Origin of the sequence: Flavobacterium adiutor (genome assembly GCF_048282555.1) — a bacterium.
Classification (GTDB): Bacteria; Bacteroidota; Bacteroidia; order Flavobacteriales; family Flavobacteriaceae; genus Flavobacterium.
In genome coordinates this window covers 115,343-173,013 of record NZ_CP182487.1, presented here as the reverse complement: position 1 = coordinate 173,013, position 57,671 = coordinate 115,343, and the positions used below count along the sequence as shown (strand labels likewise).

The window sequence follows — 57,671 nt, the reverse complement described above, 5'->3', positions numbered from 1 at the left end:
AAGGAATATTAAGCATTTTTGTTTTCTCAAAGGCGCCTTATTAAAAGACACGAACAATATTCTGGTGCAGCAAACCGCTAATGTACAGTCGGCACGCCAGATCTGGTTTACCAATATCCAGCAAATCACTGAACTGAAACCTGTCCTGAAAGCCTATATTTATGAAGCTGTTGAAGTAGAAAAGGCAGGTTTAAAATTTGAATTCAAAAAGACGGAAGAATTTGTTATTGCCGAAGAATTTCAAACCAAATTAGATGAAAATCCGGATCTAAAACCCACTTTTCAAGCATTGACTCCTGGAAAGCAAAGAGCCTACATACTTCATTTTTCGGCACCCAAGCAGTCCAAAACCAGAGCGTCACGAATTGAAAAAGCCATTCCGCACATTCTTAACGGGAAAGGATTAAATGACTAACTAAATATGAAAGCAACCTTCTTCCCCAATCAGGAAAAATTCAGAGCATGGCTGGAAAAACATTACCAAACCGAAACCGAATTAGTAGTTGGTTTCTATAAAGTGAGCAGCAAAAAACCTACCATGTCATGGTCAGAATCTGTAGATCAGGCGCTTTGTTTTGGCTGGATTGACGGTATCCGGAAAACTATTGATGATGAAAGTTATTCGATTCGGTTTACGCCAAGAAAAAAATCAAGTATCTGGAGTGTTATCAATATTAAAAAAGTCGAGCAGCTCACAAAAGCCGGATTAATGACAGAAGCAGGTAAAAAAGCTTTCGAATTAAAATCTGAAGAAAGATCCGGAATTTATTCACACGAAAAAGAAGCTTATATTCTGGATCCTGAATTAGAAAAACAATTCAAAACCAATAAACCTGCCTGGGATTTTTTTGAAAAGCAGGCACCATCTTACAAAAGAGTAGTGATTCATTTAATCATGAGTGCCAAACAGGAAAAAACCAGAATTTCTAGACTTGAAAAGGCGATAGCCGCGAGTGCGGAGCAAAAACGAATTTTATAAAAAAAACTTAAAAAAACCTTTCGTCAGTAAACAAATAGTAACTTTATTCTCTGTAAAATTCTCTTAAAAGATCACAATGGAAAAAAGAAAAGCCCTTGAATACTATGTTTTAGACGTATTCTCAAACGAAAGTTATAAAGGAAATCCTCTTTCTGTTGTTTTTACTGATGGAAATTTAGGTCTTCAAACTTATAAGGATATTTCTAAAGAATTTGGCTACTCTGAAACTTCATTTGTTTATTATTCAAAAGAGCAAAAAGCATTAAATGTTCGTTCATTTACCCCAACAGGAATTGAAATTGACGGTGCCGGACATAATTTATTGGGAGCAGTTTGTGGCGCCTTATTCAAAAAAAATCCCATATTTGAAGAGCAATCAGAAAACAATCGTTTTGTGATCATGAAACATTCTGCGATTCCGGTAACCGTAAGTTTTGATCCGGTTACACAATATCCGGTGGTACAGATGCATCAAAAATCAGCAATCATCCAACAGGAAATTCCAACATATAAAATTGCGGTAGCCCTTGGTTTAAAAATTGAGGATTTAGATGTGAATGCCTTTGTCCCGACAATTGTAAAAACGGAAGTCACTCACATGATGGTTCCCATTAAAAACAGCCGAATTTTAAACGAAATTGTTCCTGACAATAAACTTTTAATTGAGATTTCGAAAGAATACCGCTCTGACGGGTTTTATTGCTTTACTATTTCAGATCAAAATGACAACATTGCCGAAACCCGATTTTTCAACCCTGTAATTGGAATCAATGAAGATCCTGCAACGGGAACTGCTGCCGGGCCTTTAATTGGATTCCTTACTCAAAAGAAATACACAAAACCCAATCAGGAATATAAAATTCTACAAGGCGTTAAACTGAATCAGCCTTCTATAATTGAAGTAATGAATCGTGAAAATGATATTTTGGTGGGTGGTTCTTCGATTATTACGATGAAAGGGGAATTGTATTTGTAAAATCATAATACATTGAATTACTATGCACACTTTTGAACAAGCAAGGAAATTAGTTGCTGACAGATTAGAAAATTCGAATTTTTCAGATAAAGATTCATTGATTATTTTGGACAATTTTACTATTGAAAAACCATACGCATGGATTTTCTTTTATACTTCTAAACTATACCATGAAACAAAAGAAACACAATACGCAATTGCAGGAAATTCACCAATTATAGTTGACAAAGAAACCTTAGAACAAACTTCTTATCCAACAGCCTACAGTTTAGAAGAAATACTTCAGAAATATGAAGAAGAGAAAAAGATTTGGAATTTGATTTTACCTGAAAGTCACCTTATTGAAAATTCAAAGCTAATATCATTAAAAAACAAACTAGAATTAGGGCTGAATATAATTAAAGAAATAAAAGACAGTAAAACTTTTAGTCTTGCTTCTGGTTCTGAATTTCGACTTAAAATGCTACAATACGATCTGCAAAACATTGGAATTGACACTTCATTAATTTTAGCATGGGGAAACAAACCGGAAACTTTATAAAACAAAAAACTGCATCCGAAAAAGGATACAGTTTTGTATTCAGAATTAAAATCCTTAATTCGTTTTCATCGGAGGCAAATCAAATGCGCAAGCATCATGTTCGAAGTTGTTTCTGTGTCCGCCATCGCAAAACGGTTTGTTATTTGATAATCCGCAACGGCAAAGGCCTAATGCTGATCTTCCCTGAAGTCCGTAAAGAGTTCCTTCCGGATCCATAATTTCAAAATCACCTTCAATTTTGATTGATCCGTTTTTATTGATGATAAGTTTTGTCTTGCTCATAAAAATTGTTTTTGTTATTTTTTTGGACGGCAAAGATTGCAAAATATTTCCTGAAGATTTTACTTCTAACATCAGTTTAAACTGGTTCTATTTAAACAATACTTTCAATTTCAACTAAATTAAAAGTACTGATAATCAGGATAAAAAGCAGAAATGGTATCCGCTTTTGAATCAATAAAACCATTAGCATTGAGACATTATTTTGTAGATTTGAGAAATCATTTTATCTAAACTATCAAACTACTTATGAAAAAACACTCCATTCTAATAGCATTTGCCTTTCTCTTTAGCCTAACCTCTGCAACCAACGAAACAAACTCACTCGAAGAGGGCTGGATCAATTTACTGGATAAGAACCTCAGCAAATGGGATATGTATCTAAGTTATAAACACCAAAACGGATATTCGGGAAAAGTCCCAACAGATGTTAATGGAAACGAAATACCCCCTATTGGCTACAATAAAAATGTGAACAATATGTTTACCGTAATTCAGGAAAACAAAGAACCTGTCCTTAAAGTTTCAGGCGAATATTATGGCTGCGTCTTTACCAAAGAAGATTTCAAGAACTATCGCCTGAAACTGAAAGTCAAATTTGGAAATAAAAAATGGGAGCCCAGAACCGAAAAACTGAAGGATGCCGGAGTACTTTATCATTCGCAAGGCAAAGCGGGCGTAGATTACTGGCGTGCCTGGATGTTATCACAGGAATTCCAAATAATGGAAGGTCATTTTGGCGATTACTGGAACATCGCTAACTCAGCAATTGATATCAAAGCCTATCTTCCGGAAGGATCAATGAATGCCGTAGCCGATGAGGACCAGCCATTTATTCCGTTTGGGACACATACTGAAAATACCGGTTTTTGTATGCGAAAAATGAAAGCTGAAACACCTAATAACGGCTGGACAGAAATAGAATTGGTTTGCTTTGAAGGTAAAAGTCTTCATATCGTCAACGGTAAAGTGGTTATGGTTTTGCAAAATTCCCGTTATTTCGATGGTGAAAAATTTATGCCTTTAAATGAAGGAAAAATACAGCTGCAAAGCGAAGCCTGTCAAGTTTACTATAAAAACATCAAAATAAAACCAATAAACAAAATGCCCACTGAGTTTGAAAATTATTTCAAATAAAGGGAATCGCTGGCTTTGATTACTTCACTTAATTCTATTTCAACATTTTTGTTTCTCAACAATTAATCATATTTTAATCTAAAAAATCTTTTTAATCCCTTAATCTGTGGCATTAATTTAAAAAACTTTGCGGCTCTGCGACTTTGCGAGATTAAAAAAACGTTGTGAATCTCCGTGAAAATCTTTGTGAATCTCTGCATAATAACAAATTCTCAATTCTATTCCTTATTTTTGCACCCAATAAAATACAATCATGACACAGAATCCAAAAAGATATACAATCACAGCAGCATTACCTTACACCAACGGACCAATCCATATTGGGCATTTGGCGGGGGTTTACGTGCCTGCAGATATTTATTCGAGATACCTTCGCCTGCAGGGAAAAGACGTTGCATTTATTTGCGGAAGTGATGAACATGGTGTTGCCATTTCGATGAAAGCTAAAAAAGAAGGCGTTACACCACAGGAAGTTATCGATAAATATGACGGAATTATCCGAAAATCGTTTGCTGATTTCGGAATTTCGTTTGATAATTATTCCAGAACTTCGGCTAAAATTCATCACGAAACGGCTCAGGAATTCTTTAGGACTTTATATGATAATGGCGATTTTATTGAAGAAGTTACCGAACAATTGTATGATGCAAAAGCAGATCAGTTTTTAGCAGACCGTTTTGTGGTAGGAACCTGCCCGAAATGTGATAATCCCGAAGCTTACGGTGATCAGTGCGAAAAATGCGGTTCGAGTTTGAATGCGACTGATCTGATCAATCCAAAATCGACAATAACGGGAGAAACTCCAGTTTTGAAATCAACGAAGCATTGGTTTTTACCATTGGATCGATATGATGCTTTTTTACGTGAATGGATTTTGGAAGGTCACAAAAACGACTGGAAAACGAATGTGTACGGACAAGTAAAATCATGGATTGATGCCGGATTAGAGCCTCGCGCCGTAACACGTGACCTGGATTGGGGAATTGACGTTCCGGTTGAAGGTGCCGAAGGAAAAAAATTATACGTTTGGTTTGATGCGCCAATTGGTTATATATCTTCTACGAAAGAATGGGCTGCACGCGAAGGAAAAGACTGGGAACCTTATTGGAAAAATCAGGACACCAAATTGGTTCATTTTATAGGGAAAGACAATATTGTTTTCCATTGTATCATTTTCCCGGCAATGCTAAAAGCAGAAGGAAGCTATATTTTACCGGATAATGTTCCTGCAAATGAGTTTTTGAATCTGGAAGGAAATAAACTTTCGACTTCTAAAAACTGGGCAGTCTGGTTGCACGAATATTTAGAAGAGTTCCCGGATAAACAAGATGTTTTGCGTTATGCATTAACATCAAACGCTCCTGAGACAAAAGATAATGACTTTACCTGGAAAGATTTTCAGGCAAGAAATAACAATGAATTGGTAGCTATACTAGGAAACTTCGTGAATCGTGTTGCTGTTTTAATTAACAAAAATTACGATGGTGTTATTCCAACTCCAAACGAATTTACTGAAATTGATGAAGCTACTTTAAATGAATTAAAAGCTTATCCAGCTGTGATTTCAAGTTCGATTGAGCGTTACAGATTCCGTGAAGCTTTGGGTGAATTGATGAATGTGGCCCGTTTAGGAAACAAATATCTTGCTGACGAAGAGCCCTGGAAAGTTATAAAAGTAGATCCAGAACGTGTAAAAACACAGTTATATGTTGCCTTGCAGATTGCTGCAGCTTTAAGCGTCTTAGCTGAACCATTTTTACCATTTACATCAGCTAAAATTTCAAAAATTCTGAATTTTAAAGACTTGAAAGAACACTTTAAAGGATTCAGTAAATATTTGAAAGAAAATCATCCTGGAGCTACAGACGTTATTTTGGGTAAAACATTATGTTGGAATGATATTTCTGAAAACTCAGATTTAATTCCGGCAGGACATAAAATTAATGAGTCTGAATTACTTTTTAACAAAATCGAAGACGAAGAAATACAAAAACAAATAGATAAATTGGAAGCTACAAAAACCGCTAATCTTGCCGAAAGCAAACAGCCAGAACCACAAAAAGAGTTGATTCAGTTTGAGGATTTTGCGAAAATGGATATTCGCATCGGAACTATTCTTGAAGCAGAAAAAATGCCAAAAGCCAATAAACTTTTAGTACTAAAAGTAGATACAGGAATCGATGTTCGTACGATTGTTTCCGGAATTGCGGAGAGTTTTTCACCTGAAGAAATCGTCGGGAAACGTGTTTCTGTATTAGCGAATCTGGCACCAAGAGCTTTACGTGGTGTTGAAAGCCAAGGAATGATTTTAATGACAACAAATACCGAAGGAAAACTGGTATTTGTAAATCCGGATGCTGATGCGCCAAACGGATCGACTGTAAACTAAATTTTTATAAATAAAATGAAATTGCGTGAATCGGTTAAACATAATTGATTCACGCTTTTGATTTTAAAGGTCTTAACTTATTATATCTAAAAAAATATAGTATTCGCAAATTAATAAACTAAAAAAAACAAATCATGAAAAAAACAATTTGTTTGAGCCTTTTACTTCTCATAAATATATCCGCTTTCGCACAGGAAATTATAAATTCGATACCTCTGGAATTGAAAAAAAGTAGTACTGTTTTTCAAATTGCTAATCCCAAAAAAAACGCAGTTACATTGTTTGTGAGAGACTCAGTAAAAATAAAAGCTATCTACCTGAATGAAAAGATGCAAATTACAGACAGCATCACGGATAAAAGACCGAATCCTAAAACATACACTAATATAATTGGTTATAATAGCAGTAATGGCAATACAAGATTATTCTGGTCATCTAATAATTATGAAACCATTTTTTCCCAAGTGTTTAATCCTAATAGTCGAGAAAGTCTGCTCAAAGAATGTAAACTGGTTTTAAAAAACGAAAAAGTTATACAAAAATTCAGTCAGGACGAAAACTTTTACATCCTGACAGTTGTAGAAGACAGTAATATCTTCAAACTATATGTCTTCAACAATGAAGGTAATTTTACAGAGAAAATAATTAACACAGAAGGGTTTCACTTTTTTACATTAGACTATAAAAAATCAGATTTATATACGGCTTTTTCCGAAAGTTTGCTGCCTTTTGAGGCGCCTTTCTCTTTACAAAATATTACTGTTGAAAATCAAACATCATTAATAGATGCTGCCAAAAAAAGAAAATGCTATTTGAAAGATAAGCAACTTGTAATTACTATTGACACCAACATCGATTTTACCCAGGTGATTCTAATTGACTTACAAAGTTTTACTGCTACCGAAAAGATGATAAAAAAGCAACATTTAGTTGGCGATAGAAAATTTTTAAATTCAAATTCCTTTTATTTTGATAATAAACTATATCAGCTAAAAACCTCATCAGGCATTATTTATTTCACAATAAAAGATTTAGAGGACAACATTTTAAAAGAATATTTTGCCAATTCAACGAAACCAATTGCCTTTAAAAATTCTGAATTTTTTGAACAGGGAGGCAGTTTGAGAGGCAAAAGAACTTTGGCAAGCAGTCCGCTGTTTATTTTGAAGGTAAACAGTTTATCTTTGGGTCTTTCCTGTTATAAGACTGGTCCAAATACGTTTATTACTTTTGGAGGCGTATCGGAGTTAAAACAATCAACCGATCAGACTACAATAAATGATTTTGGACTCACTGAAGAGATCGTATTTAGTACATCAATGGAAGATTTCACATCCAGTTCTAACAGAAGAGTAGTTAAAACCGAAGGGTTGTTTGATACTGCAGGAAATCGTATCAAAGGAAAATTACAGCCATTAGCATCTCATAAAATCATTAGTTTTTTTGATAAAAACAACACTATTTCATCACAGATTTTATTTAAATTAGATGCTTACTATCTAGGATATTACGATAATAAAACAAAACAATATACCTTTAGGAAATTTGTAGATTAACCAAGAACTCCCGATTTAGCAACTCGGGAGTTTTTTTCTGACAACACTTTCAAAGTATTAATTTTGCTTTTCTCCTAATAAAACAACATGAAACTCACCAAACCAAGATTAGCCTTAATCTGCGGTATCCTATGCATTTCTATTTTTCCGATACTGGTAAAACTGAAATTGACACCTGGATTAATCTCTGCATTTTACCGGATGTTTTTTGCAGTTACTTTACTTTTGCCTTATGTACTTTTAAGTAAAAACTTTAAACTGACAACCTTAAAATTCACCCTTTTAGCAGCACTTTGCGGAATTTTGTTCGCCTCCGATGTTGCGGTTTGGAATATTTCTATTCAGGATTCGAGTGCTACTCAGGCATCTTTATTGACAAATTTGTCTCCAGTCTGGGTTGGTGTTGGTTCTTTTTTGTTTCTGAAATCAAAACCTGCGACAAACTTTTGGATTGGAACTGTAGTTTCTTTATTTGGAATGGTGACTTTGGTTGGCTTTGAATTTTTCTTAGAATTGAATTTCAATCAGGCATTTCTCTTTGCCGTTTTATCCGGAATCCTGTATTCAATTTATCTTCTGGTCAGCAAAAATGTCCTTTCTGAGATTGATGTTTTAACTTTCATGACCATTAGTTTGATTGCTTCGAGCATTTATTTGGGAATTTTGTGTTATGTTTTAAACGAACCTTTCACAGGATTTTCAGATACAGGCTGGTTTGTATTGGTATTACAGGCAGTAATCTGCCAGTTGTGTGCGTGGCTTTCGGTTAGTTATGCAACCCAGCATATGCGTGCTACGAGAGTTTCGCTTAGTTTGTTAAGTCAGGCGGTAATTACTTCCATATTAGCTTGGTTGTTTTTAGAAGAAAAAATAACTTTACAGATGGTTATCGGCGGAATCATTTTACTTTTTGGAATCAGAATTACTTTTTACGATAAGCCTATTTCGTTAAAAAAGCTTTCTTCTAAGACTGATTAAAAGGTTTCACGCAGATTCGGCAGATTTTTTAAAATTATTTTAATTTGTACTACAAATTAAAGGGCATTCGTGAAATTCGCAGCAAAAAAACCTGAAACAAAGAAAACTTTAAACTAAAAAAACAAAACATTTAATGTTACATAAAAATAAAATCCCTGCTTTAAAAGTAATCGCATTCGATGCTGATGATACCTTGTTTGTTAACGAACCTTACTTTCAGGAAACAGAACATAAATTTTGCGCCCTGATGGAAGATTATCTTTCTCATCAGGGAATCTCGCAGGAATTGTTTAAAATTGAAATCGATAATTTGCCTTTATACGGCTACGGAATCAAAGGGTATATTTTATCGATGATTGAAGCAGCTATGAAAATTTCTAACAATACCATTCCGGTTGAAGTGATTGAAAAAATCATCCAATACGGGAAAGAGCTGCTGGAAAAACCTATCGAACTTTTAGACGGAATCGAAGAAACCCTTGAGGCTTTGCAAGGAAAATACAAACTGGTCGTAGCTACAAAAGGCGATTTAAAAGACCAGCACAGCAAATTACACCGTTCAGGTCTAGGGCATTATTTTCACCATATCGAAGTAATGTCAGACAAACAGGAAATTGATTATCAAAAATTGCTAGGGCGTCTGGACATTCAGGCACATGAATTTTTGATGATTGGAAATTCGTTAAAATCAGATGTATTGCCGGTTTTAGGAATTGGCGGATATGCCGTTCATATTCCGTTTCATACCACCTGGGAACATGAGAAAATCAATCATAAAGTTGAACACGAACATTTTAGCTCATTCGAAAAAATTACCGAAGTTGTTCCTAATTTAGTATAATGAAAACCCTTTTAGATTTAAAAAACTGGAATAGAAAAGAGCATTTTGAGCATTTCAGTAAAATGGAAGAACCTTTTTTTGGTGTTACTGTTGAGATTGATTGCACAAAAGCCTATCAAACCGCTAAAAACCTAAAAACTTCATTTTTTATCTTTTACCTGCATAAAACCTTGGTAGCGGTAAATTCGGTTGAAAATTTTAAATACCGAATTGCTGAAAATCAAATTTACATTAATGAGCGTATAGATGCTTCTGCTACTATTGGCCGTAAAGATGATACTTTCGGGTTCTCATTAATGGAATACAATGCAGATTATAAGATTTTTGAAAAGAATGCTCAGGCAGAAATTGACCGGATCCAAAATACCACCGGACTTTTTACCAGATCCTTTGATGATGATAACTTGATTCACTTTTCGGCTATACCATGGTTAAATTTCACTTCGATTTCACACGCACGAAGTTATTCTTATCCGGACAGCTGCCCTAAAATTTCTTTTGGAAAAATGATGACTTCAGAAACTGGAAAAAAAACCATGGCAATGTCTGTAAATGTCCACCACGGATTAATAGACGGATTGCATGTCGGTAAGTTTGTTGAGCTTTTTCAGGAGTTAATGAACCAATAGGAACAAACTGATAAACAAATATTTGGAATGATTTTTGAAAGCAAAAACATATGAAAAAACGGCTATTTCTTTTGTGTGTCTTTTATAATACTGTCATGCTAAGTCAGACGGTATTAAATTCTTTTGCCTTAAATTTAAACAGACCTTTAGAAAATGGTCAGATCCTGAATGTTGAAGATGTAAAAACTAATGATATTTATGTTTTTGCAGCCGATGATAAATTCATCAATATCTTAAAATACAATAAATCGCTATTCTTAAAGTATCAATTTACCGATTCTATAAAAATGGCAGAAAACAGGTCTTTAATAGGACATAGTATCAGCGATGACGGAAATCCGCTGCTTTACTGGGCAAATGATAATTTAAGAAACATCCGAATTATTAAATATTTTCCTGAAACCAAAACTTTAAAGGCTTTAAATTTTGATTTGCCTGTAACTACTGAATACATTATCACCACTTTCCAAAAAAACAATATATTTTATATGCTGTGTAAGGAAACAAATCAACAGCGTCTGCTACTTTATGAGTTTAATAACGGAAAAGCGGAAGTGAAAATGTTCGATTTATCCGGAATACAGTTTCAGAATGATAAAGGACAAAATCTAGCTTTCAATACCGTTATCCGATATTATCCTATTGAAAAAATGGATCCTGATAGTTTTAATACTTTAGATAAAACGATTAAAAAAACAAAAATGTACCTATCAGGCGATCATATTTTTTTGACATTCGATTACAGTTTAAAAAAGACACAGGTTTTAGACCTGAATATTGTAACTGCTGATGTTACCGAAAAGAATTTTAACCAGCCTTTATCTGACAAAGGATCCAAATCTTCAAATTCTTTTTTTTACGACAACAAATTACTGCAAATAAAGGCTGGCAAAGAAGAATTATTATTTGATATCAAAGATTTTGATTCAGGAAAAACATTAAAAAGTATCTCTGTTTCAAAAAAAGACTCAATTCGTTTTAAAAACTCGCCTTTCTTTTTACAGATAAACGATAAAAAGCCTCAGGAAATAAAAACCACCGAGAAATTTTTAAACCAGCTTTCTGCCCTAAACGCAGGAATAACCGTTTTTAAAAACCAGAAAAATACCTCCGTCTCTTTTGGCGGTTTTGCAGAATATCAGATTTCAGGTTACGACTACATACAGGGCAACTTATTGGCAGATTTTTTTGATAATGGATATGGGGGTTATTCTGAATACCAGAGTAAAATGGCGTATTTTGACGCCATGCTTAATCAGGATTTAGAATTTGTAAACAGCAAACAATCAGAACCTTTGGCTATTGATAATGTTTTTTATTATTTAAGTACTAATAAAAATATTTCACTGCAAAATATTATTAAACTAAAAGAGTATTACATTTTAGGCTATTACGATGTGGCTTCAAAACAATACATCATGCGGAAATTTACTGATGGTTTTTATTATCAAGAAAGAAATCCGATTATCAATAAAGCTTCTCTTTCAAAACCTTATCGTTTCGAAAACCTGAATTTTTCTAAGAATTAACCGAAATGTTCTTATGTTTTCCGGTATCCAAAAAAATGGTTTTGAATTATTTTCATTAATTTTACAAAAAAGACACACATTATGTTATCAAAAAATATTGAAACGGCTTTAAACAAGCAAATCCGAATAGAAGCAGAATCTTCACAAACGTACCTCTCAATGGCTTGCTGGGCCGAAGTACACGGATTAGAAGGAATCGCACAGTTTATGTACACCCAGTCAGACGAGGAACGTGCACATATGCTTAAATTGATTAAGTATGTTAACGAACGTGGCGGACACGCTCAGGTTACAGATCTAAAAGCACCTAGAATTTCCTATTCTACATTTAAAGAAATGTTTGAGGAGCTTTACAATCACGAACTTTTTGTTTCACAATCGATCAACGAATTGGTACACATTACTTTTGAAGAGAAAGATTATGCTACACACAATTTCTTGCAGTGGTATGTTTCTGAACAAATCGAAGAAGAAGCCACTGCTAAATCTATTTTAGATAAAATCAACTTAATTGGTGAAGATAAGGGCGGACTTTACTTGTTTGACCGTGATATTCAGCAGTTAACTGTTACCAGCTCAATCGCCATTAATCCAAAATAAAAACGTTAAAATTTATTTAGAATATATAAAAATAATATTTTCTGTTTATATTTGTTACTGTTTTTAATACAGAGGAAAATTGGGCAAGAAAGAAAAAGACAAGGATAAGAAAAAGGATAAAAAGAAAAAAAAGAATGCTGATATCCTTGATAAAATCAAGAAGGTTGAAAACTGTAAATCTTCTTGCTGTGAGAAATATAAAAAAAGTGAAAAGAAACGATGCTCACGCTGTCCTATGTTTGATTTATTCAAAAAGACTGCTTAACGATACATATATAACCCACCAGATTTCTTCGGTGGGTTTTTTATTTTAAATTGCGGTTACTTTCTGATTTTAAAAGACTCTAAAAATTTATATGAAAAACCAAATCATAATTCCAAAATCAGCACTTGATTTTTTGCAGCAGCTCAAAGAAAACAATAACAAACCCTGGTTTGAAACACATAAACAGCAATATTTAACCGAATTAAGCCATATTGAAACTTTTGCAGACGCTTTGTTACAGGAACTTTCCAAAACAGATATACTCGAAACGCTTTCAGGCAAAAAAAGTGTGTACCGAATTTATCGCGATATACGTTTTTCTAAAGACAAGACGCCTTTCAAAACCTTTTGGGGAGGCAGCTATAAACGTGCCACAGCGGCAAGACGAGGTGGTTATTATTTTCATCTTGAAAAGGGAAACAGTTTTTTCGCAGGTGGCTTTTGGGGACCCAACGCAGCCGATTTAAAACGCATCAGAGCTGAATTCGATCACGATCCGGAAACATTTCAAAAAATACTAAATTCAAAAACTTTTATAGAGACATTTGGAACTTTACAGGGGGAACAGCTCAAAACAGCACCAAAAGGCTTTGATGTCAATCACAAAGCAATTGATTTACTACGTTTCAGACAGTTTTTGATCATTAAACGTTTCTCAGATGATGAAGTATTAAGTCCACAATTTTTAGAGCAGGCTTTAGAAACTATGCAGAACATGAGACCCTTTTTTGATTATATGAGTGAAATACTGACTACTGACATCAATGGTGCGTCGATATTATAAATACTCTTTTAAAAAAACAAAAAAACCCGACAAGCTATAAAGGCTATCGGGCTTAACCAACAAATAAAAATCTTACTTGCTAAGCAATAGAATTTCGTTTACCACAATTTCTGTAACGTAGCGTTTCTCTCCGTTTTTATCGTCGTAACTTCTGTGGGTCAATTTTCCTTCAACGGCGACTTCTTTTCCTTTTACTACATATTTTTCGATAATTTCGGCCGTTTTACCCCAGGCAGTAATACGATGCCATTCGGTTTGCTCCACTTTTTCACCTTTATCATTAGTGTATTTCTCATTGGTAGCAATACTTAAATGCGCTAATTTTTTTCCGCTTTCTAATGTTTTAATTTCAGGGTCATTGCCTACGTTACCGATTAATTGTACTTTGTTTTTCATGGCGTATACTATTTTTAAAGGTTTATATGAAATTGAATTCGTCCGTAAATTCAACGATGCAAAGATGTGGCGGGTCTCAAAAATTAGTCGGTTATGAACTATTTACTTTCGGTTGTAATTGCTTGTAAACGTTTGTAAATGGAAATTAAATTAGTATATTTGAGATAAATCACACAAAAAATGCAAACAAAAATAAATAAGGTAGAATTACGAAATTTAAAATTTGAAGATTATAAAGAACTTAAAAACTCTATGGTCGAATCTTATCCAGATATGGCCAATTCTTATTGGAGAGCAAATGATATTGAAAGATTGCTTTCTATATTTCCTGAAGGACAACTAGTAATTTTGGTTGATGGGAAAGTGGTTGGCTCTGCATTATCTCTTATTTTGGATGAAAAATTAGTTGACAAAAGACACAATTACAGACAGATTGTTGGCGATTACACCTTTTCTACCCATAATCCGAATGGGGAAATTTTATACGGTATTGATGTTTTTATTCATCCTAATTTTCGCGGATTACGATTAGGCAGACGTTTGTACGACGCCCGAAAAGAATTATGCGAGCAATTGAATCTAAAAGCTATTGTCTTTGCCGGAAGGATTCCGAATTATGCACAGCATTCTAAAAAAATGACACCGAAAAATTATATTGACAAAGTAAGACACAAAGAATTACACGATCCGGTGCTTTCATTTCAGCTGAGTAATGATTTTCACGTTTTGCGAATTATCAAAAATTATCTGGAGGGTGACGAAGAGTCAAAAGAATTTGCTGTACTTCTCGAATGGAACAATGTCTATTATGATGAAAGTCCAAAACTGATTAACCTTGAGAAAAGCGTAATTCGTCTGGGTCTTGTGCAATGGCAAATGCGTCAACTGAATAATCTGGAAGAATTTTTTGAACAGGCTGAATTTTTTATTGATGTGGTTTCCGGTTATGGAAGCGATTTTGCTCTTTTTCCGGAACTTTTTATTGCGCCTTTAATGGCAGATTACAATCATTTATCAGAAGCAGAAGCTATCCGGGAACTTGCCCGCTATTCTGACCCGATCAGGAAGCGTTTTCAGGAATTGGCAATTTCTTACAACATCAATATCATTACCGGAAGTATGCCATATTTAGAAAATGGTAATTTATATAATGTTGGCTTTTTATGTAAAAGAGACGGAACCTCTGAAATGTATACCAAAATTCACATTACCCCAAATGAAGTGGTGCATTGGGGTATGAAAGGAGGATCCCAATTTAAAACCTTTGACACGGATTGTGGTAAAATCGGAATCCTGATCTGTTATGATGTCGAATTCCCGGAACTTCCAAGATTACTGGCAGATGAAGGCATGAATATCCTTTTTGTGCCTTTTTTAACTGATACACAAAATGGCTATACCCGTGTCAAACATTGTTCGCAGGCACGTGCAATAGAAAATGAATGCTATGTTGCGATTGCTGGCTGCGTAGGAAATCTTCCCAAAGTAAATAATATGGATATTCAATATGCTCAGGCTGCCGTTTTTACGCCTTCGGATTTTGCTTTTCCAAGTAACGGTATCAAAGCCGAAGCGACTCCAAACACCGAAATGACCCTAATTGTTGATGTTGATTTGAATTTACTGAAAGAACTGCATGAACATGGAAGTGTACATACACTGAAAGATAGAAGGACAGATTTGTATGAAGTTAGGAAGATAAATCCTTGATGAAATAGATTAATCCGAAAGCTTACGTCACTTCGAGTATTTTTGGCTTCTGATTTTGTATTTGAAAACAAAGATTGAATGGCCAAAAATGTATCGAGAAATATTGGTTTACGAAATGGTTCTCGATACAATTTTATAAAAACGCTATCGCTTTTATTAAATCACCCGAACTGACGATATTAGAATATAAGTAAATTACAAAAACGTACGTCACTTCGAGTGTTTTTGGCTTCTGATTTTGTATTTGAAAACAAAAGTTAATTAGCCAAAAATGTATAGAGAAGTCTCGTTTACATAATGGTTCTCAATACGATTTTATAAAAATGCTGTCGCTATTTTATAAAATCACTCGAACTGACGAATAGAATAAAAAGTAAAGATAAAAATGAAACAATCTTATGTTTATATATTAAAATGTTATGATGGAAGTTATTATACAGGTGTAACTTCAAACATTACAAAAAGGGTTTATGAACATCAGGTTGGGTATTATCCCGATTGTTATACGATAAGCAAAAGACCAATAGAATTAGTTTTTTATTGTGAGTTCACTGATATTAATTTAGCAATTGAAAAAGAAAAACAAATTAAAAAATGGTCAAGACTGAAAAAGGAGGCGTTGATTAATGGTGACTTTGACGCTTTAGTTAATTTAGCTAAAAAAAGATTTGATAACTAAGATATGACGTCACTTCTAGTGTTCTGGCTGATAGATTTATTTTGAAAACAAAAGTTAATTAGCCAAAAATGTATCGAGAAGTATTGGTTTGCATAATGTTCTCGATACGATTTTATAAAAATGCTATCGCTATTTTATAAAATCACTCGAACTGACGACCGAAATTTAAAAACCAATAAACACCATTAGCCCTTATGAATCCGGTATCCTCGTAACGTAGTGAAGAGATAAAGGCGAAAGCAGGAACCCATATTAACTAACACAAAACCATCATTCGCTTAAAATAAAAACCAAATTGCCTATTCTAATTAAGACAGATCTATGAAAACATGCCTCGAGTGCGCTGAGAAAATTGTAGGCCGGGAAGACAAAAAATTCTGCTCAGACAGCTGCCGCAATGCTTACAATAATAAAATAAACAAGGATAGTACCAACTTTATGCGGAATGTGAATAATAAACTCCGTAAAAATTACCGAATTTTGTGTGAATTAAACACAGAAGGAAAATCTAAGGCAACCAGGGAAAAAATGCTCAATAAAGGTTTTGATTTTGATTTCTTTACCAATATCTTGCAGACTAAAACAGGGAATACCTACTATTTTCTATACGATCAGGGATATCGGTCATTAGACAATGATTATTTTATGCTCGTAAAAAAAGAAATTTAATACCACTATATGAAAAAAAATCCTACTTCAATTCTGGCTTTTTTAGGAGTCTTAGGAATTCTGGCCATCATCTATGCCTCAATGATGCCTCAGTATATTTCTAAAGATGAAGAAGCTCTTGCAGAATTCTCCACTGAACGAGCATTAAATCAAGTTCGGATTATAGCCCAAAAGCCCCATTTTGTCGGCTCAACCAATCATGAATTAGTTGCTAATTACCTTCAACTCGAGCTAAACAGAATTGGTATGGAAACCTCAGTTCAGGAAGGCTTTACCCTGAACGACAAAGGTCTTTTGGTAAAATCCAAAAATATTCTGGCCCGAATAAAAGGAACTGATAGTTCAAAAGCCTTATTATTGCTTTCGCATTATGACAGCGCACCTCACTCTTTTTCTAAAGGAGCAAGTGATGATGCTTCCGGAGTTGCCACAATACTTGAAGGCGTTCGTGCCTTTTTATATGCCAACGAAAAACATAAAAATGACATTATTATTCTTTTTTCTGATGCTGAAGAATTAGGCCTAAACGGTGCTGCACTGTTTGTGAATCAGCATCCATGGGCAAAAGAGGTTGGTCTGGTCTTAAATTTTGAAGCAAGAGGTTCCTCTGGTCCAAGTTATATGCTGATGGAAACCAATAAAGGGAATCAGGCTCTTGTAAAAGAATTTTCGAATGCAAAAACAAAATATCCCGTTTCAAATTCATTGATGTACAGTATTTATAAAATGCTGCCTAATGATACTGACTTAACGGTTTTCAGGGAACAGGGAAATATTCAGGGGTTTAATTTTGCTTTCATAGATGGTCATTACAATTATCATACACAACAAGATGATATTCAGCATTTAAACAAAACTACATTAACACATCAGGGATCTTATTTGATGCCTTTATTAAAATACTTCTCTAATATTGATTTAAACTCTACTCAAACCACAGAAGACAATGTTTATTTTAATGTTCCGTTCGGATTCTTTATAAATTATCCTTTTTCATGGGTTTTTCCAATGAGCATTATTGCTTTGGGATTATTGATTTTCTTTATTTTCGTTGGAAAAGTAAAACATCTCATTTCTTTCAGGGAAATCTTTAAAGGATTTGTTCCTTTCTTAGGTTCCATCATTATTTCCGGTCTGGTAACCTTTTTGGGGTGGAAAATCATGCTGCTGATTTATCCACAGTATTCTGATTTACTAAACGGATTTACCTATAATGGACATGCGTACATTGGAGCATTTGTAACACTTAGTATTGCGATCTGTTTTGCTTTTTACCATCATTTTTCGGAAAAAAAAATTACGATGAATCATTTCGTAGCTCCGTTAATGTTATGGATTATCATCAATATTGTTTTAGCTAATCAATTAACGGGAGCAGGTTTTCTGATTATCCCGGTGTATTTTGGAGTACTTTTGTTGGGAATTTTTGTCTTCACACATCATTATAACGTTGGACTGAATTTATTGTTCTGCATTCCTGCCCTGGCTATTGTAGCACCTTTTATTTTGATGTTTCCAATTGGTTTAGGGTTAAAAATTCTTTTTGGAAGTGCCGTACTTACGGTTTTACTTTTCGGATTGATGCTTCCGGTATTTGGATCTTTTGCAAAAAAAGGAATTTGGACCATGCTTTTCTTTGCCCTATCAATCAGCTTTTTTGTATACGCAGGTGTGAATTCAGATTATGAGCCTGGAAAAGCAAAATCAAACAGTTTATTATACGTTTATAATGCCGATACAAATTCTGCTGTCTGGGCAACTTATGATACCAACCTTGATGACTGGACGAGAAGTTATCTTGGCAATATGAATCAAAAAGCAGTAGGATTAAACATTCTGCCTATAGCCAGTAAATACAACAGTCCATTTACTTACAGCGCTGTTGCCCCTAAAATTGAAGTTCCAAAACCTACTATTTCTTTTGTAAGAGACAGTGTAATAGGAAGTAAAAGATATGTAAAAATAAAAATTACGCCAAACCGCAAAGTTAACCGTTATGATATTTATGCCAATCCAAAAATGACGTTTTATAATTTCAAAGCTAATGGCGTTACTACTTCCGGACAAAAAGGAAATGTTTTGGAGAGACAGGACAGCAAAATCTTATGCTACTATGTCGTAGGAAACGAACCGCTTATAATGGAATTCATCATTAATAAATCGTCTATTTTTGATATGGATCTGATTGAAAGTTCATTTGATTTAATGACCAATCCGTTATTTAATATCAAACCTAGAAGCAACTGGATGATGCCAACTCCTTTTGTTCTGAATGATGCTGTTTTGGTTCAGCAAAAAATTAAAAGATATACAGCACCGGTAAAACCTATAGAAACTGCTCCTGCAACAGACAGTACGACCGTTAAAATAGATAGTCTGCCACCTGTAATGAAAATTAAAAAAGAAGTCATAAATCAATAGTGGTTTAAAAAAAGTAAAGGCAGACTTATCAAAATAGTCTGCCCTTTTTATATTTAACAGGCACATTCCGTTTTCAATCCGCCCTTATTTCCTTTTACTCCTTCAGTTGCATATCCATCGAGTTTCCACCATTCCAGTCCTCCAATTAATTCTTTTATCTTAAATCCAAGTCTGACCATGTTTAAAGCTCCTTTTGTTGATGCATTGCAGCCAATTCCGTCGCAATAGGTCACATATAAAACATCTTTATCCAAATGCTGTGTTGTTTCTAAATTCATATCCCGATGTGGAATATTAAGTGCATTCGGAATATGTTCCTCTTCGTAACCAAAAGCTCTTCGGGCATCGATTACCACTATTTTCTCACCATTGTTCAGCGCTTCAAATAAATCTGAAGGATCCATTTCAAAGGCAAGCTTGTTTTCGTAATGCTTAATTTGTTTTTCCATATTTTTTGTTTTTTGTTTTTCAAAATTAGAATGGTTTACATTCTTATAAAAACGAAAAGAATTCATGCAGAACATTACTTTTTTTCATACAAAAGCCAGTCTAAAATTTTGTTTCTTTGTGTATTAATCACTGAAAAAATGGAAATACGTCACTTAAAACTGGTAAAAGCAATTGTTGAAGAAGGAAGCATTACCAAAGCGATTAACAAACTTCACCTGACACAATCGGCTTTGAGTCATCAGCTCAAAGAAGCCGAATATCAATTGGGAACTGCCATTTTTTTACGAACCAATAAAAAACTGGTTTTGACCAAAGCAGGCGAAAAAATCTACGATCTCGCCAATGAAATTCTGAACAAACTATCAGAAGCCGAAAGCCAAATCAAACAAATGGTTTTTGGAGAATATGGCGAAATTAGAATCAGTACTGAATGTTTTTCGAGTTATCACTGGCTTCCGTCAGTTTTGAAACAGTTTCATCTTTTGTATCCGAATGTGGAACTTAAAATTGTAATTGAGGCCACTCATATTCCATTGCAGAAACTTTTAGACAACACCATTGATATTGCTATTATAAGCGATCCGGTTAAAGACAATACTATCAAATATACAGAACTGTTCCAGGACGAGGTTATCATGGTCGTATCTGAAAACCATACCTGGGCCAATAAAAAATATGTTGTTGCAGAAGATTTCATCAATGAACATCTCATTATCCATTCATTCCCAATGGAAACCGTTACCATTCATCAGTTTCTTTTGGCTCCAGCCAAAGTGAGTCCGAAGAAAATAACACCAATGCCTTTAACAGAAGCGTCTCTGGAAATGGTCAAAGCCGATATGGGTGTAATGTCAATGGCAAAATGGGCAGTTCAGCCGCATTTAAAATCCAGTCCGATCAAAGCGATTAAAGTTGGGAAAAATGGTTTGAAGAGAAAACACTTTATTGCCACACGATCTAATGAGAATTATCCGGATTATTTTAATCATTTTATCAGCTTTCTGCAAACAGAAATCAATCTGCAATGGAATATTCAATAAGAAACTGCGAAATAGCAGATTTGCCCAAACTGGTCATTTTATGCCAAAAACATGCTGAATTTGAAAAAGCCGAATTTTATCCAAAAGGAAAAGAACAAAGTTTGAAAAATGCTCTTTTTAATGAAAATCCAAAATTGTTTTGTTTAGTCGTTGCCACGAAAGAAACAATTGTGGGTTACGCATCCTTTACTTTTGATTTTTCAACCTGGGATGCTTCTGCTTTTTTGTATATGGATTGTTTATTTTTAGAAGGAGAAGCAAGAAGTTTCGGAATTGGCGAAGTTTTAATCGAAAAACTAAAAGAAATCGGAATCAAAAATAACTGCATCAATATGCAGTGGCAAACACCGGAATTCAACATAAGGGCTATTAAATTTTACAACAGAATTGGTGCAAAAAGAAAAGAAAAAGTCCGATTTACTTTAACTTTGTAAAATATTAATCTAGTAATTTTTTTCAAGCTGATTTTCGCAGATTATTTTAAAATCAATCCGCTCAATCTGCCACTTGAGCGACAGCGAACTGGCGAAGCAAATCTGCTAGAGAGAAAAAAACTTTTCTATTTTGAATCTTAAAAAATGACAAAAATAAGCATACTTGGCTGTGGCTGGTTGGGCTTACCGCTAGCAAAAAGACTAATCGAAAAAGGAAATTCAGTAAACGGATCTACAACTTCAGAAAACAAACTTTCTATCTTAAAAGAAGCTGGTATAAATCCGTTTTTGGTTGCGCTTGAAAGCGAAAGTGTCTCTGAGAGCATAAACTCTTTTTTAGCAGAAAGCGAAATCATGATTATTGATATTCCGCCAAAACTGAGAACTGCCAATCCGGATTCTGAAAAGAAAGTTTTTTTCGAAAAGATCAAAAACCTGATTCCTTTTATAGAAAAATCGACGGTTAAGAAAGTGCTTTTTGTAAGTTCAACATCCGTCTATGGTGATAATAATGATTCTGTAACTGAAGAAACTAAACCGAATCCAGATACTGAAAGCGGAAAACAATTGGTTTTAGCTGAAAAGCTTCTTCAAGAAAATCAAAACTTCAAAACCACTATTCTGCGTTTCGGCGGATTAATTGGAGAAGATCGTCATCCTGTGACTTCCTTGTCAGGAAAAGAAAACTTGGCAAATGCAGATGCTCCCGTAAACCTGATTCATCAAAACGATTGTATCAGCATCATTGAAGAAATCATAGACCAATCTAAATGGAATGACGCTTTTAATGCTGTTGCGCCATTTCATCCAACCAGAGAAGATTATTACACTCAAAAAGCAGTGGAACAAAAGCTGCCTTTACCACAATTCAGTCCCGAAAAATCGAATATTAAAAAGGTTATTTCAAGCGATAAAATTGGAACCGTTTTAAACTATAAATTTAGACTGGAAGATTATTAAACTATAATAAATTATTTAAGTTTTATTATCTCCTAACACTATTGTCATCCTGAGCGAAGTCGAAGGCTTTTGTTTTCATAAGCCTTCGACTTCGCTCAGCCAGACATTGAATTTTATATAAGTAAAGCAAAACACTTAAACTTAAATAATTTATATCGTTCAAAAATATTTGCGAACTTTGGGTCTTTGCGGTTAAAACGAAAAATCATGAAAACAGTTTATATCAATTCACCACTCGGAATCACCAAAATCATTGGAGATGAAAATGGTATTTCGGTAATTTCTGTTTCTGATGTTGGAACAAATGAAATTTCACAAACCATTCCTGAAGTTCTGCAGGAAGCTGTTTCCCAGTTAAATGAATATTTTGAAGGTAAAAGAACCAATTTCGATATAAAACTTAATCCACAAGGAACCGAATTTCAACAGAAAGTCTGGAAAGCCTTATTGGAAATTCCGTATGGAAAAACAGTAAGTTATATGGATCAGACTAAAAAACTTGGAGATGTAAAAGCAATTCGGGCTGTAGCATCGGCAAATGGTAAAAATCCGCTTTGGATTGTGATTCCGTGTCATCGGGTTATTGGTACAAACGGATCTCTTACGGGTTATGCAGGAGAAATATGGCGCAAAAAATGGCTTTTGGAGCACGAAAGTCCTTCTACACAGCAAAGTTTATTTTAGTTACAATTATAACCCATTCATTATGGCAAAAATAGTTATGGAAAGCTGGAGAGAAGGTTTAAAAGGAGTTTCGCTTGTAAAGTTGCAAAATAAAATATTAGGATTAGGTTTGAAAGAAGCTAAAACTAATTTAGACAATCTTTTAGATGACATTCAAATAATTCTGGAAATTGCTGATGAAAATTCAGCTAAATATTTCTTAGAAGAAGCAGATAAGCTAGGTGTTAATTGTAAATTCATAAAATAAATTTAATAATAGTAAGAATTTTACGCATATTTGTAAAAAATCTAAGAAAGTCTAACAATCTAAATATCTAAGAAGTCTCCAAAAATGATTGAAAAAATAAACCTCAACAACATTTTATTTCTTGATATAGAAACCGTTCCTGAAGAAGAAAACTTTAATTCACTCGATGCAGAAATGCAGTCACTTTGGGATTTAAAAACGCAATATCAGCGAAAAGAAGAGTTTACTCCCGAAGAATTTTACGATCGTGCCGGAATCTGGGCAGAGTTCGGAAAGATAATTTGTATTTCCGTTGGTTATTTTACAATCAAAGGAGATATTCGGAATTTCAGGGTAACTTCTTTTTTTGGAGAAGAAAAAAAGATCCTGAAAGACTTTAATAATTTGCTGAACAATCATTTCAATCAGCCACAGCATCTTTTGTGCGGGCATAATGCCAAGGAATTTGATATTCCGTTTCTCGCACGCCGAATGATTATCAACCAAATTGCGATTCCGGACAAACTGAATTTATTCGGCAAAAAGCCATGGGAAATTCCACATCTGGATACTTTAGAATTATGGAAATTTGGCGATTACAAACATTTTACTTCTTTAAAATTGCTGACTAAAATCCTCGGAGTTCCTTCTCCAAAAGGTGATATCGACGGAACTCAGGTCGCACATGTTTTTTATGTGGAGAAAGACATTGACCGAATTATAAGGTATTGTGAAAAAGATACCATTGCCGTAGCACAGATTTTCCTTCGTTTTCGAAGAGAAGATTTATTGATTGAGGAGGAAATTATTCATGTATAATTTATTTTTGAGTTACTAGGTTCTGAGATACTAAGTTACTAAGATTTTGAAACGCAAAGTTTAAATGAACTTACATAACTTACATGGTTTAAAAAATATTACATTTACAAAAAATTACAACTATGGTATTAAGCAGATTTTGGTTAACGATTTTTATTTCTTCGATTGTGTTTATTGTGGTGAGTTTATTTACTGCCAATACGTATACTATTGATTCTGTTTTGAATGGGAAGAAAGATGATCCGATTTTGGTTTCTGAAAAATACGTTGAACAACTTCCTGCTTTCATCAAAGACAGCATTAAAAACGCTCCGGAACAGACTATGATTGTCAATCGTGACACGCTAAATTCCGATACAACTTATGTTTACAAAAACAAAACCGTAAAAATCTACAGCGGTCTTCAAAAATCAGATGGTTTATTACCAACATGCAAAAGCACTTTGCTGGATTTAATAATTCCATTGATTGCTTATCTGGCCTTCTTCTGCGGATTAATGGAGCTTTTAATCGTTTCGGGAGCTTCTGGAAATTTAGCTAAAGTGCTGAGCCCTGTTTTTGTAAAAGTATTTCCGAGTATTCCTAAAAATCACCCTTCGATATCGTACATGACCTTAAATTTTGCTGCAAATTTCTTAGGATTAGATTCCGCTGCAACACCATTCGGACTAAAGGCCATGGAAAGTTTACAGGAAATAAATCCCGAAAAAGACAAAGCCAGTGATGCACAGATTATGTTTATGTGTCTTCACGCTTCGGGTTTGACTTTAATTGCAACTTCTATTATCGGTTATCGTGCTGCTGCCAATGCCAGTAATCCGGCAGATGTAATGCTGCCTTGTATCATTACTTCTTTCATCGGAACGATTGCCGCTTTCCTGATTGTCGGTGTGAAACAAAAAATCAATTTTAAAAGCGCTTCACTTCTTATTGGTTTAATGACCTTAATTGCTGCCATTGTTGGTTTATTGATGTATGTGAATCATTTGGATTTAATCGGGAAAAACTATTTCACTTCTAACCTTTCGGGATTAATATTAGTGGCGATAATTGCTTTCACCCTGATTTTTTCTTTTGTTCATGAAAAGAAATTTAAAGATGCCGAAACAACTGTTTTTGACACATTCGTAGTGGGAGCCAACAACGGCGTTAAAACAGGAGTTACGATTTTCCCTTATGTTTTGGGGATGCTGGTTGCTATTTCGTTATTCAGAAACAGCGGTTTATTCGAAATTATCAGTGATGCTATTGGATTTATCTTTTCGAATATGGGAGTGAGCAAAGAAATTACGAATGCATTGCCAGTTGCCATGCTTCGCCCTTTTAGTTCTGCGGGATCAAGAGGATTTTTGATTGATTCGATGAATACTTTTGGAGCAGATTCCCTTACAGCAAGACTGAGCAGTATTTTCCAGTGCAGCGCCGAAAGTACGTTTTATGTAATTGCGGTTTACTTTGGTTCGGTAAATATTAAAAATACTCGTTACGCTTTGGGCACCATGCTTTTGGTTGATTTAATTTGTGTGATTACGGCTATTTTTGTGGCGACCTGGTTTTTTTAAAATAATAATTCGTATTTAAAACCGGATTAAAATCCGGTCCTACAACATAATCCGAACCTACGGTTCTTTAATTTTAATTGTGTAAACTTTTTTACAAACAGATATGTAAAATTTCTTTTGAAAAAATATTTAACAAGTTAAATATTTTATTTTCTTTTTATTTTTAAACTTAAAATTCCGTGGGAATGATTTATTTTGTAGCAACGGATTTTAATCCGTTGTTATAAAAAACGATAAGTTTATAAAGTTCCGTAGGAACGGCTCATATAAAATGGCAAACACATATAATCAAATTTATATTCAGGCAGTTTTCGCAGTAAAATACAGAGAAGCGGTTATTGAAGAAGAATGGAGATCAAAATTGTTAGGTGTAATAGGTAATTTAATAAATGAATCCGGATGTAAAACGATTATAGTTAATGGCGTTGAAGATCACATACATTGTTTGCTCGCATTAAAACCGACTATCAGCATATCCGAATTAATGAAAACTATAAAAGCAAAATGTTCAAAATACATTAATGATAATAAATTAACAAAATCTAAATTTTCATGGCAAGAAGGCTATGGAGCATTTTCTTATAGTCAGTCTCAAATTGATTCTTTTTATAAATACATTGAAAATCAAAAAGAGCATCATAAAAAACAAGACTTTAAGGATGAATATTTAAATTTTTTAAATAAATTCAACATTCAATACGAACAAAAATATGTTTTTGAAGCTCTATTATAATTTTACGAAATTACAATTCCTTTCCTTTTTACTAATTCTCGCAAGCTGTCATAAAGAACAGCAAAAAAGTCTGATTGCAGATGTAAATTCTGCTGAAGCAAAAGAACTTCCCACTGTTACAGATAAAGCAGAAACAGAAGAAAATATATTACGAACAGATACCATTTTCCTTTCAAATGAAAAAAATGCCCAGTTCACTCATATTCTGGCAAATTTGACAGAACTGAAAGCAGATCAAGACAGTATCCTAACATCGAAATTTAGACTTGATTTTTATCAGAACAAAACCAAAATCACGTCTTCCAGAATTACTATTACCAATTACGAAAAAGGTGCTGAATGGGGAGGATCCTCAGGTTTGACTACTGCATCAGGCAAAAATTCTTCTTTTATACAAATTGGTTTTGGATATCCTGCCTGCGGTTATACGCATGAAAATTATCTGTACTATCTGAAAAACCATAATTTACAGCTTGTTCATCAATGGCAATCGATGTCAGACAGCGGCTGGGGAACGTGGACTGAATTTGTAAGCAATGCATCAGAAAAAGATCCTGAGAGTTTTTATTGCAAGACAGTTTCATTTGAACCCGGGGATGATAGCAATGAAGATTCGGGAATTGTAACCTATTCTGATTCTATTTCATTTTTGCTAAAGGGAACTCATTGGAAAAAGAAACTTCTTTCAGCAAAAGATAAACCTTATTTTGAAAAGAAGATGAGTTTTAGTGAGTTTCATAACCAACAATAAACTCCGAAACACTTATAATTCAAATTCTTTCTTAGGTAAATAATTTTTAACTTTGTCAAAAAACCAAGAAATGATTGATTTTATATACCAGGATCCTTATCCTATTCTAAAAGATGAAACTCAATATCGCAAAATTACTTCAGATTTTGTACAACTTGAAAAATTTGGAGACAAAGAAGTTCTTCTGGTTGATCCAAAAGGATTAGAATTATTAGCCGAAGAAGCTTTAACAGATGTTTCCTTTATGTTGCGAACATCTCACCTACAGAAATTAAGAAATATTCTTGACGATCCGGAAGCAACAGACAATGATCGTTTTGTGGCTTACAATTTACTTCAAAATGCTTCGGTAGCTGCCGAAGGGCAATTGCCAAGCTGTCAGGATACGGGGACAGCAATCGTTTTAGCGAAAAAAGGAGAAAGCATTTTTACCGGAGTTGATGATGCTGAATGGTTAAGCAAAGGCATTTTCAATACGTACCAGAAACGTAATTTAAGATATTCTCAGATTGTACCGATTTCGATGTTTGAAGAAAAAAACTCTGGTTCAAATCTTCCCGCACAGATTGATATTTATGCAAAAAAAGGAGCTTCTTATGAATTTCTTTTTATGGCAAAAGGAGGCGGATCTGCAAACAAAACCTATTTATATCAACAAACTAAATCATTATTGAATGAAAAATCCCTTGATGCCTTCATTCGCGCAAAAATCAAGGATTTAGGAACTTCTGCCTGTCCTCCTTATCATTTGGCCTTGGTGATTGGCGGAACTTCTGCCGAAGCAAATTTAGCAACTGTAAAAAAAGCATCAGCAGGCTATTTTGACAATCTGCCTACTTCAGGAAACATGGCCGGTCAGGCTTTTCGTGATTTGGAATGGGAAGAGCGTGTTCAGAAAATCTGTCAGGAAAGTGAAATCGGAGCTCAGTTTGGAGGAAAATATTTTACGCATGATGTACGTGTAATCCGTTTGCCTCGTCACGCAGCTTCCTGTCCGGTTGGATTAGGAGTTTCGTGTTCTGCAGACCGAAATATCAAAGGAAAAATTACCAAAGACGGAATCTTCCTTGAACAGTTAGAAACGAATCCAAAACAATTTTTACCGGAAACAGCCCCTCATTTAGAAGCTCCAGTTGAAATTGATTTAGATCAGCCAATGGCCGATATTTTAGCCAAATTATCACAATACCCAATCAAAACCCGTTTAAAATTAAACGGCACCGTGATTGTAGCCCGTGATATTGCACACGCAAAAATTAAAGAATTATTAGACGCCGGAAAACCAATGCCGGAATACTTTAAAAATCACCCGGTTTATTATGCAGGTCCTGCAAAAACTCCGGAAGGAATGGCTTCAGGAAGTTTTGGCCCAACCACAGCAGGTCGTATGGACGTTTATGTGGATGAATTCCAAAAACATGGTGGCAGTATGATTATGCTGGCTAAAGGAAACCGTACCAAACAAGTGACGGATGCCTGCAACAAATACGGTGGATTCTATTTGGGTTCTATCGGAGGCCCGGCCGCTATTTTGGCTCAGGATAACATCTTAAAAGTAGAAGTGGTTGATTTTGAAGAATTAGGAATGGAAGCCGTTCGAAAAATTACCGTAAAAGATTTCCCTGCTTTTATTATTACCGATGATAAAGGAAATGATTTTTTTGAGAATTTATAAAGTGAGAAACTAATTCTCTAAAGATATTATATAGAAAAACCGCCCTATCAGGCGGTTTTATTAATTTATATTATGCTATAAAGAATAAAATTATTTTTTTATGAACTTTTTGATTACTCTTTTTTGACCAATATTCAATTCAATAAAATAGATTCCTGCACTTAATTTGCTTACATCAATTGATCCTTCAGAAAACTGACCTGAACTCACCAGCTGACCTAATGCATTTGTAATTGTAAACTCAGACCCTTTTTGCCCTGATAATGCAATATGCAATTCATTATCAACCGGATTTGGATATAACGTCATATCTGAATTTGTTTTACCTGCATCACTGACCAATTGATTATCCAGGATAGTTCCGGTCGCAGTAATGTTTATTGAATAGTCTTCAACTTGTCCATAAGAAAAAGACTCACAGGCTGTTGGAATTGCATTGTATTTCATTGAAACTCTCATTCTTGTCGTTCCCAATGTTGCCGTAGCAGGAATTGTAATCGATCCTGTAACCGGAGTAGTTGTTGATGCTGCTTTTGTCCAAACTGTTTCGCCGGAATCAGTAAAATCACCATCTTTATTATAATCAATAAACACAGCATAACCTTCACTGTATACTGAAGATGCCCATGTTGGTGTAATCGTAATAGTATACGCGGTTCCTCTGCTGGCATTAGTAGAAACTGATGTGAAGTTTTCATAACCGGTTGTTGCAGTAGAAGTATTGCTAATAGTACCAAAAACAACTTTACCAATTCTTTCGTCTGTTGCATCATTTCCTTTTGATGTACAATATGTTACTGTACCCGCAAGTGTAGTAACATTTACTGTACTGCTTGATGCAGAAATATTTCCAGCTGCATCTTTGGCTTTTACAGAAAACGTATAAGCAGTTGAAGCGGTTAACCCAGTAACAGCATAAGTTGTAGTTGTAGAAGAACCTTTTAAAGTTGTACCCTGGTAAATATCATATCCTGTAACGGCTACATTATCTGTTGATGCTGTCCAGGATAAATTAGTAGTTGTAGCAGTTGTACCAGAAGCTACCAATGCTGTTGGTGCCGTAGGTGCTGTTGTATCACTTGATCCTCCGGAATAAGCTGCTCCAACACCCACTGCATAAAATGCATTTGTTGTTGCAATAACCTCAGCAGAACCTGCTCCGTATAAATCAATTGCTGACTGTATCCCGGAAGTTCTGGCATTTGCATACGTTGAATTGGCTGTTAAGTAAACACTCTCTAATCGGTAAGCGATTTTTGCAGCTTTTTCAATTGTTATTCCAGTAACGTTATACGCATTTCCGAGATCATTAGTTCCTGATTTTCCTACAGACAAAATATAAAACCAGTGATTTAATACTCCTGAATTAGTGTGAACACCACAATAATCATTACTGCTTGTTGGCGTACAGCTTACATTTACCCAGTTTGTTCCACCATAAGTATCCGGCTGACCCTCAGAGTTTGGATCACTCATGGAACGTAAAGCCAAATGACCTGATCTTCTTTCGATGTCTTCACCAATTAACCAGGTAGATTTTGTAGGTGCTGCACGATATTCGATACAGGCTCCCCAAATATCAGAGAAAGCTTCATTCATCGCTCCCGATTCTTTTTGATATGCTAAATTTGCAGTATACGTACAAACAGCATGACCTATTTCATGTCCGGCAACATCCATTGAAGTTAAGATATCAAACCCTCCTGTTCCGCTTCCGTCACCATAAGTCATAACACTTCCGTTCCAGAAAGCATTATTATTGCTAGAATATCCGGCTGCGATTAAATTATAATGCACATAACTTTTAATTTTGGCACCGGCATTATCATAACTGTTTCTGCCATGTACAGCCGACCAATAATCGTATGTCATTTCGGCTCCCCAATGAGCATCGAGTGCCCCATTGTCTTTGTTTGTATTATTATATTCAGTGGCAGTCCAGTTATTATCAGCATCCGTAAAATTTGTAGTTGGATATGTTGCTGTTCTGGCAGAATTATAAGTCTGAATTCCATTTCCACGGGTTCCGTCAAGCAAAATATATGAAGCCCCGCTTAGTGTCGTCTGAATTGTTTGGGTACCGCTGTAACGAGTTGCTGCATTTGCCGCAACTATCGCCTTTAAATTCGAATTCTCTTTTTTAGACGCCACATTTACAGATTTTGAATTTCCGTGGCTGTACTCGCCAAGATGTTTTATAGTTGCATTATAAAACAATACTTTTCCGGTTATGGCATCTATATATAAATCCCCACGACTTAATGGATTTGTCGCATAAATATCAAATTTATATGCTAAATTAACTTTATCCGTAGTTCTTTCTGTTCCCTGAGCTTCCATATCAGGTAAAAAAACCAACTCTCCTTTAGGTTTCTCATAATTCATAGCTACCGCATCTTCTGGAGAATCCCAAAGATATTGTTTGGCACCTGTGTAGAGAACGGCTTTGTTAAAAGCTTCCTGTGCCGATAGTTTAGGCATTGTAACTGCATTTGTGATATTGTAAAACTCACCATTCATTGAAGCTAGCTTACCGTTTTTTGAATGTAATGTATAGTTTGCAAATTCTACTTTGATTCCTTGCTCGTATAGTTGAAACTTTTCATGCACATAACCTTCCTGGTCTGATTCTGTTTTAATTTTTGCAAAAGACTGATTGTCTTTCAAACCTAATTGATCCTTAAAGACCGCAGTAAAATCAGAGCCTTTGTAAGTAGACTGGTCACTAAAGGTAATTAAGCTTGGGAGTCCGTTTTCAGATAAATTTTTCTGACTTACGCGTTTGTCTGTTACCTGGGAAAATGCCGTTAAAGAAAATGTGAGCATAACAACTGTCGCATTGACAATTTTTGGTAATTTTTTTTCCATAATAAAAGGGGTTTAAAATTGGTAATGGATTAAAAAACAAAATACTTAATGTAAGTAAATACTTTAATTTATCACAAAAGTATCTTAATTTTGTTATTTAATCGATGAAATCTGCCTTTAATCGATGAAATACAACACTTTTTCACTTAGTCGCGCTTTTATTTAACATTTTATAAAGATTTTACAAAAAAATATACTAAAATTAACATATTATTGAATCACAAAACGTTGTAAAACAAGCTTTTCCAACTCCTTTTAAAAATAAAACAGGCCATTTTTTAAATTTATCCTATAAAAAAAGCCAGCGTTTAAGCCAGCTTTTGATAAGTTCAAAAAAAGAAATCATCTTATATTCATCTCCGGAATTTCTCCGTGTATAATTAATTCAGCTTCAGTAGAAGCAATGATATGCTCCACAGAAATACCTGGCGCGCGTTCTAAGAGCTCAAAACCTTTTTCTGTCACTTCGAGAACAGCGAGTTCAGTAACTACTTTTTTAACGCATCCTACACCCGTTAATGGTAAAGTACATTTTTTTAGTATTTTCGATTCTCCTGCTTTGTTTACGTGCATCATGGCAACAATGATATTTTCTGCGGAAGCTACCAAATCCATAGCACCTCCCATTCCTTTTACCATTTTGCCTGGGATTTTCCAATTGGCGATATCACCGTTTTCAGAAACCTCCATCGCACCCAGAATTGTCAGATCCACTTTCTGGCTTCGGATCATTCCGAAACTAAAAGCCGAGTCAAAAAAACTCGCTCCCGGAAGCGTTGTAATGGTTTGCTTTCCTGCATTGATAATATCGGCATCTTCTTCTCCGGCAAAAGGAAAAGGCCCCATTCCCAAAACTCCATTTTCACTTTGAAATTCTACTGAAATATCGTCTCTTACGTAATTCGCCACCAAGGTCGGAATCCCAATTCCAAGATTGACAAAATACCCATCTTTAACTTCTTTCGCAATTCGTTTTGCTATATCTTCTTTACTAAGTCCCATAAATTTTAATGTGTCAATTTGTTAATGTGCCAATTAGATAATACTCTATGCAATCTAAATTAATTATCTAATTGTCGCATTATCTCAATTAAATTTAATGTGTCAATTAGTCAATTTGATAATTTTCAAACATCGTGTAAAGAATTTTCTAATTGCCACATTTTCTAATTTCCTAATTTCTTGCTCTCACAGTTCGTTGTTCAATTCGTTTTTCAAACTTTTCCCCCTGAAAAATACGCTGCACCATAATTCCGGGAATATGAATTTGATTCGGATCCAGAGTTCCAACAGGAACTAATTCTTCGACCTCAGCAATCGTAATTTTTGCTGCACCGGCCATACAGGCGTTGAAATTTCTGGCTGTTCCTTTAAAGATCAGGTTTCCGGCTTCATCTCCTTTCCATGCTTTTACAATGGCAAAATCGGCTTTAAAAGCTTCTTCCATAATATGCATTTTACCTTTGAATTCACGGACTTCTTTTCCTTCTGCTACTTCAGTTCCGTAACCTGCAGGAGTAAAGAAAGCAGGTATTCCGGCTTGAGCTGCGCGGCATTTTTCTGCTAAAGTTCCCTGAGGTGTTAATTCAACTTCAAGTTCACCCGAAAGCATCTGGCGTTCAAACTCAGCATTTTCTCCAACGTAGGAAGAAATCATTTTTTTGATTTGTTTTTTCTGAAGAAGCAGTCCTAAACCAAAATCATCAACGCCTGCATTATTCGAAATGCAGGTTAAATCTGAAATTTGGGTTTTTACTAAGGCTGCAATAGTATTTTCAGGAATTCCGCATAAACCAAATCCTCCAAACATAATGGTCATTCCGGATTCGATACCTGTTATTGCGTCGTGTACACTGTTTACTTTTTTTGTAATCATAACAAACTGTCTTTATTACTGGGTAATTTTGATAAAAATAAGATTTTTAGATTGAATTATAACGATTTCGTAAAAATAAATCTATTATATATCAAAAAAATATCCTTTTGCATTCATCTAATTTTAAGATGGTTACAAAAGGATATTTTTTAATTTAAAAAGCTAAAGCTATAGTTCGAACTCTTCTGTATTTTGTTCTGTCTGAGTAGTATCTTTTACAACAGCAGCAGGTCTGGCGTAGCAATCTACTTTAATAGAAAGATTAGCTGGCCGTTCAAATTCTGCTTTTGAAACATTTAGCGCCGGATCAGCATAACATTTTTTCATGAAATAAGCCCAAACCGGCAATGCGGCTGTAGCGCCCTGACCATAAGTTAAACTTTTGAAACGGGCTGAACGATCCTCACAGCCTACCCAGACTCCTGTAACCAGATTTGGCACCATTCCCATAAACCAACCATCAGACTGGTTTTGTGTTGTTCCTGTTTTACCTGCGATAGGATTTGTAAACATATATGGATAACCTGTCCAGCGATTATCTCCACTTCCACCGCCCTGAGTACGTAAACGTGCACCAGATCCGGTTTCTGTAACCCCCTGTAGCAACTTGATTACAGCAAAAGCAATATCTTTATTTAAAACATCATGCGACTCTGGGATTGGTTCATAAATAACTTCACCGCTTTTGTTTTCAATTTTACTTAAAAATTGTGGTTTTACATACACGCCCTGATTAGCAAATGTACTGTAGGCAGCCACCATATCTTCTACTGTAATATCAACAGCTCCTAATGCGATAGATGGCTGCACCGGGATTTCAGTTTTAACACCTAATTTTCGCGTTAGTTCTACAACAGCTTCTGGTCCTGTTCTGTCAATTAATTTTGCAGAAACAGTATTGATTGAAGCTGCTAAAGCTTGTTTTAAAGTAACCATTCCCCTATATCTGTAATCAGAGTTCCTTGGCTCCCAGTCTTCTGTTACATGATGACGCCCTTTATGAATCATAAACGGTCCGTCTAAAATAGAATCACAAGGGGACATATTCAATTGTTCAATAGCTGTCGCATAAACAAAAGGTTTGAAAGTAGATCCTACCTGTCTTGCTCCCTGCCCTACGTGATCATATTGAAAATATTTATAATTGATTCCGCCAACCCATGCTTTAATTGCACCTGTTTGCGGTTCCATCGCCATTAAACCTGACTGCAGAAAGTGTTTGTAATAACGGATAGAATCCAATGGTGTCATGGTAGTATCGCGCTCTCCTTTCCAGGTAAAGACTCTCATTTTTGTTTTTACCTTGAAAGATGCAATAATATCATCTTCACTCTTATCCATTTCCTTCATCTGAGCCCAACGAACAGAATTCTTCATAGCCTGCATCATGATTCTGTCGGTTTCAGCTTTTGTAATATTTACAAAAGGAGCATTTTTATTGGTCTTCATTTCAATAAAAAACTGCTGTTGCAAATTTTTCATGTGTTCGGCAACCGCCTCTTCAGCATGAGCCTGCATTCTTGAATCGATAGTGGTGTAGATTTTTAAACCATCTTTATAAATATCATAATCAGATCCATCCGGTTTTTTGTTATCTGCCATCCACTTTTTCATGTAATCACGGAGATATTCCCTGAAATAAGTTGCCATACCCTCACGGTGGCTTTCTAATTTGAATTTTAACGTTATTGGTAATGCCTGATACTTTTCTTTTTCAGCTTCTGTAATCATTTTTGCTTTTGCCATTTGTGATAGAACCACATTACGACGGTTTTTTACTCCCTCTGGATTACGAATAGGGTTATACAAACCTGAGTTTTTGAACATTCCCACCAATATAGCAGACTCGTCTATCGTTAAATCCTTCGGCTCTTTTGAAAAATAGGTTTGTGCTGCCGAACTTACACCAACTGAATAATTTCCGAAATCATAAACGTTGCAGTACATCGCCAGAATTTCGTTTTTGGTATATTGTCTTTCCAGACGGATAGCAATAATCCACTCCTTTATTTTTTGTACAATCCTGAAAGGAAGAAATTTAGAGCCTTCTCCGTGAAACAATTGTTTTGCTAATTGCTGTGTCAGTGTACTTGCTCCACCATTGGTTCCCAAAGTAAAAATTGCTCTTAAAGTTCCGCGCCCGTCAATTCCTGAATGCTCATAAAAACGGGCATCCTCTGTTGCAACCAAAGCTTCAACCAGATTTTTTGGCAAGTCTGAATATTTAAGCTGCGATCTGTTGGTTTTAAAATACTTTCCAATTACCACTCCGTCAGAAGAAATGATTTCAGTAGCCAGATTAGAATCCGGGTTTTCTAAATCTTCAAAAGAAGGCATGGATCCAAAAAGTCCCCATGACGCAAATAGGAAAAAGGCCAAAATACCTAATAACCCGTAAGCAAAGATTCTCCAGAATTTTTTTTGATAATATTTAATATCCTTAGTACTGTTTGTTTGATTGTTTTTATTAGCAGCCATAACTATTTCTGATCTTTTTGTTCTATTCTAAAACCTACATCCGTAATACCTTCTAATTCCTGAACTCCCGGGATTTTTCCTGATTGTCTTACGGCTTGTTTGATGTGTACTTTGTATTTACCTCTAAATTTAACATTTTCTCTTAAATACAGCTTACTTTCTTTAATATCCGAAAAACCATTCCCTAAAAGTGTCCCATCAGGATTTGCCATTTGATATTCTAATGTATCAACTTTCGTAAATCCGTTTGGCATTTCGATAGCGACAATTAAAAACAAGTTACTAAAGGGGTAATTGTTATTATCTCTCACATTTACAAATAAATCGTATCGTTTTGTGGAGTCTAAAACCGGCAGATCGAAGGTTACAATACTGTCTTTGTGCCAGGCACTTCCAACAGATTTGTACTCATCAAATACTCTTTTTTTATCACATGAAAAAAGAAGTATAGCTGCCAAAAAAAGAATTCCGCTATTTTTTATTCTCATTTTTAGTAATAATTATAGGTTTTCTTGGTTCAGCTGGTTTATTCTCATTTGAATTTGGCTTATTCGCATTGTTTTTATTCGAATTATGCTTTTTCTTCTGATTTTGCTTGTTTGGGTTGTTGGGTTTATTTGCATTGTTGCCATTGTTCGGATTATTATTCCCGGCAGGTTTAGTATTATTAGTGTTTTTTTCCTGCTGTGATTTCTGAGGAGCTGCAACTATAGCAGCTTCAGTATTTTGTTTACGCTTGCGGTTAGGTTTTTTCTTCTTTTTAGGCTGGTCAAAACGGGTTAAACTTTCCTGACCCATTGCATTATTGAAATCTTTTTCAGGTTCTAAAGTTACTTCTATAGCGAAATCCTCCAAAGAAGAGACCCTCTTTTTCTGTTTGTTTTCGGCAATAATTTCTTTTACCTGATCTATTTTCAAAACATGCCAGTTTGCAAAATTATTTGTGTAAGCAAACCACATTAATCCTTTAAAAATATCCTGTTTCTGGCAAACTGCATCTCCTTTTTCAGTAATCAGTTTAGTATCATAATCAGGAAAGTCTTTAAGAGCATCCATGTACGTATCCAGCTCATAGTTTAGACAGCATTTTAATTTTCCGCATTGTCCCGCTAATTTCTGCGGATTCAAGGATAATTGCTGATAACGTGCTGCCGAAGTATTTACACTTCTGAAATCGGTCAGCCAAGTCGAACAACAAAGCTCACGTCCGCATGAACCAACTCCGCCTAAACGGGCTGCTTCCTGACGAAAACCTACCTGTTTCATCTCAACCCTGGTACTGAATTCTTTAGCAAAATCTTTAATCAGCATTCTAAAATCAACACGATCATTTGCTGTGTAGTAAAAAGTCGCTTTCGATCCGTCGCCCTGGAATTCAATATCCGAAATTTTCATTTCCAGTTTATGATGAATCGCCAGTTCACGTGCACGAACCTTCATTGGTTCTTCACGATCACGTGCCACAGACCAGATATCAATATCTTTTTGAGATGCTTTTCTGTAAATTTTCGGAATGTCGTTACTTTCGTAATTCACTCCCTTTTTCTTCATCTGAATTTTGACCAATTCACCTGTAAGCGTTACAATTCCGATATCATGACCCGGCGAAGCAACAGTGGCTACAATATCGCCGATACTTAAAGTTAATTTTTCTGAATTTCTAAAGAATTCTTTGCGTCCGTTTTTAAAACGAACCTCAACACAATCAAAAATTGCTTCTCCATTAGACGGACTCATATTCGAAAGCCAGTCAAAAACCGTTAATTTATTGCAGCTGTCGGTGCCGCAAGTCCCATTATTTTTACAACCTTTTGGCGAGCCGCCATCTGAGGTTGAACAACTTGTACATGCCATAATGATATATGTAGTGCTGCCAGAATGCAGCTTAAGTTCATAAACGTTTGATCGGTAAAGATAGTATTTTTTTTATTTTGCTTTTTATGCATTAAGACTAAAGGGTTGTTAAATAAAATATCACTCTTTTTTTATATCCCGCATTTCATTATTCAGCTATCAAGTATGCTTTGGATTTATGATTTTTTTTTGCTCAAAAATTGTATTCTGCATATTTTATCGGTTAAAATGTAATTTTTACTTTTTATCCTGAAATATATTTCTAATTTTTATGTTTTATCTTACATCATCAATTGTGAAGTCTATAATTACAAACAAAACCTGAGTTGAAACTTAAACTTTTATTTTAAATATATTCAAATGCAAACACAAAACCAGATTGAAAATTTCCTTTTTCAGGGAAAATTTAACGAGGCGAGAGAATGTCTAAATAACGGAGAAAAATTTAATGAACCATATCTTAAAAACAATTTTTCCCAAATCGCATCTAAAATAATTGAAGCCAAAGAAATTGATTTTATCGAAAGATTCATAAAAGCCGGTTTTATTGAAACGGATATTTACGAATTGGAGAGTTTTGACAAATCGATTTTCAATCCTCTTTCCCGAAATATAAAAAATGATGGCGAGTCTCTTTCTTTCTTCAAAGCGATACTATCAAAAGTCGACAATGTAAATGATGAAATCAGCGATCAGACTTTGCTGGGATACTGTATCGAAAAAGAAGTGATACCGGAAGTCATTAAAAGCTTAATAGAGGATTTTGGCTGTAATGCCAATTATAAAAGCAATTCACAAGAAAATCTAATTCATAAAATCGTAAATAATTATTCTCTGAATGTTGAAAAAGGCAAAGAATACATCAAAATACTTCTTGAAAATGGTGTCGACATTAATGAGAAAAATGTAGTCGGCACAACGCCTTTGATGTATGCCATTAAAAGAAACAAAAAAGAATATATTCCGATGCTGCTTGAAAATGGAGCTGATCCAAATGAAAAAGACAATCAGGAAAACAGTTCTTTTTATTATGCTTTAGGCGAGCAGTTTTCTATGCCAATGTATGAACTTCTGACCGAATCGTCATCAGCAGATTTTAACAGTATCAACAAAGACGGAAGAACTTTACTAACCGAATTTATCCGAATGATGTGTGATTCTGAGTCCGATTTGAATGCATTACAACGATTATTGTCTGATGGTGCCGACTTAAATCACTGCGCTACCTATTACGGAAATCCAAAATCGGGTATCGATTATATTGCTGAGAAGAAATCGGGCATTTTAAAATCAGCTCTAGACAGCGGAGCTATTGATGTGAACGAACAGGACCATCAGGGAAATACCATTTTACACAAAGTCTGTGCGTTCAATGTGAATTTTGATGCAGAAACAGCTAAAGAAATCTATCGAAAAGTAAAATTGCTTCTAGAGAATGGTGCAGATAAAGAGATCACCAACGATAAAGACGAAACCGCTCTAACGCTTGCTTCTACAGACAATTTGAAAATAAAAACCGTTGAGCTTTTAATGAAAGCTTAATTTATAAAACTAAGATTCTATGTCAATGTCATTTATAATTGCCTGCGAAAACGGGAACAGAAAAATAGCAGAATTACTCCTTCGAAACAAAGAAGTAGATGTAAAATATACCGATGAGCGTGGAAGAACTGCACTTCATTATGCCGCTCACAGAGGGTATCTGGATATTGTAAAAATCCTGACTGAAGACGGCGCCGATATTAATTACGAAGACCATCAGGGAGAAACACCTCTGTACTTTGCCTGTCTTCAAAAACAGAAACAAACCGCTTTGTATCTTTTAGAAAATGGAGCAGAAATTATCAAAAATGATAAATACGGAAATAGCCTCTTACATTTAGTTGCTCAGACAGCTCAAATTGAAATTGCAACAAAGTTGCTTGAAGCAGGAATCGATGTTAATTTATTGAATAACAACGGAGAAACTCCATTACTATTGGCTTCTGCAAAATTAAACCGTGAAATAATTCAGTTGCTCTTAGACAAAGGAGCCGACATCAATGTGACCGACAAACAAGGAAATACGCCATTACTTTACGCTTGTTACACCAAATCGTTGCCAATGGTAACTTTCCTTTTGGACAATGGCGCCGATATTAATCACGTTAATCATTCGGGCGAAAATGCGCTTTTGATTGCCTGCTATGAAACCAACAGAATGCTGGCCAAACTTTTGATTGAAAGAGGTGCTGATGTATTTACATCCAACAACAACGGTCACTCTCCAATTTGGTATGCCTGCTCGAATAACCAAAAGGAGATTGTGGCTTTGTTTTTAGGAAACGGAGTTGATGTTAATTACAGCAAACCAGTCGCTGGCGATACTTCTTCTATGAACGATTATCTGGACTGGGTTGTAAGTTCCTCTAACATTTCGAACGATTCGAGTTTCACATTAAGCAGCTCTTATACGTATGGTGGAGAAAGTCTGCTGCATGTTGCCACCAAAAAAGGCAATTTAAGTATGGTAAAATTATTGGTTGAAGCCGGGGCAAACATCAACATTCAGGACGAATCCGGAAATACGCCTTTGCATTACAGCGCAGCCAACGGAAAGAAAGATGTGGTAAAATATTTATTAGAAAATAAAGCTGATGCTTCAATTGTAAATGTAAAAGAACAAAAAGCGATTGACTATTCGAATGTGAAAGGTTTTAATGAAATCACAGAACTGATTCTGAAATATGCACCTTCGGGAACGGTTATAACACCAATTCAGAAAGAAGAACCGCAAAAAACAGATTCAGGAAATGCTATGGAAGCAAAGAAAAAAGCATTACTGGATTTAAAAGAACTTCTGGATGCCGGAATTTTGACTTCGGAAGAATTTGACACAGAAAAAAGTAAAATTTTAAAGGCATAAATAATAAACAAAAGTAAAAATGAAAAAAATCTTAAATATTGCCAACCTATTTTTAGTAATAATCGCGGGAAGTCTAATTTCTACTTCCTGCAGCAATTTATCACCAGAAAAAACTTTTGATATTGCCGTTTTAAATTCCAATTTGTTATCCCGATTTGGCGGCAAAGAAATCAGCAATAAGCTGGAATCTGAACCTCAGGTTTATGATGAAAATCAAAAAAAGATGATTTCTTCCTCTTATTATGATACTTTTAAGTATGACATATCAAATTTAGAAATTCAATTGAAAAGAATTAATGAAATAACAGAAGACGATGATAATAAAGAAATGCTTGAGGCTTCAAAAGATTTATTTTCTTATGTAATTTCGAAACAAAAAGAAGGTTATTTGCCAATTGCTAAAATGAAAGACGAAAAAGCTTCACCGGAACAAATCGAAAAAGCAATAGCCGATTTTGATGCTGCAACTCAAACAGAAGCTGTTTCCAAATTTGCTAAACTAATGGCTACTGGAAAAGCGTATGCTGAAAAACATCACATTGATACAAAATTTGGTATTTAAAGTCAATCGAAAATTAATCTCATCATTAAAACAAAAAATTCCCAGATATGATCAGGAAATATTTCTTAGTTAGTATAGCAATACTCTTGCTTACTGTAGTAAACAGCTGTAATAAAGATTCTAAAACCAATAGAGAATCGCCTGAAGCAGAAGTTGTCGATTTAAAAGAAGTTCCCGAAGTTGAAGAACCTCACATCGAAATCAAAAAGAATCTTGCTGATTTCATCCCTAAAAATTATATCCCTTTTGACACCATTTACGGTGATCTGAATAAAGATGGATTAGAAGATTGTGCCTTAATCATAAAAGGCACAGATAAAAGTAAAGTTATTACGGATGAATCTCGAGGTAAATTAGATCGTAATCGCAGAGGAATTATGGTTCTTTTAAATAAAAAAAGCGGTTATGAATTAGCGGTTAAAAATTATAATTGTTTCTCCTCTGAAAACGAAGATGGCGGTGTTTATTATGCCCCCGAACTTGATTTTGGAATCGAAAAAAACAAATTATTTATCAATTACCGTCACGGCCGATATGGATATTGGTCTTATACATTTAGACTTCAAAATAATGATTTAGAATTGATTGGTTACGATGGAAGCAGTAACCACGGGCCAATTGTTCTCACCGAAACCAGTATCAATTTCTTAACACGTAAAAAAATCGTAAACCAAAACATCAATGAAAACACTTATGATGACGATGAAATTTTTGAGAAAAAAGAAAGTAAAATCAGTAGAACAAAATTGATTAAGTTATCTGAAATTGAAGACTTTGATGAACTTGATTTTTCAAGCGAATAACAATGAAAACCCTATTTTGTATGGCTACAGAATAGTTTTTTTGCCTGAAGGATTATATTACGTTTCCTTAACAGTAATAATTTTAACCGGACAAACTTTTGCGGCCAGTTGACAGCTTTCTGCAATGGCATGATTTGGCGATTTTAAAGTAAAAAATCCTTTTGTATGCTGCGAATGGAGCAATACTGATTTCCCATCCTTTTTTGACATTTGAAAATGAACCGGATCCATTTCCACGCAATAATTACACCCGATGCATTTATCTCTTTGTAAAGTGATGATTACCATTAGCCTTCAACAATTTTATAGAGTTTGTCAGACATTCTGATTCTAAATGGCAATTTAAAAGTACAATCGTCACCTTTTGTTGCTTTTTCTGCCGTAAAATCATTTACAAACATTTCGTCGATAATCATTTCCTGAGCTCCGGTACTTGGACCCGTAACCAAAATTTTATCGCCCGCTTTAATATCGTAAGCTTCTATTTTGAATTGCCCAACTCCGGCTTTTGGAAAATAATGTGTTCCTTTTCCAATATAAACTTTCTTTTGAGTTGCTGCTGAACCCGGAATACTGCTCCATTCTCCCAATTCCTGACCCAGATAATAACCTGACCAGAAGCCACGATTATAAACCGTATTTAAAGCTTCCATCCAAACTGCGGTTTTCTCTTTCGAGAAAGTACCTTCGTAATAGGAATCGATAGCTTTGCGATAGGTTTTAATAACTGTTGCCACGTATTCGGGTGCTCTTCCTCGTCCTTCGATTTTCAAAACCCGAATTCCGGAATCAATCACCTGATCCAGAAAATCCAATGTACACAAATCTTTTGGGGACATCATGTATTCATTATCCAATTCTATTTCAAAACCCGTTTCCTGATCGATAACAGTATATTTTTTTCGGCAATTTTGTTTGCACGCACCGCGATTCGCAGACGAATTATGCGAATGCAGGCTTAAATAACATTTTCCCGAAACCGCCATACATAAAGCTCCGTGACCAAAGATTTCTATTTCTATCAAGTTTCCGTTAGGCCCTTTAATTTGATCTTTTTGAATTTGTTCTGTGATTTTCTTTACCTGACGCAAGCTCAATTCACGGCTTAAAACCATTGTATCGGCAAATAAACTGTAGAACTTAATGGTTTCGATATTAGTTATATTCAATTGAGTTGAAATATGAACTTCCATTCCAATCGATCTTGCCATAGTAATTACAGCCTGATCTGACGCAATTACTGCGGTGATATTAGCTTCTTTGGCTTTATTCAATACTGTTTTCACGACCGATAAATCATGATCGTAAACAATAGTGTTTAAAGTCAGATAGCTTCGAACATTTTTGGCTTTACAGCGATTAACGATTTCTTTTAAATCTTCCATTGTAAAATTAACCGTTGACCTTGCACGCATGTTGAGTTGTTCAACACCAAAATATACAGAATCACAGCCATTATCTAAAGCAGCCTGAAGCGACTCAAAATTCCCTGCAGGAGCCATGAGTTCGATTTTGTTGTTAATTGTCATTTTTGATTTTATTATTCAAATAATATGTTTTAGAATCATCAAACAATTGACAAAAATAATGTGGGTATAAATTGATTTCTATGATTTATATCATAGTGTATATTTAAAAGATTATTTGTAGCAGATTTATATAGCCCACGGTTGAAACCACAGGCTAATTTAAATCTCATGTTTATTTTAGAATTGACCAAAGAAAATGTTACCATATCCCTTAAAAAAGAAGCGCGAATAACTAATTTATATTCAATTAATTATCGAAATGATTTGTTTTTCAATCTCTTATTTTATTTCTTATTTGTTTATCAAAATCAGAAATTATCTTTTGGGTTTTATTGAATACTTCATATTCAGTAATTGCTTTTTTATCTGCTTGTATTTTAGAAATTTTACCCTTTCCTTCCAGAATTTTATAATCATTAAACGTTAGGAATTTGTTGACACTGGTTGCCAATTGTTCCATCGTAAAAGTATTTTCGCGTTCAATTAATCCTTCTATATAATCAAAATACCCTGTTACCGTACGTTCCAATTGCTTGATTTCTTTTTCCTCTAAATAATTTTTAGCAACAATCACATCCGATTTTAAAACTCTGCCGTTTGGACTGTTTTTCCAGCTAGTTAGTCCCATATTTTCCTTTTTAGCATCAGCTGTTTTAAAAATGATTTCAGCAGCCGTTTTTCCTGTAATGGCAAAATGAAATTTATTCTGAACGATGGCATAGAAATTCTTTGATATTTCAGAATTACTGTCATAGTCAATACTGCATTCTGCAAAAATATCAGTTACTTGCTGGTAAATTCTTCTTTCACTCGCCCGGATTGAACGAACCCTTTGCAATAATTCTTTAAAATAATCCTTACCAAAAACAGCCTGACCTTGTTTTAATCGATTGTCATCTAAAACAAACCCTTTGATAATATATTCTTTTAAAGTTTGAGTAGCCCAAATACGAAATTGTGTGGCTTTTGTTGAATTTACTCTGTAACCAACAGAAATTATGGCATCGAGGTTATAATAATTTGTAATGTAATTTTTATCATCAGAAGCAGTTGTTTCCATTTTGGAAACAACTGAAGATTCAACTAATTCTCCTTCTTCAAAAATATTTTTAAAATGCTTACTTATAGCAGGTACTTTGACTCCAAATAACTCTGCAATCGCTTTTTGAGTTAACCATACGGATTCATTTTGAAGCAATACATCAACTCGAATTTCTCCGTTAGGCGCAGTGTATAATATAAAATTTTTAAAATCGTTCATAACATCGATAAGCATTTAAACAAATATAAGTATTGAAAGCTAAAAAAACCTATTCAGCTTAATGCAAAATAGGTTTTTGAAATTCGATTTTAGAATAAGAATTTATCCTAAAACCTTATATATTTTATCCGATAATCTGATTCTGAATGGAACTTGAAAAGTAACTTTATCTCCAATTTTAGCAGATTGAGCTTCTGCTCCATTTACAATTAATTTTTCTAAAACCAATTCCTGTTCACCGGTTGTTGGTCCTGAAATTAAGATTTTGTCGCCTGCATTCAGTTCGTTATTTTCAACTGTAAATTGTCCTACCTGCGCTTTAACGTAAAAATGCTCTGCTTTTCCAAGCAATACTTTTTTGATTTTTACCTTTTGGCGAATATCAGCTGGCTTTTGGGCTGTTGCCAAAGCAGTTTCTGGCAAGTCGCCAGAATGCTTGAATTTCAAATTTTCTGATTTTCCTTTTCTGAAAACTTTATTTCCTACCTGTTTTCCGGCTCTTAATCTTACCTGATCCACCAAAGGCATATTTACAACTTCAAGACACTCTGCAGAACAGCAGTTTTGCATAGCGGCTTTACAATCATCACACTGAATAAACAATAAATGACAGCCATCATTTTCGCAATTGGTGTGATTATCACAAGGTTTTCCGCATTGATGGCATTGAGAGATGATGTCATCTGTAATCCTTTCGCCTAAACGATTATCAAATACAAAGTTTTTTCCAATGAATTTGCTTTCCAGCCCTTCTTCCTTTAGCTGTTTCGCATAGTTGATTATTCCTCCTTCTAACTGATAAACGTTTTTAAACCCCTGGTGTTTGAAGTACGCACTGGCTTTTTCGCAGCGAATTCCTCCGGTACAATACATCACCAGGTTTTTATCTTCTTTATAGTCTTTAAGCTGTTCGTTGATAATAGGTAAACTCTCTCTGAAAGTTTCTACATCCGGAGTAATCGCACCTTTAAAATGACCTACTTCGCTTTCGTAATGGTTTCTAAAATCGACTACAATAGTGTTTGGATCATCAAGAATTTCGTTGAATTCCTTAGCTTTCAGGTGAACGCCTATATTAGTTACATCAAAAGTATCGTCATTTAGACCGTCAGCAACGATTTTATCACGAACTTTGATTGTGAGTTTCAAAAACGAATGATCATCGTGTTCAACAGCTTCGTTGAGACGTATGCCTTTCATGAAATCATAAACTTCGAGAGTAGCTCTAAAAGCTTCCAGGTTTTCTTCAGGAATACTCATCTGAGCATTTATTCCTTCAGTGGCAACGTAAATTCGGCCTAAAGCATCGAGCTTATTCCAGGCTACAAATAAATCGTTGCGAAATTTTTTGGGATCTTGAATTTTGGCATACGCATAGAAAGACAACGTAAGTCGTTGTTTACCGGCATCATCGATCATGATGGCTCTTTCTTCTGCGCTTAAGGTGTTATACAGTTGCATGCTATAAACAGTTTAAGTTTAGAAATTATTTTTTGAAGGTGCAAAGTTAGGAAAAAGCTCCTAAGTTACAAGGATTCTGAGTACCTAAGTTTTGAAAAGCTTTTAAAAACCTAAGGTCTTTTCTATTTTGATTTTAGCCCGGATGGAAGCGACATCCTTTTGTGACGGGGTTCGGCACAAAAGATACAGCGAACAGCCGGAATAGCTTCTAATAAAAAAGACTGCCTAAATGAATAGACAGTCTTGATATAATTTAAATCTTAAGAATTAACAGAATTCGTTAAACGCATCTTGCAAATTCTCAGCAATCATTTCTGCAGGACGTCCTTCGATGTGGTGACGCTCTAGCATGTGAACCAACTCTCCGTTTTTGAACAAAGCCATAGAAGGTGATGATGGAGGAAAAGGAAACATATGCTGTCTAGCAGCATCAACAGCCTCTTTATCAACTCCTGCAAAAACAGTGATTAAATGATCTGGTTTTTTTGCTCCCTGCAAACTCATTTTTGCTCCAGGACGTGCATTTCTTGCAGCACAACCGCATACAGAATTCACAACTACTAATGTGGTACCTTCAGCTTTGATAGCATTATCTACAGCTTCTGCACTATGTAAATCTTGAAAACCAGCTGCTGTTAATTCAGCTTCCATTGGTTTTACCATTTCTTGTGGATACATATTTTAAAATTTTAAATTTTACTTTTGAACTGCAAAGTTACAAAGTTTCCCCTCAACTACTTACTTTGAAGTATAAAGTTTTGTTATCGTTCGATTGATGGAAGTCGAAAGTTGGAAAGTCATCAAGTTGAAAGTCAAAAAACCCTAAATAATGCCTTTATAAATGGTACCTTAGGACATTTCAAAATCACTTTAAGATCTTCAAACAAATTCGTTTCTTCATCTAAGAATTTAAAAATCAGAGCCGGATTTCCTTTTTTGAATAAAGATGAAAAAATGGAACTTCCCAGTTCGTTGTGGCGGTGAAGTATATCTAACAGCAATAAGTCGTACCACCAAAATTTGCTTTTTTTATGAAACGCAGCCATTTTTGGGTTTTCATCTTGAAGAAATGCAACTAATGCCGAAGATTTTTTATCCGAATTTCTAAATGTATAACCTGTACTTGCTTTGGTCCAACCGCCGGCAGTTCCGATATTGACGACTCTTTTGGTGTTTCTTTTCCAAAAAGGATAACAGGTCATCGGGATACTTCCGTGTTCCTTTTCGGTAATTTCATATTGATCAGCTCCCAAGTTTCTTAAGTAAATCTGAATCTCATTTTCGTATTCTTCTTTAGGAAGCAAATTTTCAGAAAATAGCGTATATTCCACTAAGGCTTCTGTTGTAGAAGTTGGCAAAACATACATAAAACGCGTATTTCCTCTCTGTTCCACAGAAAAATCCATGAAAGTTGCCTGTTTCGGATTGAAAATTTCTGTTTCAGTTTTTACAGACCAGCCTACAAAATGCTGCTGCAGAACAGGATATTTCGTTTGCCTTTCGGCGAAAGCCTTCGTGTAAATGCTGTTGAACAAGTAATCACAAGTATATCTGTTTTCTTCTGTACCAATAAAAACATGGTTTTCGAGTTCATTGATATCGGTAACTTTCTCGTTTATAAAAGTAATATTGTCTTGTTTGGAAAGTAATTCAAAAACGAAATTATAAAAATCCAATCCCCGAATTTGATTGTATTGATAGGGTTTCAACTCTAAATTTCGTTTGAAATCTTGATTTGAAAACAAAGCCAAATCCCATTTTTTAGAGATAACTGGATTCCAGATGGTTTCTTCTTCTGCCCAGAAACACCAGGTTCTGTCATTGGTTTTCTTGGCATCCTGATCTAGCAATAAAATCGATTTGTCACTGAACTTTCCGGACAAAACCATTTTATAAACGGTCATAAAAGCTGCAAGCCCTGTTCCTGTAAAAACGTAATTGAAATGTGTGATTTGAGGAGAATTCATTCTCAAAAATAAGCAATTTTATTCTTTCATTTTTTCTAAAAGCAGTTTAAAATCTTTTGAGCTGAGGTAATTATTGTATTGAAAAAGGATTTCATTTTTATCATTCAAAACACATAAAACCGGATATACAATCTGGTTGTTCATAGTTCCTAATTGCAAAGCCAGTTCATGAACTCCAACATTATTGCCTGTTGGCTGAAACTTAAAGATGTGATTATTAAATTTTATATCTCTTTTTTCCTCAGCGTTAAAATCAACAAAGTAAAAATCTGAATTCAGTTTTTGAATAATTTCCTGATTTTTAAAAGTTGTATTTTTCATTCGTTGGCAAAACTGACACCAGTCTGTATGGATAAAAACGATGACTTTTCGCTTCTGAATCTGCTGTAAACTATCCATTTGTTCAAATGTTCTGTTTTGAATCTGGCTGAATCCTGTTGAGGTGATTCCGAGAAAGAATATAAGCATTGTTAGTTTTTTCATTTGTTGTAAGCTACAATTGAATAAAAAAGTTATTTAAACACATAGAAACATAGATTTCAAAGCGTAAAAAGGCGTTTCACTAATTTAAAAAAACATTAGCTATGTGTAAATGATTTGTCATTTATTTAACCTTAATGAAAAAGAGGAAAAACTATGTTTTCTATGTGTTTAAATATTTATCTGAAAGTATATCGCAATCCACAAAACCCTCTAATAGTCTGATTTTGTCCGTAAACATAAGTCGTATCAAAACTTAAACCGTACGGATTGTCAGGAGTGTCAATTATATGACCCTGAGGAACCGCTTTCCCATGAATACCAACAGCATTTCCATCTGATATTTGCACATTTTTATCAAAAGGATCATTCGCTCTTGAAATCAAAAACGGATTATTCTGTTTTGGTGTAAAATTCAAAAAATTCTTGATTCCGCCGTACACTTCAAAATTCTTCCATCCGGAATAGGTAAACTGAATATTCTGAATGCTGTACCAGGGTGATTTTGGACTTCTGGGGTCATACTCACTCAACAAAGGCAAATTCATAGGGCTGTACACATTTCCGGTATAATCCATTGACAAATCCCAGGGCTGAATTTTATAGGAAACGCTCCATGTTCCGGCAAAACTCTCAGTTAGGAAAGGTTTTTCAGAAACCCCGTTTTCAACATTTTTGTTGTCTAAAAGCGTTGCTCCCACAATAAATTTTAATCCCGAAGGCAAATTAAGATCTACATTAGTGCTGATTCCTTGACTGATAGCATAACCATCAATATTGTCATAAATAATTTTGTTTGGATCACTTTCGTAGTCTGAAATGATTTTATTGCTGAATCGGGTATAAAAAGCCGTTGTTTCAATTCCCATAAAAGTTCCGTTTCCGAAATTAATTTTCTGAATGTAATTCAGATTTACATTTACAGATTGCTCCGGATTCAGATTATTCGCAATCACAACATCGCGCGAACCGGTTAATGCTGCATGATCTTCAGTAAATAAATTCACAACACGAAATCCGGTTCCTGCATTCAATCTGAATAGGGAATTTTCATTGGCTTTAAACCGATAAGCTATTCTTGGTGTCAAAATCGAACCATGAATAGCATTATAATCGTAACGCATTCCCAACAAAACCTGATTTTTAGGAGAAAAGGTAATTTCATCCTGAACAAAAATCCCTGGTAACCATGTACTTTCGGCTTGTTTTGTAGCCGTTGTATTATCATCATAATAAGAATAACGATTCGCAATTCCGGCAAGTAAATCGTTTCGTCCCATTTTTTTGTCCCATGTTAATTGCAAAAAACCAATTTTCTGGTTGGCAATATATGATGTCGTTCCGTAGCGGCTGTCCTGATAATGTACGTTTCCAGAAAAGGTAAGCATCAGTTTTTCTTCAAACGGCAGCTGATAGCTTCCTATTAATTCGCTACGTTTAGTATAAATACTTTCTCCATAGATTTCGTCACCTCCGCGGTATTGCTTCTCCCAGCGTACATCTCCGCCCCATCGGTCTTCGTACATTCCGCGGGCTGCGATGGTAAATAACCGATTATTATTTCGCTGAAAACTCCATTTATTAAAAACTGAAATTCGTTCTGAAAGTGTTACATCGGTAAAATTATCATGGTCTTTATCAATGATCTGATCGTAATTAAAGTAATTGACTCCTAAAATTGAAATGGCTTTTTTTCCGGCATTGAACTTCATTCCTAAATCAAGATTACTTTCGAAATAAGAAGTCGTAAAATAATCCGCAGAAAAGACCGGAGCGTTTGTTGGATTTTTGGTGATAATGTTAATTAGTCCGCCAACCGCTTCACTTCCATACAGAGAAGATGCCGGGCCTTTTACGATTTCAATTCGTTCTACCAGAGAATTCGGTATTCCTGATAATCCGTAAACTGTCGAAAGGCTGCTCACAATGGGCATTCCATCTATTAAAACTAAAGTATAAGGTCCTTCTAAGCCGTTTATGTGAATATCGCCTGTGTTACAAACGCCGCAATTGAGCTGTGGCCGAACGCCATTGATGTTCTGAAGCGCATCATAGATACTTGGCGTTGGATTTTTCTTGAAGAAAACCGGCGAATAAACCTCAACAGGAACAGCACTTTCCAATCTTTTAACAGGTTTCAAAGTTCCGGACACCACCACTTCATTCAATTCGTTTTTGTCTTCCTTCAATTCAAAATTCAAAATCAAATTCTGTTCGTCCACAATTGAAATTTTTTGGGTTTGAGGTTTGAATCCCTCCGTAGTCACTTGTATTTTGTAATTCCCTTTCGGAATATTTAGAAGCTGATAAAATCCTAAGGAATCGGTTTGGGTTTTAAATTCTGTATTCAGTAAACGAATAGTAATTTCTTGGTCATTAGAAGATTGAAATTCTACTTTTCCGGAAATATTTTGAGAAAAAATGCTTTTAGTTGAAATTATTAATATTGTCAAAAATAAATATTTCATTATTATAAAATTAAATTTAGACAAAGCTAAAAATTAAATTTGACAAATAATTATTTCTAAGTTTAAAAATTTAAACTGATTGAATTCAATATGTTAATTTTTTGTATCTTCCAAATCCACTAAGAGACAAAGTTTTATTTTAAAACTCTCTTCATATAAAAACTTTGCGTCTTCGCGACTTTGCGAGAAATTTTCAGCAAATAGATTAAAAAGCCTCATCAATAAGTTCTCTGTTTATTGCCGCTCCTGCAAAAGATCCCGAAGAAACCGCCAAAGCCACAGAACGCATTTGAGTTGTAGCATCACCACTTGCATAAATACCCGAAACTGATGTCTTTTGCATAAAATCGACTTTTATCAATCCTTGCTCGTTAACTTCACAGCCTAAAGTTTGTGGCAACGGACAATGCTGCTCAAATGAGGGTCTTACATAAACGGCTTTTACAGCAATCTTTTCTCCGTTTTTGAAAACAATATTTGCAATATATCCGGCATTATGTTCGAAAGAATCTATCTCATTTTCTAAAACCAAAACACCATGATTTTTAAGAATTTGTGTTTGTTCCGAAGTTAATGTTGATTTTCCGTTCGTACATAACGTAAGGTTCTTAGTCCAGTTCAAAATCAGTTTTGCATATTCAAAACCCATTTCATCATTGGCAACAATAGCTGTTTTTTCACTTTTGACTTCATATCCGTGACAATAAGGGCAATGTAAAACCGAGATTCCCCAACATACTGCAAAACCTTTAATCTGCGGAAACAAATCTTTCACTCCCGTTGCGAATAATAACTTTTTTGAAGTAAAGAGTTCGCCGGATTCTGTTTTAATTTCGAAACTATTTTGTGTTTTAACTGCATCAATGGCAAGTCCATTGTAAAACTGAACCGTTTTATAAAATCCGACTTGTAATCTGGCTTTACCCGAAATGGCAGCCGGAGTTTCACCATCATTCGTGATAAAATTATGAGAATGCGGTGTTTGTATGTTGCAAGGCAAGCCACTATCAATAACTAAAACCTGACGTAAAGAACGCCCTAAACTCATTGCTGCAGACAATCCGCTGTAACTGCCTCCAATGATAATCACTTCAAAACTCTTCTGTTCCATAAATACAATTTTAATGGTGTTGTTTTTTGTGTAATTTATAATTCAATAAATGCCCGATGATCATTCCGATTCCTCCGAAATAAATGAAGTCAATATGAATGTCAAATAGCATTTCACTCAAAATACTGATCCAAATCAGACTCATCGAAACAACCAGAATTGAAGACACCAAAACCGATGATTTTTTTATAATTTTGAAAATCACAAAAACACCAATTGAAGCAAATAGTAAATCAATTACCGGATGATGGTTTAATCCCAAAGGTAGAATAGCCAAAAAAGGAAGAATCAAACAATGTATTAAACAAACAGCTGCAGCTGACACTCCTAAAATATCGTAAAAAGATGTTGCACTTTTCTTCATTTCATCTATATTTGTTTTAATGCAATTTTGTTGCAAATATATTCAAAATAACCAAAAGCAACAATGTTGCGTTATTATTTTATTTCTATAAAAAAATGAAAACAACGAGAAACACCACAGCAAAAACGGCGGTTTTAGAGATTTTTGGAAAATCAAAAACAGCACTTTCTCATACAGAAATTTACAAACAAATTGAAGATGTATGCGATCGGGTGACTGTTTATAGAATATTAGATCGCCTCGTAAATGACGATATTGTCCATAAAATTGTTGACCTTGACGGTACCGTAAAATATGCCAAATGCCATCATCAGGCACAGCGCGTACATATCCATAACCATGCGCATTTTAGCTGTGAAAAATGTCTTGAAATAACGTGCCTTGAAAATGTAAAACCAAGCTATATTATGCCTCATAATTATAAGGTAAACGATATAAATTTTACCTTATCCGGTTTATGCCCCAATTGTTTAAATTCTAACATTTAATATTTAGACTAGTCTAAAAATATTGTTTTTCGAATATAATTTTCTATATATTTGAGAAATCAATATTTTACGAATGGCAAAATCATTAGAAGAGGTTCATGAATCGGTTGCAACCGAAAATAAAAAAACAGGATTTAGAAAAATTCTTGCCTTTTTAGGCCCGGCCTATTTAGTCAGTGTCGGCTACATGGATCCTGGCAACTGGGCAACTGATCTGGCTGGGGGAAGTCAGTTTGGGTATGCTCTTGTCTGGGTTTTGCTAATGAGCAATTTAATGGCCTTGCTGCTGCAGAGTTTAAGCGCCCGTCTTGGAATCGTAACACAGCGTGATCTTGCACAGGCTTCGAGAGAAACGTATTCAAAACCGATTAACTACATTTTATATTTTCTGGCTGAAATTGCTATTGCCGCCTGTGATTTAGCAGAAGTTCTTGGAATGGCCATCGGAATTAATTTACTTTTTGGGATTCCTCTTTTAGAAGCTGTTTTAATTACTGTTTTAGATACGTTTTTATTACTATTCCTTATTAATAAAGGAATTAAAAAGATGGAAGCATTTATTATTGCTTTGGTCGCAATTATTGGATTTTCATTCATATTCGAAATGATTTTTGCCGAACCTGAAATGCATAAAGTTTTAGAAGGATTAATTCCTTCCATTCCAAATTCAGCAGCATTATATATCGCCATCGGAATTATAGGTGCAACTGTAATGCCGCATAATCTTTACCTGCATTCGTCTTTGGTACAAACAAGAAAATTTGACAGAACTCCATCCGGGATCAAACAAGCTTTGAAATACAACTTTATCGATTCTACAATTGCCTTAAATCTTGCCTTTTTTGTAAATGCGGCCATTTTGATTCTCGCCGCTGCCACCTTTCACAAAAACGGAATGTATGAAGTTGCAGAGATTCAGGATGCCCATCAATTTCTGGAACCGCTTTTAGGAACTAAATGGGCTCCGGCATTGTTTGCTATTGCGCTTATTGCTGCCGGGCAAAGTTCTACAATAACCGGTACGCTGGCCGGACAAATTGTAATGGAAGGATATCTTCATTTCAGGATACAGCCCTGGGTTCGCCGAATTATTACGCGTTTGATTGCGATTATTCCGGCTGTCATCGTAATACTAATTTATGGTGAAAGCGTAACAGGAAAACTATTGATCTTAAGTCAGGTCATTTTGAGTCTTCAGTTGGGATTTGCCATTATTCCTTTAATTCATTTTGTGAGCGATAAATCAAAGATGAATGGTTTCCATATCTCTAAACTTACACAGGTGGTTTCCTGGATTATTGCTCTCATTATTGTTTCGCTTAATGCTAAATTAGTGTATGATGAAATCACTTCCTGGCTTGAAACTTCAGAAAATCCAATTGTTTTATGGCTTACCGTGGTTCCTTTAGCAATCGGTCTTCTAACATTATTGCTTTATATTGTCTTTAAACCTTTTATTGCTAAAGCAAAATCAAAAACATTAAACCATTCTCCGCACCATCTTCAGCTTCAATTTACCCCTAGAGAAAGTCAAAGTATTAAAAACATTGCTGTTTCTGTAGATTTTTCAAATGCTGATAGTGTTGCTCTGAATAAAGCTTTTGAATTAGGCGGAATGAATGCACAATACACCCTTATACATATTGTAGAAACGGTTGGTGCTTTGATGTACGGAGTTCACATACACGATCATGAAACTACCATTGACGAAAAGTTATTATTGGAATATAAAGAAATGCTTTCGCAGAAAGGATTCAGGATCGAAACCGAATTAGGTTTTGGAAAACCAAACTCCGTAATACCAAAAATTATCAATGAAGGTAATTTTGATATACTGGTTATGGGAACCCACGGCCACACTGGTTTAAAAGATATTTTATTTGGTACAACTGTAGATAAACTGAGACATAAAATTTCGATACCTTTGCTGATTGTTAAATAAAGTTGCTAAGATGCTAAGTTTCTAAGCTTTTTAATAAAAGCCTCAGAAGAAAACTCAGAATCTTAGAATCTTAGAATCTTAGAATCTCCAAAAAATGACCTTTTCAGAAGAAAACTACCTTAAAGCGATATATCACCTGACTGCTTCGCTGGAAACAGAAGTGAGTACAAATGCTATTGCCGAAATGATGGAAACCAAAGCTTCATCCGTTACAGACATGCTTAAGAAGCTGTCTGACAAGGATTTGGTGAACTATAAAAAATACCAGGGAGTTTCATTAACCGAAAATGGAAAACTGGCTGCCAAAATGATTGTTAGAAAACATCGTTTATGGGAAGTATTTTTAGTAGAAAAATTAAACTTCAGCTGGGATGAAGTACACGATATTGCAGAACAACTCGAACACATTAAGTCAGAGCAGTTGATTAACCGCTTGGATGATTTTCTCGGCAATCCAACCGAAGATCCACATGGAGACCCTATACCGGATGCGAATGGACGAATAATCAAAATTGAAAAACAATTGCTTTCTGAATTATCCGACAACCAAATTGGTATTTGCGTAGGTGTAAAAGACACTTCTTCAGAATTCCTGAAATATCTGGATAAGCAGGAAATTGCGCTAGGTTCTAAAATTGAATTCTTATCGAAAGAATCTTTTGATTTGTCTGTAAAAATTAAAATTGACAGCAGAGAATTATCTATTTCGAATAAAATTGCTTCTAACTTGTTTGTCAAACTGGTTTAAAAATGAAAAGATCCCAAATTTGAAAGTTTTGGAACCTTTTTTTAGTCTTTTATACTATAGAGAATCTTTTGAAAATCACCCTTAAATTTATCTTTATTTTCTTTAGCAGACCATGACAGAACTTTATAAAATGCTTTTTTAGTTTCCACTACTCCAATTAAATAATAAATTTCAACATTAGCATCCTTATCGAAATACTCAACATCTGCTTCTATAAAATTACTTTCACTAATCTTTTTTGAAACTGGATTTGAAATTGACTTTTTCTCCACATCCTTTAAAAAATCCTGCATAAAACCGTCATAGAACTCTTTTGCCGAATTGAAGTTTAATTCGACTAATTTTAAATCCTCTTTTAAATCATAAATCACAAAACCATATACCTCTTTTACTTCGCTTTTATATTCAATTGACGAGACATCATTTAAGCCCATCGTTTTATTCATATAATCAGGAAGGCTTATATTAAAAGTATGACCGGCTTTGAATTCTTTCATTTTGGTTTGAGCAGAAATCGTTGCTGATATTAACGCAATAGCAAAAAGAGCAATTATTTTATTCATATAGATATTTTAGGGTTATAATTTTTATTTAAACAATGCCTTTCTCAATCATCTCCAGCATTACCGGTGATGCGTTTTTGAATGTTGGCGGCTGTTCGATGATACTTCCTGCGTTCTTTTTATTTACTTTGAACGTTATGTCATTATCTGTTGTAAAAAGCAAGGCTGTCAAAAAAGGCTTTTTGATGTACGAAACTAAAATTAGTAAAGCTTCATCTAATGTATGGATGCTTTCAATTTCTTCTGTTTTGTAGCGGGTAGTTAGCGAAATCGAGAATGTGTAATCTTCATTCAGGACTAATCTGAAATAGATGTTTTTGATTTCGGTATCACCGATCGTTTTGGCCAAAGTTAATTTTGCGAAAGTGCCGGCCTGGATGCTTTCTTTAACTCGTTCGCAAAAAAGGGCAAATATTGGTTCGTACATTTTTTTAAGATTCTAAGGTTTTATCCTCTAATTTAACCGCAAAGGTCGCTAAGATTTACGCAAGGTTCACAAGATTTTTTATTTTCTTTGTGTGCTTTACGCAAACCCTTGCGCCTTTGCGGTTAAGAAAATTATTTCCCTGTAAATTCAGCTTTACGTTTTTCTAAAAAGGCAGTAGTTCCTTCTTTAAAATCCTGAGTTCCGAAACACTCTCCAAAAGATTTGATTTCGGTATCGAAACCATTTTTACCATCTTCGAAATTTGCATTAATCGCTTTTATCGCTTTTCCGATAGCAAAAGGAGCGTTTTTCATGATTTTATGGGCCATTACGCTTGTAAATGTTAACAATTCAGTCTGAGGTACCACGTGATTTACTAAACCGTATTGTTTTGCTTCTTCGGCAGAAATCATTGCTGCGGTCATGATCATTTCCATCGCACGTCCTTTTCCTATTAATTGAGGCAAACGCTGTGTTCCTCCGTAACCCGGAATTAGTCCTAAGCTTACTTCAGGTAAGCCCATTTTGGCATTAACCGAAGCCACTCTGAAATGACAGGCCATCGCCAATTCTAATCCACCTCCTAATGCAAAACCATTTATGGCCGCAATTACGGGTTTCTTCAAATTTTCGATGTAATCAAAAAGTGACTCCTGGCCTTCCGCAGCTAATTGTGCGCCTTCAACAACAGTATAATTGGCAAACTCAGAAATGTCAGCTCCGGCTACAAAAGCTTTTTCGCCGCTTCCGGTCAGAATGATAACGCGGACATCTTCATTTTTGTTTAAAAATTTAATAGCCTCACTAAGATCAGTTATAGTTGC

At 34.8% G+C, this 57,671-nt stretch carries 58 protein-coding genes (3 of these 58 only partly in view); 36 read left to right on the top strand and 22 right to left on the bottom strand.

Annotation, left to right across the window (positions count from 1 at the left end; all coding sequences use genetic code 11):
* On the top strand, positions 1–12 hold the 3' portion of the coding sequence (locus tag ACNC7R_RS00670; RefSeq protein ID WP_417939071.1) for a hypothetical protein. Its footprint begins 165 nt before the window's first position; the window shows 12 of its 177 coding nt (coding positions 166–177); the start codon falls outside the window, past its left edge; its stop codon occupies positions 10–12.
* Positions 1–415, top strand: partial view of a YdeI/OmpD-associated family protein gene (locus ACNC7R_RS00665; protein ID WP_417939070.1) — the 3' portion only. It extends 8 nt beyond the left edge of the window; 415 of the gene's 423 nt are visible here — the last part of the coding sequence; its start codon lies off the left edge, out of view; the stop codon is at positions 413–415. The genes ACNC7R_RS00670 and ACNC7R_RS00665 overlap by 20 nt, the downstream gene beginning before the upstream one ends.
* 6 nt (positions 416–421) lie before the next feature.
* On the top strand, positions 422–979 hold the full coding sequence (locus ACNC7R_RS00660; RefSeq protein ID WP_417939069.1) for a YdeI/OmpD-associated family protein: 558 nt from the start codon (positions 422–424) through the stop codon (positions 977–979).
* 76 nt (positions 980–1,055) lie between these two features.
* Positions 1,056–1,955 carry a PhzF family phenazine biosynthesis protein gene (locus ACNC7R_RS00655; RefSeq protein WP_417939068.1) on the top strand — a complete coding sequence of 300 codons (900 nt, stop codon included), beginning with the start codon at positions 1,056–1,058 and terminating at the stop codon, positions 1,953–1,955.
* Between the two features lie 22 nt (positions 1,956–1,977).
* Positions 1,978–2,496, top strand: a complete 519-nt coding sequence (locus ACNC7R_RS00650) for a YrhB domain-containing protein (RefSeq protein WP_417939067.1) — start codon at positions 1,978–1,980, stop codon at positions 2,494–2,496.
* Between the two features lie 54 nt (positions 2,497–2,550).
* On the opposite strand, the gene ACNC7R_RS00645 is transcribed toward ACNC7R_RS00650, so the two are convergent.
* Entirely contained in the window at positions 2,551–2,778 is a 228-nt protein-coding gene (locus ACNC7R_RS00645) for a CDGSH iron-sulfur domain-containing protein (RefSeq protein ID WP_417939066.1), read from the bottom strand.
* Positions 2,779–3,024: 246 nt separating this feature from the next.
* Here ACNC7R_RS00645 and ACNC7R_RS00640 point away from each other — a divergent pair, with 246 nt between their 5' ends.
* The 10 genes from ACNC7R_RS00640 (at position 3,025) to ACNC7R_RS00595 (ending at position 13,483) form a co-directional block, all read left to right on the top strand.
* Entirely contained in the window at positions 3,025–3,912 is an 888-nt protein-coding gene (locus tag ACNC7R_RS00640) for a 3-keto-disaccharide hydrolase (RefSeq protein WP_417939065.1), read from the top strand.
* A gap of 253 nt (positions 3,913–4,165) precedes the next feature.
* On the top strand, positions 4,166–6,301 hold the full coding sequence (metG, locus tag ACNC7R_RS00635; RefSeq protein WP_417939064.1) for a methionine--tRNA ligase: 2,136 nt from the start codon (positions 4,166–4,168) through the stop codon (positions 6,299–6,301).
* A gap of 134 nt (positions 6,302–6,435) precedes the next feature.
* The gene (locus ACNC7R_RS00630) at positions 6,436–7,857 is read left to right on the top strand and encodes a hypothetical protein (protein WP_417939063.1); all 1,422 of its coding nucleotides are present in this window, start codon (positions 6,436–6,438) and stop codon (positions 7,855–7,857) included.
* Positions 7,858–7,944: 87 nt separating this feature from the next.
* Positions 7,945–8,835: a DMT family transporter gene (locus tag ACNC7R_RS00625; RefSeq protein ID WP_417939062.1), complete on the top strand. Its 891-nt coding sequence runs from the start codon at positions 7,945–7,947 to the stop codon at positions 8,833–8,835.
* Positions 8,836–8,968: 133 nt separating this feature from the next.
* On the top strand, positions 8,969–9,676 hold the full coding sequence (locus ACNC7R_RS00620; RefSeq protein ID WP_417939061.1) for an HAD family hydrolase: 708 nt from the start codon (positions 8,969–8,971) through the stop codon (positions 9,674–9,676).
* Complete coding sequence (locus ACNC7R_RS00615) at positions 9,676–10,305, top strand: CatA-like O-acetyltransferase (RefSeq protein WP_417939060.1); 630 nt, start codon at positions 9,676–9,678, stop codon at positions 10,303–10,305. Before ACNC7R_RS00620 ends, ACNC7R_RS00615 begins: the two co-directional genes overlap by 1 nt.
* 50 nt (positions 10,306–10,355) lie before the next feature.
* A complete protein-coding gene (locus ACNC7R_RS00610; protein WP_417939059.1) occupies positions 10,356–11,834 on the top strand; it encodes a hypothetical protein in 1,479 nt (492 codons plus the stop codon).
* Between the two features lie 81 nt (positions 11,835–11,915).
* The gene (locus ACNC7R_RS00605; RefSeq protein ID WP_417939058.1) at positions 11,916–12,434 is read left to right on the top strand and encodes a ferritin; all 519 of its coding nucleotides are present in this window, start codon (positions 11,916–11,918) and stop codon (positions 12,432–12,434) included.
* Between the two features lie 79 nt (positions 12,435–12,513).
* Positions 12,514–12,699 (top strand): hypothetical protein, encoded by a 186-nt coding sequence (locus ACNC7R_RS00600; RefSeq protein ID WP_417939057.1) that lies wholly within the window; start codon positions 12,514–12,516, stop codon positions 12,697–12,699.
* Positions 12,700–12,790: 91 nt separating this feature from the next.
* Positions 12,791–13,483 (top strand): DUF2461 domain-containing protein, encoded by a 693-nt coding sequence (locus ACNC7R_RS00595; protein ID WP_417939056.1) that lies wholly within the window; start codon positions 12,791–12,793, stop codon positions 13,481–13,483.
* 72 nt (positions 13,484–13,555) lie between these two features.
* Here ACNC7R_RS00595 and ACNC7R_RS00590 read toward each other — a convergent pair whose 3' ends face one another.
* Positions 13,556–13,879: a single-stranded DNA-binding protein gene (locus tag ACNC7R_RS00590; protein WP_417939055.1), complete on the bottom strand. Its 324-nt coding sequence runs from the start codon at positions 13,877–13,879 to the stop codon at positions 13,556–13,558.
* 180 nt (positions 13,880–14,059) lie between these two features.
* On the opposite strand from ACNC7R_RS00590, the gene ACNC7R_RS00585 reads away from it, so the two are divergent.
* The 4 genes from ACNC7R_RS00585 (at position 14,060) to ACNC7R_RS00570 (ending at position 19,358) form a co-directional block, all read left to right on the top strand.
* Positions 14,060–15,589 (top strand): GNAT family N-acetyltransferase, encoded by a 1,530-nt coding sequence (locus ACNC7R_RS00585; RefSeq protein WP_417939054.1) that lies wholly within the window; start codon positions 14,060–14,062, stop codon positions 15,587–15,589.
* A 385-nt stretch (positions 15,590–15,974) separates the two neighbouring features.
* The gene (locus ACNC7R_RS00580) at positions 15,975–16,268 is read left to right on the top strand and encodes a GIY-YIG nuclease family protein (RefSeq protein WP_417939053.1); all 294 of its coding nucleotides are present in this window, start codon (positions 15,975–15,977) and stop codon (positions 16,266–16,268) included.
* Positions 16,269–16,589: 321 nt separating this feature from the next.
* Complete coding sequence (locus tag ACNC7R_RS00575; RefSeq protein ID WP_417939052.1) at positions 16,590–16,937, top strand: hypothetical protein; 348 nt, start codon at positions 16,590–16,592, stop codon at positions 16,935–16,937.
* Positions 16,938–16,946: 9 nt separating this feature from the next.
* Complete coding sequence (locus ACNC7R_RS00570) at positions 16,947–19,358, top strand: M28 family peptidase (protein WP_417939051.1); 2,412 nt, start codon at positions 16,947–16,949, stop codon at positions 19,356–19,358.
* A 53-nt stretch (positions 19,359–19,411) separates the two neighbouring features.
* Here the strand turns inward: ACNC7R_RS00570 and ACNC7R_RS00565 are convergent, their stop codons facing one another.
* The gene (locus ACNC7R_RS00565) at positions 19,412–19,807 is read right to left on the bottom strand and encodes a rhodanese-like domain-containing protein (protein WP_417939050.1); all 396 of its coding nucleotides are present in this window, start codon (positions 19,805–19,807) and stop codon (positions 19,412–19,414) included.
* A gap of 138 nt (positions 19,808–19,945) precedes the next feature.
* On the opposite strand from ACNC7R_RS00565, the gene ACNC7R_RS00560 reads away from it, so the two are divergent.
* The 10 genes from ACNC7R_RS00560 to ACNC7R_RS00515 all read left to right on the top strand — a co-directional run bounded on the left by ACNC7R_RS00560 (position 19,946) and on the right by ACNC7R_RS00515 (position 28,692).
* Complete coding sequence (locus ACNC7R_RS00560) at positions 19,946–20,848, top strand: LysR family transcriptional regulator (protein ID WP_417939049.1); 903 nt, start codon at positions 19,946–19,948, stop codon at positions 20,846–20,848.
* Complete coding sequence (locus ACNC7R_RS00555) at positions 20,833–21,282, top strand: GNAT family N-acetyltransferase (RefSeq protein WP_417939048.1); 450 nt, start codon at positions 20,833–20,835, stop codon at positions 21,280–21,282. The genes ACNC7R_RS00560 and ACNC7R_RS00555 overlap by 16 nt, the downstream gene beginning before the upstream one ends.
* A 144-nt stretch (positions 21,283–21,426) precedes the next feature.
* Positions 21,427–22,242, top strand: coding sequence for an NAD(P)H-binding protein (locus tag ACNC7R_RS00550; RefSeq protein WP_417939047.1), 816 nt, complete (start codon positions 21,427–21,429; stop codon positions 22,240–22,242).
* 207 nt (positions 22,243–22,449) lie between these two features.
* Positions 22,450–22,926, top strand: coding sequence for a methylated-DNA--[protein]-cysteine S-methyltransferase (locus ACNC7R_RS00545; RefSeq protein WP_417939046.1), 477 nt, complete (start codon positions 22,450–22,452; stop codon positions 22,924–22,926).
* Positions 22,927–22,948: 22 nt separating this feature from the next.
* Positions 22,949–23,173, top strand: coding sequence for a hypothetical protein (locus tag ACNC7R_RS00540; RefSeq protein WP_417939045.1), 225 nt, complete (start codon positions 22,949–22,951; stop codon positions 23,171–23,173).
* An 84-nt stretch (positions 23,174–23,257) separates the two neighbouring features.
* A complete protein-coding gene (locus tag ACNC7R_RS00535) occupies positions 23,258–23,971 on the top strand; it encodes a 3'-5' exonuclease (RefSeq protein WP_417939044.1) in 714 nt (237 codons plus the stop codon).
* A gap of 122 nt (positions 23,972–24,093) precedes the next feature.
* Complete coding sequence (locus ACNC7R_RS00530) at positions 24,094–25,533, top strand: nucleoside recognition domain-containing protein (RefSeq protein ID WP_417939043.1); 1,440 nt, start codon at positions 24,094–24,096, stop codon at positions 25,531–25,533.
* A gap of 271 nt (positions 25,534–25,804) precedes the next feature.
* Complete coding sequence (gene tnpA, locus ACNC7R_RS00525; RefSeq protein ID WP_417939042.1) at positions 25,805–26,266, top strand: IS200/IS605 family transposase; 462 nt, start codon at positions 25,805–25,807, stop codon at positions 26,264–26,266.
* A complete protein-coding gene (locus ACNC7R_RS00520) occupies positions 26,250–27,017 on the top strand; it encodes a hypothetical protein (RefSeq protein WP_417939041.1) in 768 nt (255 codons plus the stop codon). Before tnpA ends, ACNC7R_RS00520 begins: the two co-directional genes overlap by 17 nt.
* Positions 27,018–27,087: 70 nt before the next feature.
* The gene (locus ACNC7R_RS00515) at positions 27,088–28,692 is read left to right on the top strand and encodes a fumarate hydratase (RefSeq protein WP_417939040.1); all 1,605 of its coding nucleotides are present in this window, start codon (positions 27,088–27,090) and stop codon (positions 28,690–28,692) included.
* Positions 28,693–28,782: 90 nt separating this feature from the next.
* On the opposite strand, the gene ACNC7R_RS00510 is transcribed toward ACNC7R_RS00515, so the two are convergent.
* The 6 genes from ACNC7R_RS00510 to ACNC7R_RS00485 form a co-directional block, all read right to left on the bottom strand.
* Entirely contained in the window at positions 28,783–31,560 is a 2,778-nt protein-coding gene (locus ACNC7R_RS00510) for a M4 family metallopeptidase (protein WP_417939039.1), read from the bottom strand.
* A 342-nt stretch (positions 31,561–31,902) separates the two neighbouring features.
* Positions 31,903–32,562 carry a CoA transferase subunit B gene (locus ACNC7R_RS00505; RefSeq protein WP_417939038.1) on the bottom strand — a complete coding sequence of 220 codons (660 nt, stop codon included), beginning with the start codon at positions 32,560–32,562 and terminating at the stop codon, positions 31,903–31,905.
* 172 nt (positions 32,563–32,734) lie between these two features.
* Positions 32,735–33,436, bottom strand: coding sequence for a CoA transferase subunit A (locus tag ACNC7R_RS00500; RefSeq protein WP_417939037.1), 702 nt, complete (start codon positions 33,434–33,436; stop codon positions 32,735–32,737).
* A 168-nt stretch (positions 33,437–33,604) separates the two neighbouring features.
* A complete protein-coding gene (locus tag ACNC7R_RS00495; protein ID WP_417939036.1) occupies positions 33,605–35,914 on the bottom strand; it encodes a penicillin-binding protein 1A in 2,310 nt (769 codons plus the stop codon).
* Positions 35,915–35,916: 2 nt separating this feature from the next.
* Positions 35,917–36,402, bottom strand: coding sequence for a gliding motility lipoprotein GldH (locus tag ACNC7R_RS00490; RefSeq protein ID WP_223682724.1), 486 nt, complete (start codon positions 36,400–36,402; stop codon positions 35,917–35,919).
* Positions 36,386–37,768, bottom strand: a complete 1,383-nt coding sequence (locus tag ACNC7R_RS00485) for a PSP1 domain-containing protein (protein WP_417939035.1) — start codon at positions 37,766–37,768, stop codon at positions 36,386–36,388. The genes ACNC7R_RS00490 and ACNC7R_RS00485 overlap by 17 nt, the downstream gene beginning before the upstream one ends.
* A 360-nt stretch (positions 37,769–38,128) precedes the next feature.
* Between ACNC7R_RS00485 and ACNC7R_RS00480 the strand changes: the two genes are divergently transcribed.
* From ACNC7R_RS00480 to ACNC7R_RS00465, 4 genes are read left to right on the top strand one after another with little or no spacing between them, the layout of a single operon-like run.
* Entirely contained in the window at positions 38,129–39,310 is a 1,182-nt protein-coding gene (locus tag ACNC7R_RS00480) for an ankyrin repeat domain-containing protein (RefSeq protein WP_417939034.1), read from the top strand.
* A gap of 19 nt (positions 39,311–39,329) precedes the next feature.
* Entirely contained in the window at positions 39,330–40,673 is a 1,344-nt protein-coding gene (locus ACNC7R_RS00475) for an ankyrin repeat domain-containing protein (RefSeq protein ID WP_417939033.1), read from the top strand.
* A 19-nt stretch (positions 40,674–40,692) separates the two neighbouring features.
* A complete protein-coding gene (locus ACNC7R_RS00470) occupies positions 40,693–41,235 on the top strand; it encodes a hypothetical protein (RefSeq protein ID WP_417939032.1) in 543 nt (180 codons plus the stop codon).
* Between the two features lie 47 nt (positions 41,236–41,282).
* A complete protein-coding gene (locus ACNC7R_RS00465; RefSeq protein ID WP_417939031.1) occupies positions 41,283–42,038 on the top strand; it encodes a hypothetical protein in 756 nt (251 codons plus the stop codon).
* Between the two features lie 57 nt (positions 42,039–42,095).
* Here the strand turns inward: ACNC7R_RS00465 and ACNC7R_RS00460 are convergent, their stop codons facing one another.
* From ACNC7R_RS00460 to ACNC7R_RS00415, 10 genes are all read right to left on the bottom strand, one after another.
* Positions 42,096–42,326 (bottom strand): ferredoxin, encoded by a 231-nt coding sequence (locus ACNC7R_RS00460; RefSeq protein WP_417939030.1) that lies wholly within the window; start codon positions 42,324–42,326, stop codon positions 42,096–42,098.
* Positions 42,326–43,567 carry a peptidase U32 family protein gene (locus ACNC7R_RS00455; protein ID WP_417939029.1) on the bottom strand — a complete coding sequence of 414 codons (1,242 nt, stop codon included), beginning with the start codon at positions 43,565–43,567 and terminating at the stop codon, positions 42,326–42,328. The genes ACNC7R_RS00460 and ACNC7R_RS00455 overlap by 1 nt, the downstream gene beginning before the upstream one ends.
* Before the next feature lie 271 nt (positions 43,568–43,838).
* The gene (locus tag ACNC7R_RS00450) at positions 43,839–44,828 is read right to left on the bottom strand and encodes a virulence RhuM family protein (protein WP_417939028.1); all 990 of its coding nucleotides are present in this window, start codon (positions 44,826–44,828) and stop codon (positions 43,839–43,841) included.
* A 102-nt stretch (positions 44,829–44,930) separates the two neighbouring features.
* Positions 44,931–46,289, bottom strand: a complete 1,359-nt coding sequence (locus ACNC7R_RS00445) for a rhodanese-related sulfurtransferase (protein ID WP_417939027.1) — start codon at positions 46,287–46,289, stop codon at positions 44,931–44,933.
* Positions 46,290–46,556: 267 nt separating this feature from the next.
* Positions 46,557–46,967 (bottom strand): BrxA/BrxB family bacilliredoxin, encoded by a 411-nt coding sequence (locus ACNC7R_RS00440; RefSeq protein WP_341694342.1) that lies wholly within the window; start codon positions 46,965–46,967, stop codon positions 46,557–46,559.
* A 134-nt stretch (positions 46,968–47,101) separates the two neighbouring features.
* Complete coding sequence (locus ACNC7R_RS00435) at positions 47,102–48,256, bottom strand: lycopene cyclase family protein (RefSeq protein WP_417943116.1); 1,155 nt, start codon at positions 48,254–48,256, stop codon at positions 47,102–47,104.
* An 18-nt stretch (positions 48,257–48,274) separates the two neighbouring features.
* Entirely contained in the window at positions 48,275–48,739 is a 465-nt protein-coding gene (locus tag ACNC7R_RS00430; protein WP_417939026.1) for a thioredoxin family protein, read from the bottom strand.
* Between the two features lie 176 nt (positions 48,740–48,915).
* The gene (locus ACNC7R_RS00425; RefSeq protein WP_417939025.1) at positions 48,916–51,204 is read right to left on the bottom strand and encodes a TonB-dependent receptor; all 2,289 of its coding nucleotides are present in this window, start codon (positions 51,202–51,204) and stop codon (positions 48,916–48,918) included.
* A 205-nt stretch (positions 51,205–51,409) separates the two neighbouring features.
* On the bottom strand, positions 51,410–52,315 hold the full coding sequence (locus ACNC7R_RS00420) for an NAD(P)/FAD-dependent oxidoreductase (protein WP_417939024.1): 906 nt from the start codon (positions 52,313–52,315) through the stop codon (positions 51,410–51,412).
* 10 nt (positions 52,316–52,325) lie between these two features.
* The gene (locus ACNC7R_RS00415; protein WP_417939023.1) at positions 52,326–52,679 is read right to left on the bottom strand and encodes a MerC domain-containing protein; all 354 of its coding nucleotides are present in this window, start codon (positions 52,677–52,679) and stop codon (positions 52,326–52,328) included.
* 95 nt (positions 52,680–52,774) lie between these two features.
* Between ACNC7R_RS00415 and ACNC7R_RS00410 the strand changes: the two genes are divergently transcribed.
* The 3 genes from ACNC7R_RS00410 (at position 52,775) to ACNC7R_RS00400 (ending at position 55,857) form a co-directional block, all read left to right on the top strand.
* Entirely contained in the window at positions 52,775–53,167 is a 393-nt protein-coding gene (locus ACNC7R_RS00410; RefSeq protein ID WP_417939022.1) for a Fur family transcriptional regulator, read from the top strand.
* 73 nt (positions 53,168–53,240) lie between these two features.
* Positions 53,241–55,109 carry an Nramp family divalent metal transporter gene (locus tag ACNC7R_RS00405; RefSeq protein ID WP_417939021.1) on the top strand — a complete coding sequence of 623 codons (1,869 nt, stop codon included), beginning with the start codon at positions 53,241–53,243 and terminating at the stop codon, positions 55,107–55,109.
* Positions 55,110–55,203: 94 nt separating this feature from the next.
* Positions 55,204–55,857: a metal-dependent transcriptional regulator gene (locus ACNC7R_RS00400; RefSeq protein WP_417939020.1), complete on the top strand. Its 654-nt coding sequence runs from the start codon at positions 55,204–55,206 to the stop codon at positions 55,855–55,857.
* 41 nt (positions 55,858–55,898) lie between these two features.
* Here the strand turns inward: ACNC7R_RS00400 and ACNC7R_RS00395 are convergent, their stop codons facing one another.
* The 3 genes from ACNC7R_RS00395 to ACNC7R_RS00385 all read right to left on the bottom strand — a co-directional run.
* Positions 55,899–56,420 carry a hypothetical protein gene (locus tag ACNC7R_RS00395; RefSeq protein ID WP_417939019.1) on the bottom strand — a complete coding sequence of 174 codons (522 nt, stop codon included), beginning with the start codon at positions 56,418–56,420 and terminating at the stop codon, positions 55,899–55,901.
* Positions 56,421–56,448: 28 nt separating this feature from the next.
* The gene (locus tag ACNC7R_RS00390) at positions 56,449–56,847 is read right to left on the bottom strand and encodes a hypothetical protein (RefSeq protein WP_417939018.1); all 399 of its coding nucleotides are present in this window, start codon (positions 56,845–56,847) and stop codon (positions 56,449–56,451) included.
* A 131-nt stretch (positions 56,848–56,978) separates the two neighbouring features.
* On the bottom strand, positions 56,979–57,671 hold the 3' portion of the coding sequence (locus ACNC7R_RS00385; protein WP_417939017.1) for an enoyl-CoA hydratase/isomerase family protein. 90 nt of this gene lie beyond the right edge of the window; 693 of the gene's 783 nt are visible here — the last part of the coding sequence; the start codon falls outside the window, past its right edge; its stop codon occupies positions 56,979–56,981.

Bases quoted from the DNA above. Each gene is read 5' to 3' on its own strand.
- ACNC7R_RS00485 (WP_417939035.1), bottom strand. From the start codon at position 37,768: ATGGCATGTACAAGTTGTTCAACCTCAGATGGCGGCTCGCCAAAAGGT.
- ACNC7R_RS00645 (WP_417939066.1), bottom strand. From the start codon at position 2,778: ATGAGCAAGACAAAACTTATCATCAATAAAAACGGATCAATCAAAATT.
- ACNC7R_RS00445 (WP_417939027.1), bottom strand. From the start codon at position 46,289: ATGCAACTGTATAACACCTTAAGCGCAGAAGAAAGAGCCATCATGATC.
- ACNC7R_RS00450 (WP_417939028.1), bottom strand. From the start codon at position 44,828: ATGAACGATTTTAAAAATTTTATATTATACACTGCGCCTAACGGAGAA.
- ACNC7R_RS00405 (WP_417939021.1), top strand. From the start codon at position 53,241: ATGGCAAAATCATTAGAAGAGGTTCATGAATCGGTTGCAACCGAAAAT.
- ACNC7R_RS00625 (WP_417939062.1), top strand. From the start codon at position 7,945: ATGAAACTCACCAAACCAAGATTAGCCTTAATCTGCGGTATCCTATGC.
- ACNC7R_RS00535 (WP_417939044.1), top strand. From the start codon at position 23,258: ATGATTGAAAAAATAAACCTCAACAACATTTTATTTCTTGATATAGAA.
- ACNC7R_RS00400 (WP_417939020.1), top strand. From the start codon at position 55,204: ATGACCTTTTCAGAAGAAAACTACCTTAAAGCGATATATCACCTGACT.
- ACNC7R_RS00550 (WP_417939047.1), top strand. From the start codon at position 21,427: ATGACAAAAATAAGCATACTTGGCTGTGGCTGGTTGGGCTTACCGCTA.
- ACNC7R_RS00490 (WP_223682724.1), bottom strand. From the start codon at position 36,402: ATGAGAATAAAAAATAGCGGAATTCTTTTTTTGGCAGCTATACTTCTT.
- ACNC7R_RS00575 (WP_417939052.1), top strand. From the start codon at position 16,590: ATGAAAACATGCCTCGAGTGCGCTGAGAAAATTGTAGGCCGGGAAGAC.
- ACNC7R_RS00510 (WP_417939039.1), bottom strand. From the start codon at position 31,560: ATGGAAAAAAAATTACCAAAAATTGTCAATGCGACAGTTGTTATGCTC.
- ACNC7R_RS00395 (WP_417939019.1), bottom strand. From the start codon at position 56,420: ATGAATAAAATAATTGCTCTTTTTGCTATTGCGTTAATATCAGCAACG.
- ACNC7R_RS00465 (WP_417939031.1), top strand. From the start codon at position 41,283: ATGATCAGGAAATATTTCTTAGTTAGTATAGCAATACTCTTGCTTACT.
- ACNC7R_RS00610 (WP_417939059.1), top strand. From the start codon at position 10,356: ATGAAAAAACGGCTATTTCTTTTGTGTGTCTTTTATAATACTGTCATG.
- ACNC7R_RS00435 (WP_417943116.1), bottom strand. From the start codon at position 48,256: ATGAATTCTCCTCAAATCACACATTTCAATTACGTTTTTACAGGAACA.
- ACNC7R_RS00390 (WP_417939018.1), bottom strand. From the start codon at position 56,847: ATGTACGAACCAATATTTGCCCTTTTTTGCGAACGAGTTAAAGAAAGC.
- tnpA (WP_417939042.1), top strand. From the start codon at position 25,805: ATGGCAAACACATATAATCAAATTTATATTCAGGCAGTTTTCGCAGTA.
- metG (WP_417939064.1), top strand. From the start codon at position 4,166: ATGACACAGAATCCAAAAAGATATACAATCACAGCAGCATTACCTTAC.
- ACNC7R_RS00480 (WP_417939034.1), top strand. From the start codon at position 38,129: ATGCAAACACAAAACCAGATTGAAAATTTCCTTTTTCAGGGAAAATTT.
- ACNC7R_RS00655 (WP_417939068.1), top strand. From the start codon at position 1,056: ATGGAAAAAAGAAAAGCCCTTGAATACTATGTTTTAGACGTATTCTCA.
- ACNC7R_RS00560 (WP_417939049.1), top strand. From the start codon at position 19,946: ATGGAAATACGTCACTTAAAACTGGTAAAAGCAATTGTTGAAGAAGGA.
- ACNC7R_RS00590 (WP_417939055.1), bottom strand. From the start codon at position 13,879: ATGAAAAACAAAGTACAATTAATCGGTAACGTAGGCAATGACCCTGAA.
- ACNC7R_RS00640 (WP_417939065.1), top strand. From the start codon at position 3,025: ATGAAAAAACACTCCATTCTAATAGCATTTGCCTTTCTCTTTAGCCTA.
- ACNC7R_RS00470 (WP_417939032.1), top strand. From the start codon at position 40,693: ATGAAAAAAATCTTAAATATTGCCAACCTATTTTTAGTAATAATCGCG.
- ACNC7R_RS00410 (WP_417939022.1), top strand. From the start codon at position 52,775: ATGAAAACAACGAGAAACACCACAGCAAAAACGGCGGTTTTAGAGATT.
- ACNC7R_RS00630 (WP_417939063.1), top strand. From the start codon at position 6,436: ATGAAAAAAACAATTTGTTTGAGCCTTTTACTTCTCATAAATATATCC.
- ACNC7R_RS00530 (WP_417939043.1), top strand. From the start codon at position 24,094: ATGGTATTAAGCAGATTTTGGTTAACGATTTTTATTTCTTCGATTGTG.
- ACNC7R_RS00650 (WP_417939067.1), top strand. From the start codon at position 1,978: ATGCACACTTTTGAACAAGCAAGGAAATTAGTTGCTGACAGATTAGAA.
- ACNC7R_RS00570 (WP_417939051.1), top strand. From the start codon at position 16,947: ATGAAAAAAAATCCTACTTCAATTCTGGCTTTTTTAGGAGTCTTAGGA.
- ACNC7R_RS00605 (WP_417939058.1), top strand. From the start codon at position 11,916: ATGTTATCAAAAAATATTGAAACGGCTTTAAACAAGCAAATCCGAATA.
- ACNC7R_RS00495 (WP_417939036.1), bottom strand. From the start codon at position 35,914: ATGGCTGCTAATAAAAACAATCAAACAAACAGTACTAAGGATATTAAA.
- ACNC7R_RS00440 (WP_341694342.1), bottom strand. From the start codon at position 46,967: ATGTATCCACAAGAAATGGTAAAACCAATGGAAGCTGAATTAACAGCA.
- ACNC7R_RS00620 (WP_417939061.1), top strand. From the start codon at position 8,969: ATGTTACATAAAAATAAAATCCCTGCTTTAAAAGTAATCGCATTCGAT.
- ACNC7R_RS00505 (WP_417939038.1), bottom strand. From the start codon at position 32,562: ATGGGACTTAGTAAAGAAGATATAGCAAAACGAATTGCGAAAGAAGTT.
- ACNC7R_RS00420 (WP_417939024.1), bottom strand. From the start codon at position 52,315: ATGGAACAGAAGAGTTTTGAAGTGATTATCATTGGAGGCAGTTACAGC.
- ACNC7R_RS00595 (WP_417939056.1), top strand. From the start codon at position 12,791: ATGAAAAACCAAATCATAATTCCAAAATCAGCACTTGATTTTTTGCAG.
- ACNC7R_RS00660 (WP_417939069.1), top strand. From the start codon at position 422: ATGAAAGCAACCTTCTTCCCCAATCAGGAAAAATTCAGAGCATGGCTG.
- ACNC7R_RS00455 (WP_417939029.1), bottom strand. From the start codon at position 43,567: ATGACAATTAACAACAAAATCGAACTCATGGCTCCTGCAGGGAATTTT.
- ACNC7R_RS00580 (WP_417939053.1), top strand. From the start codon at position 15,975: ATGAAACAATCTTATGTTTATATATTAAAATGTTATGATGGAAGTTAT.
- ACNC7R_RS00555 (WP_417939048.1), top strand. From the start codon at position 20,833: ATGGAATATTCAATAAGAAACTGCGAAATAGCAGATTTGCCCAAACTG.
- ACNC7R_RS00515 (WP_417939040.1), top strand. From the start codon at position 27,088: ATGATTGATTTTATATACCAGGATCCTTATCCTATTCTAAAAGATGAA.
- ACNC7R_RS00565 (WP_417939050.1), bottom strand. From the start codon at position 19,807: ATGGAAAAACAAATTAAGCATTACGAAAACAAGCTTGCCTTTGAAATG.
- ACNC7R_RS00415 (WP_417939023.1), bottom strand. From the start codon at position 52,679: ATGAAGAAAAGTGCAACATCTTTTTACGATATTTTAGGAGTGTCAGCT.
- ACNC7R_RS00615 (WP_417939060.1), top strand. From the start codon at position 9,676: ATGAAAACCCTTTTAGATTTAAAAAACTGGAATAGAAAAGAGCATTTT.
- ACNC7R_RS00585 (WP_417939054.1), top strand. From the start codon at position 14,060: ATGCAAACAAAAATAAATAAGGTAGAATTACGAAATTTAAAATTTGAA.
- ACNC7R_RS00460 (WP_417939030.1), bottom strand. From the start codon at position 42,326: ATGGTAATCATCACTTTACAAAGAGATAAATGCATCGGGTGTAATTAT.
- ACNC7R_RS00545 (WP_417939046.1), top strand. From the start codon at position 22,450: ATGAAAACAGTTTATATCAATTCACCACTCGGAATCACCAAAATCATT.
- ACNC7R_RS00475 (WP_417939033.1), top strand. From the start codon at position 39,330: ATGTCAATGTCATTTATAATTGCCTGCGAAAACGGGAACAGAAAAATA.
- ACNC7R_RS00425 (WP_417939025.1), bottom strand. From the start codon at position 51,204: ATGAAATATTTATTTTTGACAATATTAATAATTTCAACTAAAAGCATT.
- ACNC7R_RS00500 (WP_417939037.1), bottom strand. From the start codon at position 33,436: ATGATTACAAAAAAAGTAAACAGTGTACACGACGCAATAACAGGTATC.
- ACNC7R_RS00540 (WP_417939045.1), top strand. From the start codon at position 22,949: ATGGCAAAAATAGTTATGGAAAGCTGGAGAGAAGGTTTAAAAGGAGTT.
- ACNC7R_RS00430 (WP_417939026.1), bottom strand. From the start codon at position 48,739: ATGAAAAAACTAACAATGCTTATATTCTTTCTCGGAATCACCTCAACA.